Source organism: Jezberella sp., from assembly GCF_964834465.1.
The window spans coordinates 115,344-167,742 of the sequence record NZ_CBAZRM010000008.1 but is presented as its reverse complement, the minus strand read 5'-3'; the positions used below and the strand labels follow the sequence as shown (position 1 = coordinate 167,742).

General features: G+C 52.8%; 51 protein-coding genes (1 of these 51 running past the window's edge). 23 read left to right on the top strand and 28 right to left on the bottom strand.

The annotated features are described in order from the left end of the window. On the bottom strand, window positions 1-428 hold a 428-nt coding region (locus AC1W8Y_RS08220; RefSeq protein ID WP_482013985.1), incomplete at its 3' end, for a two-partner secretion domain-containing protein. A 268-nt stretch (window positions 429-696) separates the two neighbouring features. On the opposite strand from AC1W8Y_RS08220, the gene AC1W8Y_RS08215 reads away from it, so the two are divergent. From AC1W8Y_RS08215 to AC1W8Y_RS08205, 3 genes are all read left to right on the top strand, one after another. Then, window positions 697-1,566 (top strand): isocitrate lyase/PEP mutase family protein, encoded by an 870-nt coding sequence (locus AC1W8Y_RS08215; RefSeq protein ID WP_482013984.1) that lies wholly within the window; start codon window positions 697-699, stop codon window positions 1,564-1,566. Window positions 1,567-1,689: 123 nt separating this feature from the next. Then, window positions 1,690-2,703, top strand: coding sequence for a Bug family tripartite tricarboxylate transporter substrate binding protein (locus AC1W8Y_RS08210; protein ID WP_482013983.1), 1,014 nt, complete (start codon window positions 1,690-1,692; stop codon window positions 2,701-2,703). 58 nt (window positions 2,704-2,761) lie between these two features. Continuing rightward, window positions 2,762-3,067 carry a high-potential iron-sulfur protein gene (locus tag AC1W8Y_RS08205; RefSeq protein ID WP_482013982.1) on the top strand — a complete coding sequence of 102 codons (306 nt, stop codon included), beginning with the start codon at window positions 2,762-2,764 and terminating at the stop codon, window positions 3,065-3,067. Between the two features lie 330 nt (window positions 3,068-3,397). Here AC1W8Y_RS08205 and AC1W8Y_RS08200 read toward each other — a convergent pair whose 3' ends face one another. From AC1W8Y_RS08200 to fabL, 7 genes are all read right to left on the bottom strand, one after another. Further along, entirely contained in the window at window positions 3,398-4,624 is a 1,227-nt protein-coding gene (locus AC1W8Y_RS08200) for an LpxL/LpxP family acyltransferase (protein WP_482013981.1), read from the bottom strand. Continuing rightward, window positions 4,624-5,895 (bottom strand): beta-ketoacyl-[acyl-carrier-protein] synthase family protein, encoded by a 1,272-nt coding sequence (locus AC1W8Y_RS08195; RefSeq protein WP_482013980.1) that lies wholly within the window; start codon window positions 5,893-5,895, stop codon window positions 4,624-4,626. The genes AC1W8Y_RS08200 and AC1W8Y_RS08195 overlap by 1 nt, the downstream gene beginning before the upstream one ends. After that, window positions 5,892-7,211: a beta-ketoacyl-[acyl-carrier-protein] synthase family protein gene (locus AC1W8Y_RS08190; RefSeq protein WP_482013979.1), complete on the bottom strand. Its 1,320-nt coding sequence runs from the start codon at window positions 7,209-7,211 to the stop codon at window positions 5,892-5,894. The genes AC1W8Y_RS08195 and AC1W8Y_RS08190 overlap by 4 nt, the downstream gene beginning before the upstream one ends. A 14-nt stretch (window positions 7,212-7,225) precedes the next feature. Beyond that, entirely contained in the window at window positions 7,226-8,101 is an 876-nt protein-coding gene (locus AC1W8Y_RS08185) for an ApeI family dehydratase (protein ID WP_482013978.1), read from the bottom strand. Beyond that, complete coding sequence (locus AC1W8Y_RS08180) at window positions 8,101-8,526, bottom strand: acyl carrier protein (RefSeq protein ID WP_482013977.1); 426 nt, start codon at window positions 8,524-8,526, stop codon at window positions 8,101-8,103. The genes AC1W8Y_RS08185 and AC1W8Y_RS08180 overlap by 1 nt, the downstream gene beginning before the upstream one ends. 86 nt (window positions 8,527-8,612) lie before the next feature. Next, window positions 8,613-9,371 (bottom strand): 3-oxoacyl-ACP reductase family protein, encoded by a 759-nt coding sequence (locus AC1W8Y_RS08175; protein ID WP_482013976.1) that lies wholly within the window; start codon window positions 9,369-9,371, stop codon window positions 8,613-8,615. Window positions 9,372-9,383: 12 nt separating this feature from the next. Beyond that, on the bottom strand, window positions 9,384-10,139 hold the full coding sequence (gene fabL / locus AC1W8Y_RS08170) for an enoyl-[acyl-carrier-protein] reductase FabL (protein WP_482013975.1): 756 nt from the start codon (window positions 10,137-10,139) through the stop codon (window positions 9,384-9,386). 165 nt (window positions 10,140-10,304) lie between these two features. Between fabL and AC1W8Y_RS08165 the strand changes: the two genes are divergently transcribed. The 7 genes from AC1W8Y_RS08165 (at window position 10,305) to AC1W8Y_RS08135 (ending at window position 18,229) form a co-directional block, all read left to right on the top strand. After that, a complete protein-coding gene (locus tag AC1W8Y_RS08165) occupies window positions 10,305-11,828 on the top strand; it encodes a CoA-acylating methylmalonate-semialdehyde dehydrogenase (RefSeq protein WP_482013974.1) in 1,524 nt (507 codons plus the stop codon). A gap of 15 nt (window positions 11,829-11,843) precedes the next feature. After that, window positions 11,844-12,545 carry a 7-cyano-7-deazaguanine synthase QueC gene (gene queC / locus AC1W8Y_RS08160; RefSeq protein WP_482013973.1) on the top strand — a complete coding sequence of 234 codons (702 nt, stop codon included), beginning with the start codon at window positions 11,844-11,846 and terminating at the stop codon, window positions 12,543-12,545. Then, window positions 12,542-13,663, top strand: coding sequence for a 6-carboxytetrahydropterin synthase (locus tag AC1W8Y_RS08155; protein ID WP_482013972.1), 1,122 nt, complete (start codon window positions 12,542-12,544; stop codon window positions 13,661-13,663). The genes queC and AC1W8Y_RS08155 overlap by 4 nt, the downstream gene beginning before the upstream one ends. Before the next feature lie 7 nt (window positions 13,664-13,670). Continuing rightward, entirely contained in the window at window positions 13,671-14,306 is a 636-nt protein-coding gene (gene queE, locus AC1W8Y_RS08150; RefSeq protein WP_482013971.1) for a 7-carboxy-7-deazaguanine synthase, read from the top strand. A 103-nt stretch (window positions 14,307-14,409) separates the two neighbouring features. Continuing rightward, window positions 14,410-15,078, top strand: a complete 669-nt coding sequence (locus tag AC1W8Y_RS08145) for a hypothetical protein (protein ID WP_482013970.1) — start codon at window positions 14,410-14,412, stop codon at window positions 15,076-15,078. A gap of 50 nt (window positions 15,079-15,128) precedes the next feature. Then, window positions 15,129-16,637 (top strand): glycerol kinase GlpK, encoded by a 1,509-nt coding sequence (gene glpK / locus AC1W8Y_RS08140; protein WP_482013969.1) that lies wholly within the window; start codon window positions 15,129-15,131, stop codon window positions 16,635-16,637. After that, the gene (locus tag AC1W8Y_RS08135; protein WP_482013968.1) at window positions 16,622-18,229 is read left to right on the top strand and encodes a glycerol-3-phosphate dehydrogenase/oxidase; all 1,608 of its coding nucleotides are present in this window, start codon (window positions 16,622-16,624) and stop codon (window positions 18,227-18,229) included. The genes glpK and AC1W8Y_RS08135 overlap by 16 nt, the downstream gene beginning before the upstream one ends. A gap of 10 nt (window positions 18,230-18,239) precedes the next feature. Here the strand turns inward: AC1W8Y_RS08135 and AC1W8Y_RS08130 are convergent, their stop codons facing one another. The 12 genes from AC1W8Y_RS08130 to AC1W8Y_RS08075 all read right to left on the bottom strand — a co-directional run bounded on the left by AC1W8Y_RS08130 (window position 18,240) and on the right by AC1W8Y_RS08075 (window position 32,100). After that, window positions 18,240-18,983, bottom strand: a complete 744-nt coding sequence (locus tag AC1W8Y_RS08130; protein WP_482013967.1) for an SDR family NAD(P)-dependent oxidoreductase — start codon at window positions 18,981-18,983, stop codon at window positions 18,240-18,242. A gap of 4 nt (window positions 18,984-18,987) precedes the next feature. Further along, window positions 18,988-20,586: a GMC family oxidoreductase gene (locus AC1W8Y_RS08125; protein ID WP_482013966.1), complete on the bottom strand. Its 1,599-nt coding sequence runs from the start codon at window positions 20,584-20,586 to the stop codon at window positions 18,988-18,990. Continuing rightward, entirely contained in the window at window positions 20,586-21,383 is a 798-nt protein-coding gene (locus AC1W8Y_RS08120; protein ID WP_482013965.1) for a shikimate dehydrogenase family protein, read from the bottom strand. The genes AC1W8Y_RS08125 and AC1W8Y_RS08120 overlap by 1 nt, the downstream gene beginning before the upstream one ends. 72 nt (window positions 21,384-21,455) lie before the next feature. Next, window positions 21,456-22,589, bottom strand: a complete 1,134-nt coding sequence (locus AC1W8Y_RS08115) for a hypothetical protein (protein WP_482013964.1) — start codon at window positions 22,587-22,589, stop codon at window positions 21,456-21,458. A gap of 21 nt (window positions 22,590-22,610) precedes the next feature. Continuing rightward, a complete protein-coding gene (locus AC1W8Y_RS08110) occupies window positions 22,611-23,519 on the bottom strand; it encodes a DMT family transporter (protein WP_482013963.1) in 909 nt (302 codons plus the stop codon). A gap of 5 nt (window positions 23,520-23,524) precedes the next feature. Beyond that, entirely contained in the window at window positions 23,525-24,871 is a 1,347-nt protein-coding gene (gene serS, locus AC1W8Y_RS08105) for a serine--tRNA ligase (RefSeq protein WP_482013962.1), read from the bottom strand. A 110-nt stretch (window positions 24,872-24,981) separates the two neighbouring features. Continuing rightward, entirely contained in the window at window positions 24,982-25,101 is a 120-nt protein-coding gene (locus tag AC1W8Y_RS08100; protein ID WP_482013961.1) for a DUF2474 family protein, read from the bottom strand. After that, on the bottom strand, window positions 25,088-26,092 hold the full coding sequence (cydB, locus tag AC1W8Y_RS08095) for a cytochrome d ubiquinol oxidase subunit II (RefSeq protein WP_482013960.1): 1,005 nt from the start codon (window positions 26,090-26,092) through the stop codon (window positions 25,088-25,090). Before cydB ends, AC1W8Y_RS08100 begins: the two co-directional genes overlap by 14 nt. Beyond that, window positions 26,089-27,531, bottom strand: coding sequence for a cytochrome ubiquinol oxidase subunit I (locus AC1W8Y_RS08090; RefSeq protein WP_482013959.1), 1,443 nt, complete (start codon window positions 27,529-27,531; stop codon window positions 26,089-26,091). Before AC1W8Y_RS08090 ends, cydB begins: the two co-directional genes overlap by 4 nt. A gap of 190 nt (window positions 27,532-27,721) precedes the next feature. After that, on the bottom strand, window positions 27,722-29,032 hold the full coding sequence (locus tag AC1W8Y_RS08085) for a replication-associated recombination protein A (protein WP_482013958.1): 1,311 nt from the start codon (window positions 29,030-29,032) through the stop codon (window positions 27,722-27,724). Window positions 29,033-29,041: 9 nt separating this feature from the next. Beyond that, a complete protein-coding gene (lolA, locus tag AC1W8Y_RS08080; protein WP_482013957.1) occupies window positions 29,042-29,725 on the bottom strand; it encodes an outer membrane lipoprotein periplasmic chaperone LolA in 684 nt (227 codons plus the stop codon). 5 nt (window positions 29,726-29,730) lie between these two features. Continuing rightward, window positions 29,731-32,100: a DNA translocase FtsK gene (locus AC1W8Y_RS08075; protein ID WP_482013956.1), complete on the bottom strand. Its 2,370-nt coding sequence runs from the start codon at window positions 32,098-32,100 to the stop codon at window positions 29,731-29,733. A 44-nt stretch (window positions 32,101-32,144) separates the two neighbouring features. Here AC1W8Y_RS08075 and trxB point away from each other — a divergent pair, with 44 nt between their 5' ends. From trxB to AC1W8Y_RS08050, 5 genes are all read left to right on the top strand, one after another. Further along, entirely contained in the window at window positions 32,145-33,101 is a 957-nt protein-coding gene (trxB, locus tag AC1W8Y_RS08070; RefSeq protein ID WP_482013955.1) for a thioredoxin-disulfide reductase, read from the top strand. Continuing rightward, the gene (locus AC1W8Y_RS08065) at window positions 33,091-33,774 is read left to right on the top strand and encodes a Smr/MutS family protein (protein WP_482013954.1); all 684 of its coding nucleotides are present in this window, start codon (window positions 33,091-33,093) and stop codon (window positions 33,772-33,774) included. Before trxB ends, AC1W8Y_RS08065 begins: the two co-directional genes overlap by 11 nt. 113 nt (window positions 33,775-33,887) lie before the next feature. Continuing rightward, window positions 33,888-35,282, top strand: coding sequence for a DUF4139 domain-containing protein (locus AC1W8Y_RS08060; protein ID WP_482013953.1), 1,395 nt, complete (start codon window positions 33,888-33,890; stop codon window positions 35,280-35,282). 14 nt (window positions 35,283-35,296) lie between these two features. Then, window positions 35,297-35,668 carry a hypothetical protein gene (locus tag AC1W8Y_RS08055; protein WP_482013952.1) on the top strand — a complete coding sequence of 124 codons (372 nt, stop codon included), beginning with the start codon at window positions 35,297-35,299 and terminating at the stop codon, window positions 35,666-35,668. Window positions 35,669-35,700: 32 nt separating this feature from the next. Next, entirely contained in the window at window positions 35,701-36,024 is a 324-nt protein-coding gene (locus tag AC1W8Y_RS08050; RefSeq protein WP_482013951.1) for a cupin domain-containing protein, read from the top strand. 309 nt (window positions 36,025-36,333) lie between these two features. On the opposite strand, the gene icd is transcribed toward AC1W8Y_RS08050, so the two are convergent. Further along, window positions 36,334-37,590: an NADP-dependent isocitrate dehydrogenase gene (gene icd / locus AC1W8Y_RS08045; protein WP_482013950.1), complete on the bottom strand. Its 1,257-nt coding sequence runs from the start codon at window positions 37,588-37,590 to the stop codon at window positions 36,334-36,336. Between the two features lie 82 nt (window positions 37,591-37,672). Between icd and AC1W8Y_RS08040 the strand changes: the two genes are divergently transcribed. Next, the gene (locus AC1W8Y_RS08040; protein ID WP_482013996.1) at window positions 37,673-38,098 is read left to right on the top strand and encodes a DUF1841 family protein; all 426 of its coding nucleotides are present in this window, start codon (window positions 37,673-37,675) and stop codon (window positions 38,096-38,098) included. A 15-nt stretch (window positions 38,099-38,113) separates the two neighbouring features. On the opposite strand, the gene AC1W8Y_RS08035 is transcribed toward AC1W8Y_RS08040, so the two are convergent. Further along, a complete protein-coding gene (locus tag AC1W8Y_RS08035) occupies window positions 38,114-38,479 on the bottom strand; it encodes a c-type cytochrome (protein WP_482013949.1) in 366 nt (121 codons plus the stop codon). An 11-nt stretch (window positions 38,480-38,490) separates the two neighbouring features. Continuing rightward, window positions 38,491-38,853 (bottom strand): c-type cytochrome, encoded by a 363-nt coding sequence (locus AC1W8Y_RS08030; RefSeq protein ID WP_482013948.1) that lies wholly within the window; start codon window positions 38,851-38,853, stop codon window positions 38,491-38,493. A gap of 121 nt (window positions 38,854-38,974) precedes the next feature. Between AC1W8Y_RS08030 and AC1W8Y_RS08025 the strand changes: the two genes are divergently transcribed. From AC1W8Y_RS08025 to AC1W8Y_RS08005, 5 genes are all read left to right on the top strand, one after another. Beyond that, window positions 38,975-39,865 carry an AAA family ATPase gene (locus AC1W8Y_RS08025; protein WP_482013947.1) on the top strand — a complete coding sequence of 297 codons (891 nt, stop codon included), beginning with the start codon at window positions 38,975-38,977 and terminating at the stop codon, window positions 39,863-39,865. Window positions 39,866-39,918: 53 nt separating this feature from the next. Further along, window positions 39,919-40,536: a GNAT family N-acetyltransferase gene (locus AC1W8Y_RS08020; RefSeq protein WP_482013946.1), complete on the top strand. Its 618-nt coding sequence runs from the start codon at window positions 39,919-39,921 to the stop codon at window positions 40,534-40,536. Further along, on the top strand, window positions 40,526-41,695 hold the full coding sequence (locus AC1W8Y_RS08015; RefSeq protein ID WP_482013945.1) for a vWA domain-containing protein: 1,170 nt from the start codon (window positions 40,526-40,528) through the stop codon (window positions 41,693-41,695). The genes AC1W8Y_RS08020 and AC1W8Y_RS08015 overlap by 11 nt, the downstream gene beginning before the upstream one ends. A 65-nt stretch (window positions 41,696-41,760) precedes the next feature. Next, entirely contained in the window at window positions 41,761-44,514 is a 2,754-nt protein-coding gene (locus tag AC1W8Y_RS08010) for a M16 family metallopeptidase (RefSeq protein WP_482013944.1), read from the top strand. Between the two features lie 103 nt (window positions 44,515-44,617). Next, window positions 44,618-44,893 (top strand): hypothetical protein, encoded by a 276-nt coding sequence (locus AC1W8Y_RS08005; RefSeq protein ID WP_482013943.1) that lies wholly within the window; start codon window positions 44,618-44,620, stop codon window positions 44,891-44,893. Window positions 44,894-44,954: 61 nt separating this feature from the next. Here AC1W8Y_RS08005 and dnaJ read toward each other — a convergent pair whose 3' ends face one another. The 5 genes from dnaJ to hrcA all read right to left on the bottom strand — a co-directional run bounded on the left by dnaJ (window position 44,955) and on the right by hrcA (window position 51,137). Then, complete coding sequence (gene dnaJ, locus AC1W8Y_RS08000) at window positions 44,955-46,088, bottom strand: molecular chaperone DnaJ (RefSeq protein ID WP_482013942.1); 1,134 nt, start codon at window positions 46,086-46,088, stop codon at window positions 44,955-44,957. An 89-nt stretch (window positions 46,089-46,177) separates the two neighbouring features. Next, entirely contained in the window at window positions 46,178-48,127 is a 1,950-nt protein-coding gene (gene dnaK, locus AC1W8Y_RS07995; RefSeq protein WP_482013941.1) for a molecular chaperone DnaK, read from the bottom strand. Window positions 48,128-48,280: 153 nt separating this feature from the next. Then, on the bottom strand, window positions 48,281-48,856 hold the full coding sequence (gene grpE / locus AC1W8Y_RS07990) for a nucleotide exchange factor GrpE (RefSeq protein WP_482013940.1): 576 nt from the start codon (window positions 48,854-48,856) through the stop codon (window positions 48,281-48,283). Between the two features lie 71 nt (window positions 48,857-48,927). After that, complete coding sequence (hemH, locus tag AC1W8Y_RS07985; protein WP_482013939.1) at window positions 48,928-50,019, bottom strand: ferrochelatase; 1,092 nt, start codon at window positions 50,017-50,019, stop codon at window positions 48,928-48,930. Between the two features lie 101 nt (window positions 50,020-50,120). Continuing rightward, window positions 50,121-51,137 carry a heat-inducible transcriptional repressor HrcA gene (gene hrcA / locus AC1W8Y_RS07980; RefSeq protein WP_482013938.1) on the bottom strand — a complete coding sequence of 339 codons (1,017 nt, stop codon included), beginning with the start codon at window positions 51,135-51,137 and terminating at the stop codon, window positions 50,121-50,123. A gap of 62 nt (window positions 51,138-51,199) precedes the next feature. On the opposite strand from hrcA, the gene AC1W8Y_RS07975 reads away from it, so the two are divergent. After that, window positions 51,200-52,099 carry an NAD kinase gene (locus tag AC1W8Y_RS07975; protein ID WP_482013937.1) on the top strand — a complete coding sequence of 300 codons (900 nt, stop codon included), beginning with the start codon at window positions 51,200-51,202 and terminating at the stop codon, window positions 52,097-52,099. A 5-nt stretch (window positions 52,100-52,104) separates the two neighbouring features. Further along, a protein-coding gene (recN, locus tag AC1W8Y_RS07970) for a DNA repair protein RecN (protein ID WP_482013936.1) crosses the window boundary here: on the top strand, window positions 52,105-52,399 show its 5' portion. The gene runs 1,349 nt beyond the window's last position; 295 of the gene's 1,644 nt are visible here — the first part of the coding sequence; its start codon is at window positions 52,105-52,107; its stop codon lies beyond the right edge, outside the window.

Below are 52,399 nucleotides of genomic sequence, written 5' to 3'. Positions count from 1 at the left end.
CCCATGATCTGGCTGGGGTTATTGCCCGTCACCCGATCCAGTTGCACGCTGGTGCTGCTCGGCTGAACGATGTTGACCTTGGCGCTTGAGCCAATGTCAAAGCTTTGAAAGTTAACAACGGCCTTGTCGGTCGTCTGGTTCAAGGTCATAGTGTTGCCAGACTGGCTCACCGTTACCTTACCCTGCGCCACGGCGGCGCCCGTGGGCAAGGCATTGGCAGCTGGCCCTGCAGCCCAAGCGTCCACGATTAACGCCAGCGACAAGAGCAATCCACCACCAATAAGCGCAGCGACTGCACGCATCGTGCCACCCACGCCAACCCCACGGCGTGTCCTGCCTGATCCGGTGACACAAGACGCTGTCTCGCTCACGACCACCAAGCAATTGCGACACTTAGAAAAAACGACTTTATGTAAACCGCGATTCATAAATACCTAGCATGTCCATTTAAACAAGCGTCAACCATCTGAGAACGCTTCACTCGTCACACTCTTCACGACAAAATATACGCTAATTAGCCTATGAAACAGTGAGGAATAAGCTGGTTTTATACGGTTATTTTTAGGATTTGACTGATATCGGCGGCAAGACGACTGTGTCGATACAGAAAACCGCTTGACGCTTGGGTGCTTCGCCAAATACGCTGAGACTCCGCACGCCCCCGTTGACCACAAAAGAACAGAGGAGACATTCAACGTGTCACAAGCTAAAAGAGCCAAACTGGCCGCTCGACTGAAACAACCCGGCTTAATTACAGCGCCTGGCATTTACGATATGGTGTCGGTGCGGTTGGCCGATACCTTTGGCTTTGATGCGCTCTACATGACAGGCTATGGCACCGTTGCGTCATACTTGGGGCTACCGGACGCAGGTCTAGCGAGCTACTCAGATATGGTGAATCGGGTGACCGCGATGGCTGGGATGGCCAACACGCCCTTAATTGCCGATGGCGACACCGGCTACGGGGGCTTGCTGAACGTCAGACACACCGTGCGCGGTTATGAGATAGCCGGTGCCTCTGGCATCCAGCTCGAGGATCAGGAGTTCCCCAAGAAATGTGGCCATACCCCGGGCCGGCGGGTTATTCCTACCGCAGACATGGTCAAAAAAATCAAGATTGCTGTTGATGCTCGTGAATCGAAAGACTTTTTGATCATTGCACGTACCGATGCGAGAACGTCCTTGGGGCTCGATGAGGCGTTGCGCAGAGCCGACGCGTACGCAAAAGCAGGGGCTGACATCTTGTTTGTCGAATCGCCTGAGTCAGAAGCTGAAATGCGGCAAATCTGTTCGTCTTTTGATTTGCCGCTACTGGCGAACATGGTTGAAACCGGCAGAACACCGGTCTTGAGCAAACAAGATCTTGAATCCATGGGATATAAATTAGCGATTTTCCCCGCGACCGCGTTGCTAGCGGCAGTGCAAGCCATGAGCACGGTGTATCAGCAATTTAAAGAGACAGGTTCATCAACGGGCGGCAAGACTGACCTGTATCACTTCATGGATCTCAACAAATTGATGGGGTTTGAAGAGATCTGGGATTTCGACAAAAAGCACGCTGACTGAACTGGCGCCTGACGCACTCAGGTTGCTGTTCAATGACCCGACCTGCGCTGGGCTAAACCTCGCGCATGCTAGAAGATGGCCAATGCTCGACACCTATTTTTTGAACGATCACACGGATAAAAGATGAATCAACCACTGAACATCGTGCTCAACCGCCCTCTCAAGTCTTTACTGCTCGCTAGCCTCATCGGTTTGACAGGGCTTCTCGCATTGGCCGGATCAGCAAGCGCTCAAGATCCCTACCCGAACCGACCAATTCGACTCATTGTCCCTTTTGTGCCGGGAGGGGTGACAGACACCAGCGGTCGTCTGATCGCTGACGCCCTATCCAGACGCATCCACCAGCAGGTAATCGTTGAAAATAAGCCCGGGGCTTCTGGCAATATCGGTACGGTCATGGTCAAAAACGCAGACCCAGACGGCTATACCATGCTGCTGGGATTTGATGGCACCTTGATCATTAATCCTCATGTTTTCCCAAATATGCCTTTTGACACGCTCACCGACTTTGCGCCCGTCGGCGAAATTGGCGATGCGGCAACGATTTTGGTGGCCAACCCGAAGCTACCCGTCAAAACGTTGATGGATGTCATCAATCTGTCGAAATCTACCCCAAATGGATTGCCGTTTGGAACGTCGGGCGTTGGCGGCGACCCCCATATCGCCGGGGAACGACTAAATATCGTGACGGGTTCAAAACTTGTTCACGTCCCCTATAAAGGCGGCGGGCAGGCGCTAATAGACGTTGAAGGCGGCGTGATCCCCTTGGTATACACTGCCGTCGCAGGTGCCTATCAACATATTCAAAGCGGCAGTATTAAGCCCATTGCGGTGTCCACCGCCAAACGCGTGCCATCACTGCCCAATGTCCCAACGTTTATCGAATCAGGGGTACCTGACTTTGTCGTGAGCTCTTGGGTGGGCTTACTATTACCTGCTAAAACGCCGCCCGCTATCGTTAACTATATGAATGAAGCGCTCAACGAAGTGCTTGCAGACAAAGAGGTAGCCGCTAAGCTTGAAAAGCTGGGCATTATTCCGACGCCCACGACACCCGCAGAGTATGCCAAGATCATTAAAGATGGTCTCGCACAAAACGGTGAGATTGTCAGAGCAGCACATATCAAGCTCGAATAGCGTTAACATATTGGGGCAATCCCTATGGTGGGGTTGCCAAATCATTCAGGATATCGCTATGAAATCATCACGTCGCCAGTTCATGATTTATTCTGTCGCCGGTGCTGCCACGATGGCTCTTGCCAATCAAGCCAGCGCGCAAGCTATGGTCGCCGAGTCAGACCCACAAGCGAATGCTTTGGGCTACAAGGCAGATGCGTCCACCGTTGACAAAGCAAAATTCGCCAAATACGCAGAAGGCCAACACTGTTCAACCTGTGCCCTATACGCATCCAAATCGGCTGAGGCTGGCGCCTGTGGCATCTTTGCCGGCAAAATGGTTGCCGCCAAAGGTTGGTGCAGTGCCTACGCTAAAAAGGCGTAAGCTCACGTAAGGTCGATTCAGGCGATCGACCTCACGGGGGGGCAATCATGTGTTGATTGCCCTCAGTCAAACGGTTTGGCAAACAGGCCATTATTCAGTACTGCGTCATTGGCAAATACCGGGCGATATAAAACATGCCTGCAAAGCCCATCCCCATCACCGTTGTCATCCAAGTCATCATTCGCCAATTATTCGAATCTATTTTTTGGCAAACCGTTTTGATTTCGAGGTGAATGGATTCGGTTAATTTAATCTCAAGGTTTTTAAGATCTTCTCGAGTGGCAAGCGTGGGAAGGCAAGCTCATTCCAATCTTGCCAATGATCCAGCGATCAGCGCTTTGAAGCACTGGGCGCGTTCTTCCAGCGCCGGTGTACCCACCACCACTGTTCCGGATGACGAACAATCAGCCATTCAAGCGCGCGGTTGTAGGCTCGGGTGTTCAATTTGATTTCATCGCCAACATCGTCTGCCGTCACCACCTCAATCGCGGGCCAAAACTTAAGGACGTGGCGCCCATCTGGCTCACGCCACGAAGCGGCTGGCATCACAGGCGCACCGGTTGATAACGCAATCACTGCCATGCTTTTGTAGGTACCCGCGTCGTAACCGAAGAATTCAACAGGAATCCCTTCAGGCCGTCTGGCATATTGATCAAAGGGAAAAACGATAGCATCACCTTTCTCAATCGTGTCGACAATTTCTTCGAGCGAGCCACGACGTCCAACGACACCAAAGCCGGCTCGATTGAACCGACCGGTCAACATGTCACTCAACCACTTCGGTTTGATCGGACGTCTTAAAAAGTGAATACGTCCCTTTGCCTGAGGAAAATGTTCGATCCCGGCAACCGTTGACACCTCGAAATTACCAAAATGCCCTGTTAGGACAAGAATACCTTTTTTAGCCTCAAAGGCACGGATCAACGCATCTGCCCCTTCGACAGTCACCAGCTTCATCTTGCGATTGTCAGACATGAATCTAAATGACACCAACTCTTTGAAAAGCGTAAAAAGATGTTGGTAGTGTGCCTGGGCTAAGCGTGTGATTTGATCCTGGGTGACACGCCCACCATACACACGATTCAGGTTTTCCAGGATGACTTGACGCCGATAGGGCAGCCATCGAAAAATAAAGCGACCTGCTGCTCCTGGGCTTATTGGACGTGGGACGCGTAAGGCAACCGCGCAAGCAGCAGTTGCAGAATGCGTCAGCGAGATCTGTATTCTCTCAACCAGATAGCGACCCAGCACGATATCCGCGTCCTGAGTTGTCACGATTTGCGGCGCGCCATAAGCGTCTCGGATCACCGAAAAATCCATTGCCGTGATGATGTTCAGCGCAGCTTCTTTAGGAAACAGCTTTAAACATGCCTCTTTGGCGGCGAAGCGAGCAGCCAGCGAGGCGATTTGACCCCCGCCCTGGCCGGCATCAATCAACTCTTGCGGTGAAAACAACTTGTGCAGTTCTTGCGGTATCTCGGCGACTAAGCGAGCTATCCGAGCCAGATCGACCGTGTCGACGGCACAGCCGTCAGGCAAAGCGGTCTCAGGGGTCATTAAGCGAAACCGCGCAACAACACGGCGGCATTGGTCCCCGCGAATCCTCGACACAACACCAGCAAAATATCACTGCTTGGTGTTTGGTGATTTGCAGAAATATTGACGCCTTCGCACCCTGCCGCAACGGTTTCCAACTGGGCAATACCTGGCACCACTTGACGACGAATGGCCTCAAGGCCAACCACCATATCTAAAATACCAGATGCTGCAAACAGATGACCAGCGGCCCATTTAAATGATGTCACGGGTGGCATCACCGAGCCAAATACAGTCTTTAAGGCGTGCGCCTCAGAGACGTCTGAAGAAACCGTCCCATTGCCATGAGCGACAATCATGCCAACGTCAGAGGGTTTTAACCCCGCGTCGGCTAGGGCAGCCCGGATGGTGCGTGCGACCCCGTCACCATCAGGGCGTACTGAGAACAGGCCCTCACCCTCGGCCGTTTGCGCCCCCCCGAGATATTCACCGATGATCGCGGCACCACGGGCTGCTGCAGACGCTTGCTTTTCAAGCACGAAACACCCCGCACCCTCGCCTAGCAAACAACCGTCATGTCTGCTGTCGAAGGGACGCAGAGCATCTTGGGCAATCACCCCGATACTATCCAGATAGTTGAACGTTTGCGGCTCAATGGGGGCATCATGGCCAATCGCCACGATTCTCTCAGCATCGCTTTCGCGCAACGCCCACGCACCTTCGATCACAGACAACAGCCCACTGGTCGCGTGATTCGTAATGCAAGCATTCGGCCCCTTTAACTGATGACGAATGCCAACGTGACACAACACATTGTTAGGCAAGGACCGCAACAACCACATGGGGTTAACGACATTGGACAACTCTTTGCCAAATAGGGGCAGGCTATCGCCCGATTCAGCCATGAGCGGGAAAAAGTCATAATTGACTTCAAAGGCACCGCCACCAGATCCAACGTAACAGCCAGTCTGATCGGCGAAGTTCACCTGGCCTTGCTCATCAAGGGCCTCGCGATGCTCATCCAACCCCGCTTGCGCCACGGCTTGAGCACCCACGTAGATACCAAACACGTCAGAGCGGCGAACCAGTTTAAGTAGCTTGCGATCGCCCAACAATTTGCCACCGTTGTAATCGCTGACAGCAGCCACTTTATTTTTTGCCCAATGGGTTCCGTCCCAGCTTTCAACCGTGGTGATCGCGCTGTGGCCCGCCAACAGTTCATCGACAATGGATTTAGGATCGTGACCCGACCCACAAATGGCGCCAGCCCCTGTGATGACAATTCGACTCATGTTTGCTCCGCAGCGATCAACGCAGCCGTATCGGCTGGATGACGGAATGCTAGACAATTGTTGCTGCCACCGAAACCCAGCGAGTTCGATAAGGCAATATGGATTCGTTTTTCTCGCGGCGACCCGTAAATAACATCGACATCACAATCCGGATCAAGCTGTTGCAGATTGGCGGTCGGTGGCATCAGGCCCTCATGCACGGCCAGCGCGCAGATCACTGCCTCGATGGCACCAGCGGCAGCAATCAAATGACCAGTCACGCTTTTTGTCGAGCTGACCGCAACTTCTTTGGCTCGATCACCAAATACGACATTCACTGCTGCACACTCGCTTCGATCATTCATTAACGTCGACGTGCCATGCGCATTTAAATAGGTGACGTCATTGGGTGTCGCGCCAGCATCCGATAACGCTCGTCGCATCGCTTGAATCGGACCATCCCCCGAAGGATGGGAATCGGTAATTCGATAGGCGGACAACGAGTTGCCTTCACCGGCGAGTTCAGCATAAATTTTTGCGCCACGGGCAACCGCCGTATCCCAGTCTTCTAGCACCAAAAACCCTGCCCCCTCACCCAATACAAAGCCATTGCGGCTCGCATCAAACGGACGGCTGGCACGTTCTGGATGGTCATTATCAGAAGACACGGCAGATAACAGGCAAAAACCCGACAACCCAACCGGTGAAATCATCGAATCAAAGCCACCGGCGAGCACCCGATCGACTACCCCACGGCGAATCAGGCGCAGGGCTGTGCCGATCGCCTGCCCCCCCGACGCGCAGGCGGTGTGAACTGTCGACCCGTAACCACGTATGCCATAACGTCTCAACAACAACGACAATCCGGCCGTCGACAAACTACGACTGAACGCCATCACGTCATGCGCAACGGGCGTCTCTAATAGACGATCAGCGATCAATTCACCGTCAGGCGCTGCATTTTTTTGCACCTCGTCGATTTCCGAATGTGCCACTGTCATCATGCCCGCACCAACGACACATCCCCACCGGTCACCATCTTGCTCAGTGGGTCGGATACCTGCATCGGCGATCGCCTGATCGGCCGCAGCTAAAGCGAATTGGTGGGCTCGGCTTGCATACTTCAGGCTTTTATGGTCTTTAACCACCGTCTCAGCGTCAAACCCTTTGACTTCTGCCGCAATACGAGTGCTGAAACCAGACGCATCAAACAGCGTGATTGGCCCAGCCTGGCAAGCCTCAGCCGCCTTGATGACTGCCCAACTGCTCGCAACGTCAAGCCCAGCTGGGGTAACTAAACCAATACCGGTGATTGCGACGCGGCGCTTGTTACTCATATGTGTTCTCTAAACTAAGGAGCAAAAAATATTTTTGCAGCTGCAATCACGCGATTGCCGGCAAGGGCCCCTACTTTGACAAGGACCGGTTCAGGATCATCCTCACCCGGCGCCGCAAACTCTGCAAACAGCCCAAGCGACGCACCTGGACTGGTAAACGCTCTTACCTTGACATTGGTGATTCTCGTGACTTTCAGCGTCGCAGCCAAGCCTGGGGCTTGGGCCATGAGTTGCTGTGCAAGCTGAAGCTGTGCATCGATCAGCAACGTGGCGGGAAACACAGGACGACGGGGAAAGTGATCGCTGAAGTAATCCGCATCATCCGGAATATCTAACGCAGCTTCAATGCGCTGGCCCACTTGATGGGACGTCACATTCATCAGCGGCGCAGGAACACCGGCAAATACCCCAGGTGCTCGCCCTGGCCCTGTCAAGATGGCAAAGTCGCTAGCAAGTAACTGTGGATCGTCAAAAATATCGATCCCGAGGTTTGAACCAAGGGTGTCCATCAACTCGAGAATCAGCGTGTCGTCCACCTTGGCATGGCCTCGGTAGGCGATCGAGTCTCGTTCACACGAGTCAATATCGACGTGCAGTTGCAACGTATCGCCTGCTTTCGGGTAGCCGTGAATGCGGGTGTCGCCCGCCAACGCAGCAACGGGGCGTCTCACAAAATCGCAATTGGACATGGCAACCCAGGCAGCTAACTGACCCAACGCTTCGGCCACAAGGCTCACCGGAAAATGACTGACGCCGTGAGGGATCTGATAGACCCCAGTCACTTGCTGCACACCATCGATCCGCGTAATGCGGTCAACGAAAGAAAATGCAGCAAAGCGACCGTTTGGCGCCACCGACGCCAGCCCCTCAGCGTTCAAGTCAGCGGTCATCAACCAGCTGCTTGCGCGCGTTGGGCGCGGATCACCAATTTGCAAAATGTTTCGGGCGTGTAGAGCCGAGCGATCGCATCGACGCGCATACCAGGCTTGAAGCGTTCGTCAGGAATCTCTGAGAGGTATTCGCGCAAACGAACCAAGCCTTTTTCGGTGAGCAAGCCATTTTGCTCAAAATCTTCAACAGCCATGTCACCGCGAACATCTTCGATGATTTTGCCACGAGGCACTTTGATCTTGAAGGCACGCTCTAAACGGAAGATCAGGTCGAGAAAGTCGATCGACTCGGCATCAAGCCCTTCAATTAAAGAGACATCAATCTTGATATCTTCAACGTCACAGCCCAGCGCATCGGCCACTGTTTTCTGTACGGTCGGGAATACCGCCATGATTTCTTCTTTAGAGATGACTGCTTCAGTCATATTCGACTCCAGGTTAATCGGTAAATACCTAGTATTTTAACCTATCGAGTCAATATATCCCGAAGCACAGTGCCACCCGAGGACACTCAGTCCATTTTAAAGCCGCCATCGACGTATAAAACCTGCCCCGTCACGTAACTGGCCATGTCCGACACTAAAAAAGCAACCGCTTGAGCAATATCTTGCGCTTGCCCATACCGCTTGAGCAAAATTCGAGATTTCACCTGATCATCTGCAAGATCACGCACTTGTTGCGACATTTCTGTCTCGATGACACCGGGGGCGACGGCGTTGACGAGAATTTTTCTGGGGGCAAGTTCGACAGCGAGCGCGCGCGTGATTGCGTCAACGGCCCCCTTACTGGCCGCATAATTCGCTTGCCCTCGGCCAGCTTTATTACCAGCTACCGACGATAAATTGACAATTCGACCCGCCCGCTGGGACATCATGAAAGGAATCACCGGACGCACCATATTAAAGACACCGCCCACATTCGTATTGAGTACCGAAGAAATCTCTTCGTCATCCATGGCTGCCGTCAAATTATCGCGCACGATACCGGCATTGTTCACCAAAATATCAATGCGCCCACAGCGATCTGCGACCTGCTCAACCGCAGTCATGCAAGCGGCTGAATCCGCCACATCGACCTGCATCGCAGTCGCTGTCAAACCCGCAGCGGCGACAGCATCAACCACCGCTTGCGCTGCGTCTGCATTACCACGATAAAAAAACGTCACTGCGCAGCCCTGACTGGCTAATAATTCGACGATGGCCCGCCCAATACCACGCGAACCACCCGTGACAATGGCAACCTTATTTTCTAAACCCGATTCAAACGCCATGTGGCTTTCCCCTTAACCCGAAATGGCGAAGCCGCCATCAACGATGAGCGTCTGCCCATTGATCCATGCGGCTTCTGGCAGGCAGAGTAGGTAAACGGCATCCGCCACATCTTTCGGGGTTAACTTAGGGCCTGCGGGCGTGCGAGCAGCGAATTCAGCAAGCACCTGATCACGGTTAGGAAAGTGGCTCAGGGCATCAGTATCCACCACGCCAGCCGACACGGTATTGACGCGAATACCGCGAGGCCCCAGCTCTTGCGCCAAGGTTCGGACCAAGGACTCTAGGGCTGCTTTGGACGCACCGATAAACCCATAATGCGGCATCGCTCGTTGAGCACCCAGGCTGGACATCGCCACAATACGGCCGCCGTTCTTCATCAGCGGGGCTGCGTGCTGAGCCAACAAATTGATCGCGAACGCGTTGGTCTCCATGCACCAGCGAAAATGCTTCAGTGTCATGTCCATCGCCGGCTTCAACACGCCGGAGGCCGCATTACTCACGACGATATCCAGACAATCGAACTCTTTGGTGATCGCCTCAAAGATTTCGTTCACACTATCTGGGACACCCACACTCCCCTGAACGGCAAGCGCACGACGACCTAGCGAGCGCACCTCTGCACAGAGCGCTTCTGCTTCTTCGTGACTGTTGTAATAGTTGGCGACGATGTCACAACCCGCTGCGGCCAGCTTCAAAGCACAGGCGCGGCCTATCCCTCGGGCAGCACCGGTAACAAGCGCAACTTTGCCAGACAAAGGCTGATTCATGATGAGAAAACACTCCAAAAAATATAAGCTAGCGTAACAATTGCACGAAGTTTACCCAGAATCGGGTCTACGATGGGGTGCACACCACTAGCCTTTTTGGACAAGTACGTCAAAAAAAGGTTAGATTGTCGATCTTTAGTAGCCATTTACCTCGAGACAAAAGCCATGTCGACCCAACCACCCTCGCCCACTATCCCTAACTTGATCTCTCAATGGATTTCGGGCCAACCCGTGATGCACCCAGGTTCAAGGTTGCAAGCGGTCTATAACCCAGCGACAGGGCAAGTCACACGAAATGTCGAACTGGCGTCTGTCGAGGTGGTGCATCAGGCGGTAGAAAGCGCGAAAAGGGCCTTCCCCGCCTGGGCAGATACGCCGCCTATCCGTCGCGCTCGGATCATGAACAAGTTTCTTGCCCTGATGAATGAGTGCAAAGATGAACTGGCGGCCATCATCACCCAAGAGCATGGCAAAGTGTTTACGGACGCTCAAGGCGAAGTGATGCGCGGCATCGATATTATTGAGTTCGCTTGTGGCATCCCTCAATTGCTCAAAGGGGACTTCACCGATCAAGTATCAACCGGCATCGATAACTGGACGTTGCGCCAACCCTTGGGTGTGGTCGCGGGCATTACCCCCTTTAACTTTCCGTGTATGGTGCCTTGCTGGATGTTCCCCGTGGCGATCGCGGCAGGCAACTGCTTCATTTTGAAGCCTAGCGAGCGCGACCCTTCGCTGTCATTCTTTATGGCGGCATTACTCAAAAAAGCGGGCTTACCAGACGGCGTGTTTAACGTCATTCAGGGCGACAAAGTCGCTGTCGACGCGCTGCTTGAACACCCGGACGTCAAAGCCATCAGTTTTGTGGGATCAACCCCGATTGCACAATATATCTATCACCGCGGCGCCGAACTCGGCAAGCGGGTGCAGGCGTTGGGTGGGGCCAAAAACCACATGATTGTCATGCCTGACGCCGACTTGGATCAGGCCGTCGACGGCCTGATCGGTGCCGCTTATGGTTCGGCAGGCGAGCGTTGCATGGCGATTTCAGTGGCCGTGTTGGTCGGCGATGTCGCCGATAAAATCGTCCCCATGCTGGCCGAACGCGCCCGTGCCTTGAAGATTAAAAACGGTATGGAGCTCGATGCGGAGATGGGTCCGGTGATCACACGCCAAGCGCTCGAACGCATTGAAGGCTATATCGATACCGGTATTCAAGAAGGCGCGATGCTGGTGGTTGACGGGCGCGGCTATCAAGTCGCCGGACACGAAGAGGGCTTCTTTACGGGTGGTTCACTGTTCGATCACGTGACCCCAGAGATGCGCATTTATAAAGAAGAGATTTTCGGACCGGTTCTCAGCTGTGTCCGCGTCAATGACTTTAATGAAGCCGTTGAACTGGTCAACGATCATGAGTTTGGCAACGGGGTCTCTTGCTACACCCGAGACGGCAATATCGCCAGAGAATTTGGCCGACGCATTCAAGTCGGGATGGTCGGCATCAACGTGCCTATCCCAGTCCCCATGGCATGGCACGGTTTCGGTGGTTGGAAGAAAAGCCTGTTCGGCGATATGCACGCCTACGGCGAAGAGGGCGTGCGCTTCTACACCAAACAGAAGTCCATCATGCAACGCTGGCCCGAAACCACCGCAAAGGGGGCAGAGTTCGCGATGCCCACGGCAAAATAACTCTCGTGGCGTTTGATGCAAAAGAAAGCAGTTTGTTTATTGAGTGGCGGCCTAGACTCAACGACCGTCCTAGCGATTGCCCAGACCGAGGGCTTCGAGGTGTACGCCTTGAGCTTTCGGTACGGGCAACGCCATTCCATCGAGCTAGAAAAAGCGACCGCCTTCGCAAAAGCCAGAAATGTTGCACGTCATGTGACGATTGACATGGATATGCGTGCTTTTGGCGGATCTGCGTTGACCGCAGATATTGCCGTACCAAAGGGCCATTCAGTTGCAGATATCAAACAGGGTATCCCTGTGACTTACGTCCCCGCTCGCAATACCATTTTTTTAAGTTTCGCTCTCGCGTGGGCTGAATCAATCGGCGCACAAGATATCTTCGTTGGGGTCAACGCCATGGATTACAGTGGCTATCCTGACTGTCGCCCTGAATACATTGCCGCGTTCGAAAATCTAGGCAACCTCGCCACCAAAGCGGGGGTTGAAGGTAAACAGCACTTGAAGATTCACGCGCCACTTATCACGATGACCAAAGCCGATATTGTTCGTCATGGCACATCCTTGGGTGTTGATTTCAGCGAGACCTCCAGTTGCTACGATCCTGATCCACATGGCAAACCTTGTGGCCAGTGTGATTCGTGCCTGCTACGTGCCAAAGGCTTTGCCGAGGCGGGTCTGAAAGATCCGCTGTACGCTAAATTTGGTCTCGACGCATGAGAGACCAGCTCTTGTATGTTGCTGCTGCGCGCTTCGAAGCGGCCTGTCGAGTCGAATGCCTACCTCAAGGCCATCGGGCCACGCAATTGCATGGGCACAGTTATCTCGGCGAAGTCCGTGCAAACTTGCCAGCCGGTTGGGGCGATTTCCCCGGCGCTGAAGTCCGTGAACTCTCTGAACAGTTACAGCGCTGCGTCGCACCCCTTGACTACAGCTTGCTGAACACGCATCTTAGCGAACCCACCGACGAAAACATTGCGCGGTGGATCCGTGACCGACTTGGACCTGCGGCGGATACGCGGCTCATGACGGTGCCGGGCATCGTCGCTGTTGGCGTGCAGAGCACCTCTGAGTCAGGGGTCGATCTAGATGCTTCCGATCACGCGCACGTCTGGCGGCGCTACGTCTTTCAGTCCGCGCATCAATTACCGCATGTACCTGCTGGCCATAAATGTGGTCGGATGCACGGTCACGGCTTTGAGGTGATCATTCATGCCGACCGCGACGTCAGTCAAGAGGCACTGTCCATTGACTACGATCATCTTGATGCCTTGTGGGCGCCTATTCACGCAACGCTCGATCACGCTTGCCTAAATGACATTCCGGGCCTTGAGAATCCGACCAGTGAAAACATCTCTGCCTGGATATGGGCACGCCTCAAGCCCGAGCTTGCTGAGTTATCTTGGGTCACGGTCTATGAAACGGCACAATGCGGTGCTCACTTCGATGGACATCACTATCGCATCTGGAAAGAATTCACCCTCGATAGCGCCGTGCAACTTAAACGCGCTCCTGCAGGCGATCCTCGACGCAGAATCCACGGGCACACGTTCACACTGAGATTGCATTTGCACGCCCCGCTCGATACGGTCCGCGGGTGGACCGTTGACTTCGGTGATGTCAAAGCAATTTTTGATCCCATTTTCAAACAAATCGATCACCAACCATTACACGAGGTGATGGGGCCACTCGATACTGACACGGCCAGCATTGCGCGCTACATTAGGGGTCTCGCGTCGGCGCAGCTTCCAGCGCTGGATCGAATCGATCTTCTTGAAACACCGGGCTGCGGTGTCATCCTTTACTGGGGTGAACTCGGTCCCGCCTTGCCCGTTTGAGCAACGAATGACCTATAGCGTGAAAGAGATTTTCTACACCCTGCAGGGTGAAGGATTGCAGGTTGGCATGCCAGCGGTCTTTTTACGCTTTGCTGGATGTAATCTCTGGACTGGTCGAGAGGCAGATCGCGCGACGGCAGTCTGTCAGTTTTGCGATACTGACTTCGTTGGTACGAACGGCGTGAATGGGGACAAATTTTCGGATGCAGCTAGCTTGGCCGCCAAAGTTGCCTCACTTTGGCCGAGTCAGGCGCACGAGCATCGACTCGTCGTTTGCACGGGTGGCGAACCGCTGCTTCAACTGGACGATGCGGCGATACAAGCATTGCACCAACAAGGGTTTCGAGTCGCCGTTGAAACGAACGGAACCATCAAAGCACCTGCCGGTATCGATTGGATTTGTGTAAGCCCAAAATCCGACGCGCCGCTCAACCAAGTGAGTGGTGACGAGCTCAAGCTGGTATTCCCCCAACTGAAGGCTCGGCCCGAGCTCTTTGAGGGCTTGCGCTTCAAGCATTTTCTCTTGCAGCCCATGGATAGTGCGCAACAAGCGCAACACACCCAAGCGGCGATCCAGTACTGCTTGGATCACCCTCAGTGGCGACTGAGCCTCCAGACTCACAAGATTATCGGGATAGATTGACGCCTTTGAGCAATGCCATGAGTCAATAGATTGTCTTTCGCACAGAAGCTTGGATTATATTGGGGGCATCAAGCGAACAACGATAAAACCCGGAGACCACGTCATGATGCTTACGTCATTCATTAAAACCCTATTGTTGACATCCCTTTGCCTGATGATGGGGCAATCCTATGCTTTTGACACCCCTAAAGTCACACAGCCCCACACAGCGAAGATCACCTCAGGCATCTATGTTGGCAACAGTTTTTTTTACTACAACAACAGCATGCACGGCCATGTCAGCAATCTCTTAAAAGCTGCTGGCACCAAGCAAGAATTCAGAAGCACTTCGATCACCATTGGTGGTTCTGGCCTGGATTGGCACAATGTTGAAAGCTACTTTGCGCCAAGTGGTATTGGCCGTTATTCCTTTGTGGGGAATAACGAAGTTCAGTTCAACAAGCTCGATAAACTTTGGGATATTGCAATCATGATGGATTGCAGCCAATGTCCCATCCACCCACAATTGCAACCTATTTTTTACGAATACGTGAAAAAGCATGGCGATACGGTGCGAAGTCACGGTGCCGAGCCGATGCTATTTATGTCTTGGGCCTATGACGACAAACCTGAAATGACTGAATCGTTAGCCGCTGAATACGTCAAGGCCGGTAATCAAAACGACATGACTCCAATCGGTAACAGTTACACCGCTGGCTTAGATGCGACTACTGTGGCATTTCTGCAAAACACGGCATGGACTACCGTCAAGTCGTTCTACGGCATCAATTAAAGACGCCCCTAACTCCTGAACAAGCCTACCAACACAGGAACCATCAAGTCATGAGCTATATCTTGGCGCTGGATCAAGGCACCACCAGTTCACGTGCGATTTTGTTTAACGCGGCTGGCGAAGTTGTCTGTACTGCACAAGTCGAATTCGAACAGATTTTTCCCGACCTCGGTTGGGTTGAGCACGATGCAAATACCATCTGGTCCTCGCAACTGGAGGTCATGCGGGAAGTCGTCGACACGGCCCTCCAACAACACGCTATCTCGTTGCAAGCGATTGCGGCGATCGCCATCACGAATCAACGCGAAACCACTGTCTTGTGGGACAGAAAAACCGGGCAACCGATCGCCAACGCCATCGTATGGCAAGACCGCCGAACCGTAGACTTCTGCCACGATCTGCGCGACGCTGGCCATGGGCCTTTGGTCGCTCAAAAGACCGGCCTCGTCGTTGACAGTTATTTTTCTGCCACCAAAATCCGCTGGCTGCTCGACAATGTTGAAGGCGCTCGCGCGCAGGCCGAACGAGGCGAACTCGCCTTTGGCACAATCGATACCTGGTTGGTCTGGCAGTTGACCCAAGGGCGCGTGCACGCCACAGATCCAAGTAATGCGTCGCGCACCATGCTCTTGAATTTAGAAACGTTGGATTGGGATGCAGTGCTGCTTGATTTATTTGATATCCCTCGTTCTTTGTTGCCTGATATTGTGCCAAGCTCTGGGATTCTGGGCCATACCGACGCGTCGCTGCTTGGTCGGTCGTTACCGATTGCATCATTGATCGGAGATCAGCAGGCAGCCACTTTTGGTCAGGCCTGTTTCAAACTCGGCATGGCAAAGAACACCTACGGGACGGGGTGCTTCATGCTGATGAATACAGGCAATCAAGCGTATGCGAGTCAACATCGCTTACTCACTACAATAGGCTGGCAACGTCATGCCCGAGGCCCGGCGACCTACTGTCTCGAGGGCTCAGTGTTCATGGGTGGGGCAACGATTCAATGGTTGCGAGACGGTCTTGGTCTGATTGCCCACGCCTCCGAGGTAGAAGCCCTTGCCCAGACAGTGTCAGACTCTGGCGATACCTACCTTGTGCCGGCCTTTACAGGCCTTGGCGCACCTGACTGGGATGGCAATGCAAGAGGAACCTTAGTCGGTATCACCAGAGGCACGACCAAGGCGCATATTGCCCGGGCTTCTCTTGAATCAATCGCTCTGCAAGTGGCTGGTGTGCTTGATGCGATGCAAAAAGACTCGGGGATTGCGCTGACCGAACTCAGAGCGGATGGGGGCGCTTGTCACAATAACCTGTTGATGCAAATGCAGGCAGATTTCACTGGTGTCGCTGTGGTCAGACCTAAAGTGACCGAAACCACCGCGCTAGGTGCTGCCTACTTGGCTGGTTTAGCCACCGGCGTTTGGTCTGACACAGACCAAATTTCATCGTTATGGGCAATCGATCGGATATTCGAACCTAAGATGGATGAACAGGCACGTTTACATAAAATTGCAAGATGGCGCGAGGCGGTTGAACGTTCACTCGGATGGGCAAAAAATTGAACACCATTGAGGCATCTCCTTTGTCGACTGACCGGGCGGCGTTGCTCGCGCGGCTAGAGCAACCTACCCAATACGATCTTGCTATCGTCGGTGGCGGTGCCACTGGTCTGGGCATCGCATTGGATGCTGTCGCAAGGGGTTTCAGTGTCGTCTTGCTTGAGTCAGATGATTTCGCCCATGGCACCTCTTCGCGATCCACTAAATTACTGCACGGTGGTGTTCGGTATCTTGCTCAGGGAAACATCTCGCTCGTGCAAGAGGCCCTGCACGAGCGCTCAACAGTGCTGCACAATGCCCCTCATCTGTCGCAAAGATTGTCCTTTATTCTGCCTTGCTATAAATACTGGCAAATTCCGTTCTACTCGATCGGTCTTGTCATGTACGATGCACTCGCAGGCAAACGCGGTTTAGGCAAAACACAGATCATGGGTTTGTCTGACACGCGAGAGTGCATGCCAAATCTGCAATCCAGACAACTAAAGGGCGCCATCAAATACTGGGATGCTCAATTCGACGACGCACGTCTCGCGCTGGCGCTGGCGCGCACAGCGGCAAAACGTGGTGCCGTGCTGGTGAACTATTGCAAGGTCAACGAACTCGTGACCCACGATGGAAAAATAAAAGGCCTCGTTTGCGAAGATACTGAAACACAAAAGCAGTTTCGCCTTGCGGCAAAGTGCGTCATTAATGCAACCGGGGTTTGGGTCGATAAGCTCAGAGCGAGTGATGACGCTACCCGTCACCAAACCAGTCAGGCCATTGTTGCCCCCAGCCAAGGGGTACATATCAGTGTGGATGCCAGCTTCTTACCGGGTAACCAGGCCTTGATCATCCCAAAAACGGCAGATGGTCGTGTTTTATTTGCAGTACCCTGGCGCGGCAAGGTCATCCTCGGCACGACCGATACGCCCAGACACGATTTAAGCCGCGAACCCGAGCCCTTCAAAGAAGAGCTGGATTTCATCTTAAACGAGGCTGCCCAGTATCTTGATCGCGCCCCAACGCGAGCAGATATCAAGAGTATCTGGGTCGGTTTACGTCCACTCGTTAAGGCACCGTCCGATAGCGGGGACGACACCAAAAAAATTAGTCGCGAGCATACCGTGCTTGTTAGTCCGAGCAACCTGGTGACGGTAACGGGCGGCAAATGGACCACCTACCGAGTCATGGCAGCCGACACCTTGAATCAATGTTTTGACTCAGGGCTATTGCCGCGGCAAACTGGCGACGACACAGCAACGCTGTTACTTGTGGGGGCCCAGAACAGTCAACGGGTCTCAGACCCCATGGGGGTGCCCGGCGGCCCAGCACTCTATGGTGATGAAGCAAATTGCTTGGAAAGCATCCCAGGCCACGACAGCCCCTTGGGTGGTGAGCTCACAGAAGCCATGGTGAGATTTGCGGCGAGATATGAATATGCTCGCAAAGTCGAAGACGTTCTGGCAAGACGCTCGCGTCTTTTATTTCTCGACGCGCGACTTGCCCGAAGCATGGCACCCAAGGTTGCTGAGATTTTGCAAAGCGAAACAGGGATTGACCCCAGCTTGCCCGCATTTCTAGCCTTATGTGAGCACTACCTTCATTTGCCGTAGCGCTCGCGAACTAGCCTGCCATGTGAATGCCGCCGTTGACATTGACGTCTTCGCCGGTCATAAAGCTGGCGTCATCACTGCATAAAAACGCGATCACAGAGGCAATTTCGCTGGGTTGCCCGACGCGTTTGAGCGGGGTCTGCGCAATTGAATCAGCCCCCCGCTTTTGCATCAATTCGTTGGTCATCGGTGTCTGAATGATCCCAGGCGAGACGGAGTTCACGCGGGTCTTAGGGGCGAGCTCTCTTGCTAGCGATCTGGTCAGACTAATCAAAGCCCCTTTTGTCGCACTGTAGTGCGAGTTGTGAAACGCCCCTCGATGAGCGGCGACCGACGCGATATTCACAATTGCACTGTTAGCCGTCAAGTAAGGTAAGGCCCGCTGAATCAGAAAAAATACGCCATCCAGATTGACACTCATGGTTTCACGCCACTGATCATCCGTCATCTGTTCAACGGGTTGGAATTTGTAAATACCTGCGCCTGGCACAAGAAAATCAATGCCTCCAAAGCAATCTACCGCGAGTTTGACCAGCACTTCAGCGTCTTTAGAGGATGCCGAATCAATCGCGAGAACGGCGCACCGTTCTTCAGCCAAACCGAGTTCGCTCACGACCGATGCTAACAACGCCTCATCACGGTCGGCCAAAACAACATTAGCACCATCGTGATAAAACCGTTTCGCAATCTCGCGACCGATACCGCCCGCTGCGCCGGTCAGCACTAAGGTGCGTCCTTCAAAATCATAGGTCATACCATCACTCCTGTTGTGCATCCGTTAAGATCATGTCAGCCCCTTTTTCAGCAATCATCATGACGGCAGCTTGGGTATTGCCAGACACCATGGCTGGCATGACTGACGCATCCACTACCCTCAGACGTGCAATCCCTTTGAACTTCAAGCGAGGATCAACCACCGATTGCTCATCAGATCCCATCCTGCAGGTACCAATCGGATGGTAAATCGTTTGACCATTTTCACGCGCAAAATCCAACCATTGCTGATCTGTTTGCGCACCCTCACCTGGGGACATTTCGTGGTCGATGTAATGACGCATTGCCGCCTGACCCATGATTCGGCGCGCGATTTTCATGCCATTGATCAGAACCGTTTGATCTTCTGTCTGTGCCAGAAAGTTAGGGCGAATGCATGGCTGTCGTGAAGCGTCAGGCGATTGAATATGGATACTGCCTGTTGAGGTTGGCCTCAACCCCGTCACCCCAATCGTGAGGCCTGGCAGAGAGTCGAGCTTTCGGACGGCCGCATTCGCATAACTGGCGTGCATAAAAAAGTATTGCACATCGGGGGTCGCGATGTCTGGTTGAGATTTGACAAAGCCGTGTACCAACCCAGTCCCCAAGGTCAGAATCCCTTTTCGCTGCGTAAAATATTTCAACGCAGCCATCGCAACACGCCAGCCTTGCGCCATTTCGTTTAAGGTTTGGGTGTTTTTTACTCGCCAATTCATGCGCGTGGCGTAGTGATCGATATAGTTCTCACCCACCATGGGGGCTTCGTGACGCACTGTCAAACCGTACTTTCGCAACAAGCTTGGGTTACCCACCCCTGAGAGTTCAAGAATCTGGGGGGTTTGCACGGCGCCAGCAGCCATAATCACTTCGCGTTTGGCTTTGACTTCGACCGTGCCCGTTGGGCCTCGATAGACGACCCCGCTGCAAAGCGCACCATCCAATGTGAGACGCTGTACAAACGCCCCTGTGCGAATGGTTAGATTTTTACGATGTCGAGCGGGATTCAGATAGCCGTCCACCACTGTCCAACGTTCACCACCCCGCTGAGACGCTTGATAATAGCCAAAGCCCTCTTGATCACCGGCGTTGTAATCGACATTCAACGGTTGGCCATCTTCTTTTGCTGCTTCTAAAAACGCTTCAGTCAAGCGATAGCGTTCAACAATGGGAGACACGTGCATGGGGCCAGCCCTACCACGGTTACCACCGCCCGGCAAATAGGTCTCAAATTTTTTGAAATAGGGTTCAACCTCTTGAGCTGACCAACCCGTCGCGCCAAGCGAAGCCCAATGATCATAATCTTGCGGCTGCCCTCGCACAAAAATCATGCCGTTGATCAAGGTCGATCCGCCCAAGCCTTTACCTCGTGGGATTGCAATTGGCCGCTGACGCGTCCCCTCTTCGGGATCACTGGTGAAGCGCCAGTTATAGACAGGATCATTCAATAATTTTGTAAACCCCGCGGGGATCTTGATCCATAAGCTCTTAGGCTCACCACCTGCCTCTAACATCAAGACGCTGTACTTGCCGTCAGCCGTCAAGCGGTTCGCCAGCACACAAGCCGCAGTGCCACCGCCCACAATCACATAATCAAAAGTTTCCATTAACGCTGTCCCAGTCGTAAGAAAGCTGCCATCAACTCAATCTGACACTCAAGCATGGGCAGACCGAACTGTAGGCTGCAGCCCTTCTCTTCTGCAATCGCAAGCACTGGGGTGAGTGCGGGCTTCATGATGATCTCAGCGACCAGCTGTTCGGCAACCAGCTGATCCGCTCGAAAGGGTAATGGGTCTGTTGGCGACATGCCCAACGAAGTCGCATTGACCACCACATCAAATCCTATTGGGCTATCCGTGGCGACGGTTAGCTGCACGGAGGGATAAAACGGTTGCAGGCGTTCAATCAGTTCATGTACTTTGGATGAAGTCCGATTGTAGATAGCCAGTTCACCCACGCCAGACTCTGCCAACGCGAAAGCGATCGCGCAAGCAGCACCACCCGCACCACAGAGCATAACGCGCTTGCCTTGCAGCTCAACGTGACTGCGACGCAAACCCGCGACAAAGCCCTCGCCGTCAAGAACATGGCCCATCAGACGTCCATCCGGATCGCGGCGCACAACATTGACAGCACCGACCATCGCAGCAGCCGGCGACACTTCGTCACACAAATGACGGACGGTCATTTTATGAGGCACGGTCACGACAAAACCATCAAGATTCTGTAGCCCACGCGCAGCCGTGACCCAAGCTGACAAGCTCATGGCAGGGACTTGCAAGGGCACGAGGACTGCATCAACGCCCTTTTTTGTCGCCCATTCGTTGATCAGTTGCGGCGTTTTAACCTGCTGCACGGGATCTGCGAGAATCGCGCAGACCCTGGTAAGGCCGGTGATGTTCATGTCTCTCTCTCGTTTTTTATCGTTTGTTGAGGGAAAGCATAAACCATTTAGCAGGTCAGGCTCATCCCCAGATCAGCTGCGTTTGACGATTTGCATACATCGCCTTTCTTGACCTTTGTTGTAACTGAACGCAAAGGGCAAAGGCTTAGTATTCTTGGATTGCGTGTACGCCAACGCGAGAGAGGCTTGACGATTGCGGTTAAACAATTCGTGCGGGTACAGAAATCCACCGTAAAGCGTCACTTGACCAATTTTGCTTAAATCAACGTAATCAAGCCCAGTTTCATCCTGAACGACGACGGGGGCTCGAGCCATGACCATGTCGCGAAGTTTGCTAAAGCTCGGCATCTGTAAAAGATGTGAGGCAGCTTTCAACAGGGTTGGATGCGTCGCGTGGTTGGCAAGCCACTTATCCATGGGTTCATTGCTACTCAAATTTTTATCCGATAAATCCGTGCTGACGTAATCCAGCACCACATCTCGACCGTCTTTGGTGAGCATCAGTCTGACTGAATGCCAAGGCCCGTCCGTTTGAACGAAATCACCTGTCTCGCTCAGCGCAATGGGGAAGACATCCTTGACCTGATAGCCCGAGTACATCGCAAAACTCATCAAGATCGTGGTGACCCCGATGTGAGCATCCGCATCGGATAAGTCTTGGTTCAAATCGTCAGTCCTGAAAAAACCAAGCTTGGCGAATTTCTTCCATTCGCGTAGAAATTTATTCTGAAATTTGGCCTGCTTGGCGACAGACATTTGCTTGAGTGATGCGGGCTGCCCCGCCGCCTGAATCGCGACCATCACAAAATGATCTGCTTTCGGAAACAACGCTGCAACGCTGACGAAGTCTGGCCCCGAAAACGGGTAAAACACCGTCCGATCAGCTGTCTCGGGGATTTCATTTTGGCCCCAAGTTTTTGCCAGCGCGCCAGTGGTCTGCTCGTATACAGACCAGATCTGGTCGGCTTGGGTCTTGTTCGCCCCGGTTAGAAAAGGCAGGTCAGGCGCAATCTGTCTGCCTGCCGTGGCAGTTGTCGTGGTAGTTGCCGTGGTGGTGGTCGTGCTCGTCACAACTGGTGCCGTCGCTTCGTGAGTCGCTTGAGCCACTGAGTGGTCTGACACCACCAACAACGCCAAGCCAATACTGCAACTCACGAATAGCTGCCTGCGGGGCAGAAACTTCACATCTTTAAAAACGCTCATCATTAAACTAACTCGTCATTTAAATTAAAAATTTTTATTCTTGTTCGTGTGATTGACACGATTCGCCAACACGATGCCCAGCACAATCAGCGCCAATGCAACGATATGATAGCCCTCTGGGTACTCATGTAGTAAAGCGACTGACAGTAGTGCGGCAAACATGGGTGTCAAATTCTGAAAAAACATGGGTAGTTGCGTCCCTGTTCTCGCAACCGCCTGTTGCCAGCAAAGATAGGCCAGCAACGCTGGGCAAGTCGATACGTAGAGCAAAATCAGCAATAATTTAGGGCTGAACTCGATGGCCGCATACGTGCCAAAAGAAAGCTCTGCCACCGCCATCGGCAAGGCGAATAACAAACCCAGCATCATTTGTGCCGCAAAGGCTGCGTAAATTGACATGGCGGGTGGCCGCCGACGCAGGACCCAGGTGTAGAGCGCCCAAAGCGCCATGGCCAGCAACATAAACAAATCGCCAGCAACGAACTGAATGCTCGCAAGATTGGAAAAATCACCTCGCACCAATACCCAAACAACGCCCAATATGGATATGCCGGCACCCAAGACTGCCAAGCGATAGATCGCGGCCCCAAAAAACAACCGACCGATCAGCAAAGTAAACACCGGCCCCACGGAGGTGATGAGTGTGATGTTGATGGCGCTCGAGGTCGTGAGCGCGAGGTACTGCAGCGCGTTGTAAGTTGTGACGCTCAAAAAAGCCGTGATGGACATCAACAACCAGTGTGCTTTGAGCAATGGCCAATCTCGTTTGAAGGTAGTCCAAACGAAAGGCAAGAGGATCAATAGCGCTAGCGCCCACCTCACAAAGTTCAGCGTCATGGGTGGGATGACCCCTGAGGCCATTCGACCACCCACTGCGTTGCCTGCCCAGAATACGGGCGGCACCAGTAAAAACAGCAAATTCAGCGGCCGCATTTGACTCAGACGGCACCCAGTACTTTGACACCATCCATATAGGCTTGCAACGCGTCAGGCACGCGGACACTGCCATCGGCATTCTGATAGTTTTCAAGTACCGCCACCAAGGCACGCCCGACCGCTAATCCTGACCCATTCAGGGTGTGCAAATATTCTGTCTTGCCAGCGTCTGTTCTCATCCGCGCTTGCATTCGACGAGCTTGAAAAGCCTCGCAATTCGATACCGACGAAATCTCGCGCCACGTGTGTTGAGCGGGCAACCATACTTCGAGATCATAGGTTTTTGAGGATCCGAATCCCATATCACCGGTACACAGCAACATGACACGGTAAGGCAGGCCGAGCAACTGCAACACTCGACCAGCATGACCCGCCATCACCTCAAGCGTTTGGTAGGATTCATCGGGCGATACGACCTGAACCATCTCCACCTTGTCAAACTGGTGTTGACGAATTAACCCCCGAGTATCACGCCCACCACTGCCCGCTTCAGATCTGAAACAAGGCGTATGGGCGGTCAGTCGAATCGGCAACTCTGATGCGGGGACGATGCGATCGCGCACAGAATTGGTCAAGGTGATTTCTGAAGTAGAAATCAAATATTGTTCTTCTTGCATCAAGGCATTGCCGCTTGCATCAACCCCTGCCCCGTCATCACCGCCACGGGTGACAGAGAACATGTCATTTTTGAACTTGGGTAACTGACCCGTGCCCATCAAGGTCGAGGCGTTGACAATATAAGGGGTATAGCACTCGACATAGCCATGCTCAGTCGTTTGCAAATCCAGCATGAACTGCGCCAGTGCACGATGCAGTCTTGCCACGGGGCCTTTCATAAAGGCAAAGCGGGCCCCGGATAATTTAACGGCCGTCTCAAAATCAAGCCCAATTCGTTCGCCTAGGGCGACATGATCCAAGGGCTCAAAACCCAAACCCCGGGGATTACCTGTCGACGGGTCTGGATGAGGCACCCAGCGGCTGATTTCAACGTTACCTTGCTCATCTCGCCCAATGGGTACGCTTTCATGAGGCAGATTTGGCACAGCCATCAACATATCCGCGAGCTGAGTCTGGATATCGGTGAGTGCGGCCTCAAGTGACTTCAGTTTGACCGGGATAGCCTGAGATTCAGCCATGACAGCGCTGGCATCTTCACCTTTCGATTTGAGCGCACCGATCTGCTTGGCAAGCGCATTTCTTTGCGCTTGAAGTGCTTCGGTTTCTGTTTGTACGGATTTACGACGAGCTTCGAGGGCGTTGAAATGATCCGTGTCGAATGTAAATCCTCGGGTTGCCAACCGGGCCACCACGGCAGCCAAATCTTTACGAAGGAGGGATGGATCATGCATAGTCACACTCTACAAACATTATTAATTGATCAATCATTGTAATGTTTGTCTGATGTTTGTCTGAACCGATTCGCACATGGTGGTCTTGGGCACAACACCCGTCTTTTGGTTCAGTGCCGGATCATCCACCGGATACCGTAGGCCAGCACCGCCAAGAACGACACGCTGACCGCCCAAATCAGGGCAAACCAGCCCAAGCGCTTCAAACGTGATGATTTAATGGTAGGCACTGCTATGTCTTACTTTGCCGCGAAACACCCAGTAGGCGTACCCGGTATACCCGAGAATCAACGGAATAATCACTAATGCCCCCGGCAATATAAACGCCAGGCTCTTATCTGGCCCTGCGGCATCCCATAAAGTGACTGAGGACGGGACGATATACGGAAAAAAGCTAATCAAAAGACCGATATAGCAAAGTAAAAACAAACCGTTGACGGCGAGGTAAGGCGTCAGTTCATTTTTGCGTGCCAAACCGCGAAACAGCAGAAAAGCGCACACCAGCACCAAGAGGGGAACGGGCGCCACAAATAGCATCGCTGGCCAAGCGAGCCACTTGGCTCTGAATTGATCACTCAAAAACGGTGTCCACAAACTCGCCACTGCAATCATGACAAGCATCAGGCCACCGAAAACCCGCGACAAATGTCTGACGCGTTCTTGCAGTGCGCCTTCTGTTTTCAATACCAACCAGGTTGAACCCAATAAGGTGTAACCAATCACTAACGCAACCCCTGTCATCAGACTAAAGGGCGAGAGCCAATCCCACCAGCCGCCTGCGTAATGCCGCCCGTTAACGGGTATCCCATGTACCAAGCCCCCGAGAGCCATGCCCTGAGCAAAAGTGGCAATGATTGAGCCGAACCAGAAAGCGAAATCCCAGTAAGGTTTGTGGGACGGAGATTTCCAGCGAAACTCAAAGGCAACGCCCCTAAACACCAGTGCCAGTAGCATGATGATGATAGGTGCGTAGAGCGCGGGCATAATAATCGAATAGGCGAGCGGGAACACCGCCAACAAACCTCCACCACCCAAGACCAACCACGTCTCGTTACCATCCCACACCGGGGCGATGCTATTGATCATTCGATCCCGATGCTCAGGATCTTTGATGAAGGGAAATAAAATCCCAACCCCTAAATCAAAGCCATCAAGCATCACGTAGGTGATCACAGCAACAGCAATGAGTGCAGCCCAGATCAAGGCGTAATCGATATTCATGATGATGCCCCCTCAGGCAACGTGCTCATGGTCTTACCTGCCCCGACACCAGCTGCTCTCACTGGTTCGTCCAGCGGCAAATGCGAGTCGCTGGCTTGAGGGGCTCTTTTCATCATCACCACAATGTAATAGATGCCCATCGAAAACAACGCGAAGTAGATCACGATAAAAGCGAGCAGGGACGATCCGACTGCTTCAGCATCTACTGGGGATCTGGATTCCCAGGTCGTCAGCAAGTTGTAAATGGTATAGGGCTGACGCCCCACTTCGGTCACCACCCACCCAGCAATGACGGCCACAAAGCCAGCTGGGCCCATGGCAACAGCGAATTTATGCAAGAACTGGCTGTCATAGAGTTTTCGGCTAAGCCGCAACCACAGACTCAACATACCCAGCGCTAGCATTAACACACCCAAACCCACCATTACCCTGAATGCAAAAAACGGCAACGTCATGGGTGGCACTTCATTGTCAGGCCAAGTATTTAAGCCCTGAACCACACCAGTGAGCGAGTGCGTCAGAATCAAACTGCCCAAATACGGAATCTCAACCTTGTAATTCATCTTTTTCTCTTTCGAGTCCGGTATTCCAAACAAGACGAGCGGCGCAGGCGTGATGGTGTCGTAATGCCCCTCGATCACCGCCACTTTCTTGGGTTGATATTCATAGTCGTTCAATCCATGCATATCACCCGCCAGAATTTGCAGAGGTGCAACAATCGCAATCAGCCACATGGCCATCGAGAACATGGTTCTTCCAGCCTGAAGCGCGTCCGTGCCGGCGGTATCACTCGGTGGATTTTTCTTAAATTTGAGGAGATGGTAAGCACCCACCGCACCCACGACCAAAGCGGTGGTCAGATAAGCGGCAAAAACGGTATGCACAAAACGATATGGGAAAGACGGATTGAAAATAACCGCAAACCAATCTTCAACCACGTATTGACCTGCGTCATTCATACTGTAGCCCGCAGGTGTCTGCATCCAGCTATTAACGGCAAGAATCCAGAAGGCAGAGAGTGCCGTCCCAAAAGCGACCAGTAAGGTTGCCAGACAATGTAATTTGGGCCCTACCCGCTCGCGTCCGAACAGCATGACACCAAGAAACCCAGCCTCAAGAAAGAACGCAGTCAGCACTTCGTACCCCATCAGCGGCCCAATCACTGGCCCCGACTTGTCTGCAAAGACGCTCCAGTTCGTGCCAAATTGATAGCTCATCACGATGCCAGAGACTACTCCCATGCCAAACGCTACAGCAAAAATCTTTTTCCAGTAGTTAAACAAGGTGAGATAGACGGCCCGCCCCGTGGAGAGGTGCCCGACGTTAAGGACGGCGAGATAACTCGCAAGCCCGATCGAAAAAGAGGGAAAGATGAAGTGAAAGCTCACCGTGAAAGCAAACTGCAAGCGCGCAAGATTGTGAGCGTCAAACCAATCCATATCTGTATCTCCGGTGCGGTTGGGTCAGCTTTTGAAATTAACTATACACCCGAACGATGACATTCGTCTGTACGGTAAACGCAACCACCCTGTTCTTCATCAAATTTCCCGCTGACACCAATCTGTCATGACCGGAAAGTAGTTCAACCCGTTCTTAAAAAAGGCTTTGCATCTTCTTCTCAGTGACTTCCTATTTCTTGCCTGCTTCTTCATCCCACTGCTTGAGCAGGCTCATCTTTTCAGCAATCTTGATTTCTAAGCCTCTTGGCACTGGTTGATACCAACCAGGTTCTTCTATGCCTTCGGGGAAATAGGTTTCACCAGCAGCATAGGCATTGGGTTCATCATGAGCATATCTGTATTCATGCCCATAGCCCAGTTCCTTCATCAGCTTTGTTGGCGCATTGCGAAGATGAACAGGAACTTCTCTACTCTTGTCCTGCTTCACGAAGGCCCTTGCTTGGTTGTAGGCGTTGTAGCCAGCATTGCTCTTGGCAGCAACAGCTAGATAAATCACTGCCTGTCCTAGTGCGAGTTCACCTTCTGGACTTCCCAACCGTTCAAAGGTCAGTGCCGCATCGTTGGCTATCTGCATGGCTCTTGGATCGGCAAGGCCAATGTCTTCCCAAGCCATACGAACGATTCTTCTGGATAGATACCGAGGATCTGCGCCGCCATCCAACATTCTTGTCAGCCAGTAGAGGGCGGCATCTGGATGAGAGCCCCGAACCGATTTGTGGAGAGCTGAAATCTGGTCATAAAAATTGTCGCCGCCTTTATCGAAACGCCGTGTATTGACCGTCAAGGCATTTTTGATAAAGTCGGCGCTAATCCACTGAACATCAGCAGCACTTGCGGCTGTCCTGCATTGTTCGAGCAAATTTAGAAATCTTCTCGCATCGCCATCGGCATAGCCAATGAGGGTATCGACCGCAAGGGTTTCAAACTCAAGGCAAGCGAGTGATTGCGCTTGCGCCCGCTGCAGCAACAGCTTGAGCTCATCCTCGGTTAAAGACTTCAGCACATAGACTTGTGCGCGCGACAACAAAGCAGAATTGACTTCGAAAGACGGGTTTTCTGTCGTGGCACCGATGAAAGTCACTAATCCAGACTCAACAAAAGGCAGCAAAGCATCTTGTTGCGATTTGTTGAAACGATGAATTTCATCGACGAAGAGCAGCGTCCGCTGATTGTTTTGATCAAGTGCATGTTGCGCTTCATCCATCGACGCGCGAATTTCTTTGACCCCGGCAAACACCGCTGAGATAGCAATGAAATGACAATCAAAGGCCTTTGCCGTGAGGCGCGCGATTGTGGTTTTGCCCACCCCAGGCGGTCCCCACAAAATCATCGAATGTGGTTGACCAGACTCGAAGGCCAAGCGCAACGGTTTGCCAGGGCCCAATAAATGAGCCTGTCCAATGACGTCGTTCAGGTGTTGAGGTCTAAGCGCCTCGGCCAGCGGCGGTGTCGGCTTCGCTCTGAACAGATCGTCAGTCACGTCGCAAGCCTATTGCGCCCGCACCACATCAACCCCCAGTGGGGGGACGAATTTGAAGCTATCAGCGGCTAACGCGGGGTTAGGCTTTAAATCGCTCAGGTCTACATGTGTCGTTTGACCAAAGCCATCCAGCAAAATAAATCTCATCGGCAGATCGTTTGAGAAACCAATGTCTACTTGAACAAAGCCGGCATCAGCGGTTTTAGGTTCTGCTCGCAACCAAGACAAACCCTCGCGCGCTGGCAATGCCGTGAGCTTGAACACTTTTGCCATGTCGCCAGAGCCAAACAAGATCGCCGCGGGAGACGCCCCAATTGCCTGAGCGACTGGTCTTGTCATGACCTGATTGAGATCGGGGTCGTATTGAAACAACGTGGTGCCATCCGACACGACTTGCTGTTCGTAGGGTTTGAGCACGTGCCAGCTAAAGTGACCGGGCCGCTCAAACAAAAACTCGCCAGTTTGTTTAGGCTTGGATAGCCCCTGAGGGCCCACGGTATATTGCGAGAACTGCCCGCGGGCAGCAGAAACATGCGAGACAAATTTTCGCAGTTGCGCCACTGCATCGCCGTTTGCCTGCCCCTGTGCATAGGCTTGAGCATGAGTCAGCGCCAACGCTGCCACAACCCCAACGGCCGCCGTCAACCGAAACGCGCCGACCAGCAAGCTTGCGCAGATCCGTTCAATAGCCATGCAGCTCATTCCTCTTGGGTGGCATTAGGGGCGAGAATCTCACGATTGCCATTGGATTGCATTTTGGACACCAGACCAGAATTCTCCATCTGTTCGAGCAAACGCGCGGCTCGGTTGTAGCCTATCCGCAAATGGCGTTGTACCAACGAAATGGACGCCCGACGATTTTTCAAAACGACTTCGACAGCCTGATCGTACATGGGATCTGATTCGGGATCAGATAAACCCGTCACGCTACTGAGGCCGTCGCCGGTCTCGCCGGCAATCCCCCCCTCGAGCAACCCGTCAATATAATCCGGCTCGCCCTGCGCTTTGAGGTATTCCACCACGCGATGGACTTCATCATCGGTGACAAACGCACCGTGCACACGAACCGGCAGACCTGAGCCTGAGGCCTTGTAAAGCATATCGCCTTGCCCGAGCAACGCCTCTGCCCCCATCTCGTCCAGAATCGTTCTGGAGTCGATTTTGGACGAAACCTGAAACGAAATACGCGACGGGATATTAGCCTTAATCAACCCCGTGATCACATCAACACTGGGACGTTGCGTCGCGAGGATCAGATGAATCCCCGCGGCACGGGCTTTTTGTGCCAGGCGAGCAATCAGCTCTTCGATTTTCTTGCCCACCACCATCATCAGATCTGCCAACTCGTCGATCACGACGACGATCGTTGGCAACTCTTTCAAGGGTTCGGGTTGATCTGGGGTTAGCGAAAAGGGATTGGGAATAGGCTCTTCATGCTTGATCGCATCTCTGATTTTCGTGTTGTAACCTGTCAGATTACGCACACCGAGCTTGCTCATCAAACGATAGCGTTTCTCCATCTCGCCCACGCACCAATTCAGCGCATTTGCCGCCTGCCGCATGTCGGTCACGACGGGTGCCAGCAAATGAGGGATGCCTTCGTAAACACTCATCTCAAGCATTTTCGGATCAATCAGAATCAGTCGCGTGTGATGGGCATCTGCTTTGTACAGCAGTGACAAAATCATGGCATTAATACCCACTGACTTGCCAGAGCCGGTTGTGCCAGCCACCAGCAGGTGCGGCATTTTCGCCAAATCAGCGACCACCGCATTCCCCGCGATATCCTTACCTAAGGCCATGGTCACCACAGAATGATTGCTGTGATAGGTTTGTGAGCCAAGTATTTCGGATAACTTCACCATCTGACGTCGTTGATTGGGCAACTCAAGCCCCATCAGGTTTTTGCCGGGAATAGTCTCAACCACACGAATGCTGACCAGACTCAGTGCTCGGGCTAAATCCTTCGCGAGATTCACCACCTGACTGCCTTTGACGCCGGTGGCAGGTTCAATCTCATAACGCGTAATCACGGGGCCAGCCTGCGCAGCAACGACCTGCACCTGAACCCCAAAATCAGCCAATTTTTTTTCAATAAGGCGAGAAGTGAACTCAATCGTTTCAGGTGAAACGGTTTCAACAATAGGTGGTGGCGGGTCTAGCAAGGAGAGCGCTGGCAGATCGCCTGTCGCAGAGGGTTCACTGAACAGTGTTTGTTGCTTTTCTTTTTGCACTCGCTCTGATTTCACGACCGAGACCACCGCCGGCTCAATGCGGATCGGTTGATCGTGGACGATGATATCCTGCTTCGCTTCAACCTGTTCACGTCTTCTGGCTTGGGCGACCTCGCCGGCTTGACGATCGACGTGGGCGGTGCGCCAATCTTTGATCCCGAAGTAAGCCAGCTCTAACCAGCCGCCAATCCGTTCACAAAGCACCAACCACGAAAAGCCGAAAAACAAACTCAGCCCGATGATGACCAATGCCAAAAGAATCAACGTACTGCCGGTAAAACCCACCCCTTGACCCAGAAAACTTGACCAGGCTTGCCCGATCCAGCCACCGGCCCCACTCATGGTGTCGGTGTGGCCAGGTAATCGCATCCCCCACGAGCCGAAACGGTAAGCCTCTAACCCGACGGAACCAACCAGCAACATCAAAAAACCAATACCTTGTTCCCATTTGACCCGCTCGAGGGTCTCTGGTTCACCTTTGGTTCGAATCTGGTTTGCCAAGCGCCGATAACCTGCTCGGACGCGATGTAACAACAGCACAACCAGCCACCAGGCAGAGAAACCGAACAGGGAAAACAAGATGTCCGACAAGTTGGCACCGAGGTAGCCACCCCGATTTTGTATCGTGTTTGACGCACTCGAATGAACCCATCCGCCGTCGTTGGGCGACCAAGAAAACAAGATGAGCGAAAGCCAAGCCGCCAGCGCCGCGAAGAAAATCCAGCGAGCCTCTCGCAAGATCGAAAACAGCCTGCTTTGCATCGCGGAGGGGCCGTTTTTGGTGTTTCGGGTCGTTCGCGACGTGCGCGCTGAGGGATGAGATGTTCTGGACATGGCGCACATTATAATTTGGACACCACTATAGGGGTAAATACCTGATGTCGACAAGCAAACATGCAAAAGTCCTGATTCTAGGATCTGGCCCTGCTGGCTATACAGCCGCAGTCTACGCCGCTCGCGCCAACCTGAACCCGGTGCTGGTGACAGGGTTGGCGCAAGGCGGCCAATTGATGACTACCACGGACGTCGACAATTGGCCCGCAGACGCCCAAGGCGTTCAAGGGCCTGAACTGATGCAGCGCTTTGCCGAGCACGCCGAACGGTTTAATACAGAAATGGTGTACGACCATATCGCCAGTGTCGATCTATCCAGCCGTCCTTTCAAACTGGTGGGCGACGGCGGTCAGCTTTACACGTGCGATGCCTTGATTATCTCGACAGGCGCCTCAGCCAAATACCTGGGGTTACCTTCCGAAGCAGCCTTCATGGGCCGTGGGGTATCAGGCTGCGCCACCTGCGACGGATTCTTCTATAAGAATCAGGATGTTGTGGTAGTGGGCGGTGGCAATACCGCCGTCGAAGAAGCGCTCTACCTATCCAATATTTGCCGAAGTGTGACCGTGGTTCATCGTCGCGATAAATTTCGCGCTGAACCCATCCTGATTGACAAAATGATGGATAAAGTCGCTCACGGCAATATGAAACTGGCGCTATACCAAGAACTTGACGAAGTCCTCGGTGATGCGTCAGGGGTCACGGGTGTGCGAATTAGAAGCACACAAACCGGCGCTAAAGTCGACTTGGCAGTCACCGGTGCCTTTATTGCGATTGGTCACCAACCCAATACTGCTATTTTCGAAGGACAGCTAACCATGAACAACGGTTACATCGTGACGAAAAGCGGCTTGTCGGGTCTGGCCACCATGACATCTGTGCCGGGCGTTTTTGCGGCTGGTGACGTGCAGGATCACGTTTACCGTCAGGCGATCACCAGCGCAGGTACAGGTTGTATGGCCGCGCTAGACGCACAACGATGGCTGGAGAATGCCGAGTAATAAAAAGGGCCTTGCCGATCTCAAGGCCGCTTTCAAAGAGATTCAAGCTGAAAAAGCTCGACAGGCGGCAGTCACCCCGCCTGTCGAAGCAACGCGTCAGCCGGCTGAATTATTAAAAGACAGCAAACTCTTCGACCGCGCGACTCGAACGGTCAAACCCATTCAGGCGAACGCGAGGGTCATTCACCCTCCGGCAACTTTGCAAAAGCCCGCCACCGCCTTACAGCGTCGTCAGCGGGCAGTGGGGACGGCGACCCAAGCTACGCCTTTGGCGACGAGCACTGCCGTCTCTGATGGCGCCGGTCTCTATCCCGCGTCGGGCGACGCCACAGATGGTAACGCTCGTTTTGCGGCACCGGGTGTTGGGCCCGATACGGTCCGCAAGTTGCGACAAGCCTATTGGCCAGTTGGTGCTCAGCTCGACTTGCACGGCATGACAGCCGACCAAGCACGAGAGCGTCTCATCCACTTCCTGGAAACCAGTCGCGCGTTCGGTACCCGCTGTGTGAAGGTGATCCATGGCAAAGGCTATGGGTCCAAGTCTGGGCAGCCCGTCCTCAAACAGCTCGTGCGTCACTGGTTAACCCAAATCGCGATTGTTCAGGCGTTTGCTACGCCAGCCGACGCCCACGGCGGCCAAGGCGCGCTATTAGTGCTGATTAAACTGACCTAACGCTGAAAAAGGTTTTTATCAACAGTATGATGAGCATCAAGATAAACTTACTTTGACTTGGGCCTCGCATCATGATCAGCCGTACCATCTTTGCAACCTCTCTGGCGTTCACAATGCTGTCTATCGCTCTTGCGCAAACGACAGAGCAGCGCAGTACCCTGGCCGAGCAACAAGACGTCGCAGTCACGATCTACAACGACAACCTGGCCTTGGTCAAAGATCATCGTAAGATCGCGATCAAATCTGGGGCTTCATCCTTGGCCTTTCGAGATGTCAGTGCAAAGATACTTGCCGAGACCGCGCAAATGCGCAGCCTGAGCTCACCTGGCAAACTGACGGTGCTTGAACAGAACTTCGACTTCGACCTGTTGACCCCGCAACAATTATTAGAGAAGTATGTCGGCCGTCAGGTGACCATCGTTCATTCCAACCCAACCACCGGCGCAGAAACTTCTGAAACAGCCACCGTACTCTCTGCCAATAACGGGGTCGTGCTGCAGATCGGTCAGCGCATTGAAACGGGTCTTTCGGGGCGCATTGTTTACGATGATGTGCCACCCAACTTGAGAGATCGTCCAACGTTGGTCATGACTCTCGAAAACAAAGGGTCACCAGAGCAAGACGTTGAGCTGAGCTACCTCACCTCGGGGCTCGGCTGGAAGGCGGACTACGTCGTGGCGCTCAATCCAACTGACGATAAGCTCGATATTTCTGGCTGGGTGACCCTGACCAATAAAAGTGGCACGAGCTATAACAACGCCAAGCTCCAGCTCGTTGCAGGTGATGTGCATCGGGCACGTCAAGTGGCCGGGGCAGTGTTCAAATTGGCGACGCCGATGCCTGCCCCTGTCGCTAGAGCCAGCATGAGCGAGGAAGCGCTTTTTGAATATCACCTTTACTCGCTGGATCGCCAGACAACGATTGCAGAAAATCAAACCAAGCAGGTCGCTCTGCTCACAGGCGCTAATGTGCCAATGCGCAAAGTGTTGATCCTGTCTGGTTCGGATTATTACTATCAAACCAATTCAGGCAACCTCGGCCAAAAGCTGAAGGTCAGCGCATTTGTTGATTTCGACAACAAAGAGAGCGCTCACCTAGGCCTGCCTATGCCCACCGGTGTTGTGCGTGTCTACAAAAAAGACTCAGCTGGCAATACGCAGTTTATTGGTGAAGATAACATCGACCACACCCCAAAGAACGAAACCTTACGTCTAAAACTCGGTGAATCCTTTGACGTCACTGCGGACAAAAAACAAATCAGTTTTGCTAAGTTCGGTGGCACTGGAAAATATAAAAATATTTACGAAAGTGCTTACGAAATCGTCCTAAAAAATGCCAAAAAAGAAGCGGTCACCGTGACTGTTCAAGAGCCCATCCCTGGCGATTGGCAAATGCTCAATGAGAGCCAAGGTCACACCAAGCCTGTCAGCAATACTGCGGTCTGGCAAGTCTCCATTCCAGCAGAGGGAACAACCACGCTGACTTATCGGGTTCGAGTTAATTCTTAAAGGTATCTTTGATTATGCGCTGTTTTAATCATGCAGACGTTGACGCCGTGGGCTTGTGCCGCGCTTGTGCAAAAGGCCTGTGCCACGATTGCGCAACCGATTTATCATTTGGTTTGGCATGCAAAGATAAACATGAGCCTGAGGTGCATGCCTCACATAATCTGCTAGAGCGCTCGAAAAACCTTCTGCAGACCAACAAGAGAGCAAAATACTTGGCGCCTGTCTTTTTCGGGATTTCTGGTTTGGTGTTTATTTCGAATGGGACGGGCCTATTTCATGGGCCTGGATCATCGCCGCTAGATCCTTTTCAGATCATCTTGGGTGCGACGTTTTTCGTCTTTGCGCTCGCGTTGACGTTCATCAACCGGCGCGCATACCGGCGTTAATAGTCGAAGGCAACACCCCATAAGGAGTACTGATGGCAAAAATCAGCTTAAGTCATTCACTCGAACAACTCACGCAAGACAAAGCACTATTTCGCACCTTCTTCACGCACGGATCACTGGAAGTAGAACTTTACAAGCCGCAAGGCGCTGATCTTCAAACGCCACATACCCGTGATGAAATTTACGTGATCGCCTCTGGCAATGCACACTTCACCCTGGATGCCGAACAGTATGACGTTGTCGCTGGAGATGTGCTCTTTGTCGCAGCAGGCGCCGAACATCGATTCAGTGCATTCTCTGACGACTTTACGACGTGGGTCTTTTTTTACGGCCCAACCGGTGGTGAACGCACCTAAAGTGTACTTGACCCACTCGCACGCTTAGCGAGCGTGATACGCACAAGCGACAACGGCCAACACAATGTGTCAGCCGTCGCGCATTTTGCTTTTATTTTTTATTACCTGTTTTGGTGCCGTTATCCCCGACCTTTCCAACAACAGGCTTTGTCACCTCACCCGCATGAAATTGATGATGCACCAATACACGGCGGAGGGCATCAGGGAATGCCCTTATTTAGCGCCAAAACGTCGAAATTTGACTTTTCAATTGCAAAAGCAGGAGATCTGTTTTTATTAATGCAAACGGGTTACTGAACCTAGCACTGATCACAAATTTGCAATCATGGCATCACCAAAGCCAGAACATGACACCTGCGTTGCCCCCGGTAACAGTCGAGCAAAATCATAGGTGACTTGCTTGGACAAAATGGTTTTCTCCATGCTCTGGATAATCAGATCTGCGGCCTCAACCCAGCCCAAATGCCGCAACATCATCTCTGCCGACAGAATTTCAGAGCCTGGATTGACGTAATCTTTACCTGCATACTTTGGGGCAGTACCAGATGTCGCCTCAAACATGGCCACTGAATCAGACATGTTCGCACCCGGTGCGATACCTACGCCACCCACCTGCGCAGCCAATGCGTCCGACAAATAATCACCATTCAAATTCAAGGTCGCAATCACGTCGTATTCAGCAGGCCGCAGCAGTATCTGTTGCAGAAACGCGTCGGCGATCACGTCTTTGATGATGATTTCGCGACCAGTCTTCGGATTCATGATGCGGCACCAAGGACCGCCATCAATCAATTCGGCACCAAACTCTTCGCGAGCGAGTTCGTAACCCCAATCCCGAAAGGCACCTTCGGTGAATTTCATGATATTGCCCTTGTGAACCAAGGTGCAAGAGGATCGATTGTGGTCAATCGCGTATTGGATAGCACGCCGAACCAGGCGTTTACTGCCTTCGCTCGACACGGGTTTGATGCCCAAACCTGAGGTATGCGGAAACCGGATGTTGTCGACACCGAGCCTGGTTTGAAGAAAGTCCATCAAGGCCTTGGCCTGCTCGGATCCCGCAGCAAACTCGACACCGGCATAAATATCTTCTGAGTTTTCGCGAAAGATCACCATGTCAGTTTTCTCAGGCTGGCGCAACGGCGAGGGTACCCCTTTGAAATATCGAACAGGGCGCAAACAGACATAGAGATCAAGCTGCTGTCTCAAACTCACATTCAAAGATCGAATGCCGCCCCCTACTGGCGTGCTTAATGGCCCTTTGATAGACACCACGTATTCTTTCACCGCTTCGATCGTCTCTGCGGGCAACCTCACATCGGCACCATAGCGTTCGGCGGCCTTCTCGCCAGCAAACACTTCCATCCAATGAATTTTTCGCGCACCATCGTATGCCTTCTGGACCACTGCATCGACGACCTTACGCATGACGGGGCTGACATCGCGTCCTACGCCATCGCCCTGAATAAAAGGGATAATAGGGTCATTGGGCACGTCCAGTGAAAAATCTTGCCGCAGCTTGATTTTGCTTCCGGTGGTTGGGACGACAATGTGTTGGTATGACATGCTGGCTCCTGTTGTCATTGTTTTTACGTCATTCTATTGGGTTCGTGCCGCATCTCAAACTGAAGGCAAATACAGCACTACTATGTTTAATCCGTCCAGAGACGAAGTTCGTCAATTTTTCGTGCAGGCTTGGCGTAAACACCGCCAGCAGGAGATTCTCACCCCGCTAGAATCTCAGGCGCTCGGCTGGGTCATGCAACACCCGGAATACCACGCAGACCTCGAGAGTGATCAAGCACTCAGCCGTGACTATAGCGTTGAAGAGGGGCGCACCAATCCATTTTTACACCTGTCGATGCATCTGGCCATCACGGAACAAGTTTCAATCGACCAACCTCGGGGTATCAAAGCCGCCTACGACACGTTGTCAGCACGAGTCGACCGGCATTTTGCCGCCCATGAGATCATGGAGTGCTTAGGACAAGTGGTGTGGGAATCACAACGGTCAGGCACAGCGCTTAACAGCGACAGCTACCTTGAACTGATTCAGAGGCGCGTGGGCCTCTGAACTGTCTACTCAAATTTACTTGTGAACGCTCAACGGGCCAGGCAGCGACTCGAGCCAAGCCGCCACATTATTGACCTCATCTTGCGATGTCAATTGCATGGCCATCCCGCCCATCACGGCGTTCTTGCGTCCGTTGGCGGTGTTCGGCATATCATGCGCACCACGTTGATATGCTTTCAGCGCGTGCGCTAAGTAACTGTAATGCTGACCAGCCAACACCGGATACTCAGGCAAGATAGGCGATTTAGCATCAGCACCGTGACAGGAAGCGCAATTTTTTTGCTCCCAGGTGGCTTTGCCGGCGCTCAAATCAGCAGCGCCCGCAACCGTCGATGCAATCAACAGGGCCGAGCCAACGAGGGCGAGTGATAGATGTTTCATGGTACCCCCGATTATTTGATACTTGAGTAGTAAGCGGCCAGATCAGCGATATCTTGATCCGACAGGCTCGCGGCCACAGAATTCATGGTTGGATGGCTTCTGCTGCCTGTCGCATAGGCTTTCAGGGCGGACTGGATGTACTTGTCACCTTGACCGGCGATCATAGGGACTGCATACACCTCTGGGAAGCTGGCTTTATACCCGGGAATCCCGTGGCACCCAATACACATTGCTATTTTCGCCTTGGCCGCTTCCGCGTTACCCACAGGCGCATCTGCAGCAAAAGCAGTAGGAGACAGCGAAGCGCTTGTCCCCAAGACGAGGAGAGAGACTAGGCAAGTATTTAAACTGCGAAACGTCAGTGTCGACAACATGATGAAATGACTCTTGGCTTGGCAAAAAAGTCCCGGGCAAAATTAGTCCGGCCGCAAAAACCGTTTGATTGTACGATAATTGACTCAAATAGATTAAAAATCGACCGGAGCAAGACGACTCATGACCACCGCAGCAAGCACGCAGACCCCATCCGAACGTTTTGACGGCACCGACCGTTATGTTGCAACCGATGATTTGAAGCTGGCAGTCAATGCCGCGTTGACGCTAGAACGCCCTCTGCTCATCAAAGGCGAACCGGGCACGGGTAAGACAATGCTTGCAGAAGAGGTGGCGCGTGGTTTGGGCCGACCGTTGTTGCAATGGCACATCAAATCGACGACCAAAGCCCATCAGGGTCTTTATGAGTACGACGCTGTCTCTCGGCTGCGTGACTCTCAGCTCGGTGACGAAAAAGTGCGCGACATCCAAAACTACATCTTAAAGGGCGTGCTTTGGCAGGCCTTTGAATCGCCCGAACCCGTCGTGTTGCTCATCGACGAAATCGATAAAGCTGATATCGAGTTTCCAAACGACTTGCTCAGAGAGCTGGATCAGATGGAGTTTCATGTGTACGAAACTCGTCAAACGATCAAGGCGCACAACCGTCCTCTGGTGATTATTACCTCTAATAATGAAAAAGATCTGCCAGACGCGTTTCTGCGGCGCTGCTTCTTTCACTACATCCGTTTCCCCGATCGCGACACCCTTCGTAGCATCGTGGAGGTGCACTACCCCAATATACATGGCGATGTATTGCGTGCGGCCTTGGATACCTTCTTTCAACTGCGCGATGCCCCCGGTTTGAAGAAAAAACCTTCTACCTCCGAGTTTCTGGATTGGCTTCGTTTGCTGATTTCTGAAGATGTCAGTGCCGAACAGATTGACGCCCATGCCGCGACCTCAATCCCAATGCTTGCGGGTGCTTTACTCAAAAACGAACAAGATTTGCAGCTGCTTGAACGCCTTGCTGCAGTGACACGTAACTCGGTTCGCCGACCCAATCAGCAGTAACCCGAAGCACGACGAAGCAAAACCAATACGCGCCAGCCAGGAGACCCGTTTACATGAGTAATGGTTCAGGATTCAGAGTTAGCCCAGCCCCAGTCACCTTAACCGCGAGCGGCATCAGGCTTGAACCGCTGACGCCTGCTCATGAAAGTGGTCTCAAGCAAGCGGCCGCAGATGGCGAACTATGGACGCTACGAGTCACCTCTGTTCCTGAGCCGCAAGACACTGCGGCTTACATCAAAACCGCGAACGACGGCTTATCCGCCGGCAACCGGGTGCCCTTCGCAGTGATCGATGAAGGCACTGGCAAAGTCATGGGTAGCACCAGCTATCACGACATCATCCCAGCGGTTGGGCGTCTCGAGATCGGCTACACCTGGTATGCGAAAAGTTATCAGCGCACGCACGTGAATACGGTCTGCAAATTGATGCTGTTAGAACATGCTTTTGATACGCTGGGGGCTGCCGTTGTGGGCTGGCGAACCGACAACTACAACTTTGCTTCGCGGCGCGCGATTGAAAGATTGGGTGCCAAGCTCGACGGTGTGATCCGCCATCATGCACTGCGTCGAGACGGAACCGTCCGCGACACGCATATGTACAGCGTCGCCGCAGGCGAATGGCCCGAAGTACGTGCCCATCTTCACTATCAGCTCAAACGCCATGCTAGTTGATTTCTTCTACCATCTGCGCACCCAGAAACTCAAAGTTTCGGTCAAAGAATATTTGACCTTACTTGAGGCATTGACGCATCCATTGATGTCGCCCACCCTCGAAGATTTTTATTTTTTAGCGCGTACCACCCTCGTCAAAGATGAGACCTTGTTTGATCGTTTCGACAAGGCGTTTGCACTCTATTACCGCGGGATCGAAGCCAAACTACCGGGGAAAAAGATCCCTTTGGATTGGTTGATCAAAGAAATCGAAAAGAAATTAACGCCAGAGCAAAAGGCTGAGCTTGAGAAACACGGTTGGGACAAGCTCATGGAGATGTTCAAAGAGCGGCTCGACGAACAAAAAGGTCGACATGAAGGGGGAAGCCGCTGGATTGGCACGGGCGGCACTTCGCCGTTCGGCAACGGCGGGTTTCACCCTGAAGGGGTCCGCGTGGGCGGTAAGTCAGCGGGTAACCGAACCGCCGTCAAAGTATGGGACGAGCGGCAATTTCGTGACTATGACGATACGCTTGAACTTGGTACTCGCAACTTCAAAGTGGCCCTGCGCCGATTGAGACGTTTTGCGCGCCAAGGGGCTGATTTTGAGCTGGATCTCGATGACACGATTACCAGCACCGCGCGAAATGCCGGCTTTCTTGACATCAAAATGATTCCCGAGCGTCATAACAACGTCAAAGTGCTGATGTTGCTCGATGTCGGCGGCAGTATGGATGACCATATTGGTCGTGTCGAAGAACTTTTTTCAGCCGCGAGCAGCGAGTTTCGCAATCTCGAGGTTTACTATTTTCACAACTGCCCCTATGAGCATCTCTGGAAGTCAAACCGCCGTCGCCAAATGGAGCGCTTTGAAACCTGGGATGTCATCCGTAAATTCAATGCTGACTGGCGCCTGATTTTTGTGGGAGACGCCACCATGAGCCCCTACGAAATCCTTCAACCCGGTGGTTCAGTTGAGCATTACAACAAAGAGTCAGGGGCAGATTGGCTGCAGCGCATTGTCAGTACCTGGCCAAAATCAGTCTGGCTCAATCCCGAGCCACAGGCGTCTTGGCAATATCGGCAATCGATCTCATTGATCCGCAACATGGTGCAGGACAAAATGTTTCCTGTCACGGTATCAGGCATTGAGCAAGCGATGAGACTACTATCAAAGTGAACCAAACGTCGCCGGCGCACTCAAAGGATCGTGTTGATCCGAATTAAATCCCTAGGAAAATCCCCATGCGTTTATTCACTGGCGCCATGCAACGCGCTTTTCTTGGTATATCGTTGACCTCTGTTGCCCTACACGCCGCGTCAAGCGTGGCCGCCACGATGCCTGCTGGGATCACAGAGATCACCTCAGTCGAAGGTATCACTGAATATCGCCTCGATAGCAATGGCTTGCGAGTGTTGCTCGCACCCGACGAGTCAAAGCCATCCACCACCGTCAACATGACCTATCTGGTTGGCTCGCGCCACGAAAACTACGGCGAAACTGGTATGGCTCATTTGCTTGAACACATGCTGTTCAAGGGCACGCCGACTCATCCCAACGCTTTGGGCGAATTTTCAAAGAGAGGATTGCAAGCCAACGGTTCAACCTCGACCGATAGAACCAATTATTTCGCTAGCTTTGCGGCAAACCCAGAAACGTTATCTTGGTATCTCGGCTGGCAAGCAGACGCCATGGTGAATTCAAAAGTCGCCCGCGAAGATCTCGACACCGAGATGACGGTGGTCAGAAACGAAATGGAAAGTGGTGAAAACAACGCCTTTCAGACGCTTTGGCAAAAGATGCTCGGGGTAGCTTATCAATGGCACAACTACGGCAAGGCAACGATTGGGGCTCGCTCAGACGTCGAACTGGTTGATATTGCGCACTTGCAGGCGTTTTATCGCCAGTATTATCAACCAGACAACGCTGTCTTGATTGTCTCAGGCAAGTTCGACCCCCAGACAACCCTCGAGGACATTGCCAAAACCTTCAGTCCGATCCCCAAGCCCAGCCGCAAACTGCCCGCTGAATACACCGTCGAACCCATTCAGGATGGTGAGCGCAGCGTGACCTTGCGTCGTGCAGGTGGTTCACCGCTGGTGGCAGCGCTCTATCACGTACCGCCTGCAAGTACCAAAGATTTCGCCGCACTGGATCTAGCCAGCATGATTATCAGTGACACCCCTTCGGGCCGGCTCTATAAGACCATGGTGCCCACTAAGCAGGCCGCCAGCGTCCTTGGTTTCACCATGGACAGCTATGCCCCTGGCATCGTGATGTTCGGTGCGACCTTGCAGCCTGGCATGGATACCAAAAAGTCCCTGCAAACGCTGACCCATACCATTGAGTCGATCGACAAACAGGCCTTTACGCAAGTTGAACTCGACCGCGCCCGCAGTCAGTGGCTCACCAGCTGGAACAAAACCTTCAGCGATCCCCAAAAAATCGGTGTTGGCCTGTCTGAGGCGATTGCGGTGGGTGATTGGCGTCTGATGTTCGTTGAGCGCGATCACGTGCGGGACACCAAACTCGCAGACCTTCAACGGGTCGCGACGACCTACTTGATCACCTCCAATCGGACAGAAGGGACATATATCCCCACCGTCAAACCGGTACGTGCGCCGAGCGTTGCCATCCCTGATCTCACCGCTGAACTCAAGGATTACAAAGGTGACGCTAACGTCAAGCAAGCCGAGGCGTTCGATCCCGACCCTGCCAATATCGATGCTCGAACCGAACGTAAAACGCTGAAGCTTGCCAACGGCAATGTCAAACTGGCACTGCTCGCTAAACAAACCCGGGGAGAACGTGTCAAAGCTGCTATCGCCATCAAATTCGGGACACTCGATGCGCTCAAGGGACAAAGACTGGCGTCTCTGGCGACCGCAGATCTGTTAACCCGCGGCACCGCCAAGATGACTCGTCAAGAAATCAGCGACAAAATCGACGCCTTGCAGGGTGAAGTTTCTGTTGCCGGAGGGGCTGGTCATGTCACGATCACGCTATCGACGACTCGGTCAAATATCGATGCTTTGACCGCCTTAATGCTAGACGTGGTCAACACAGCGAATTTTGCACAAGATCAAGTCGATGAATATCAACGGTCGACGATTACAAGTCTTAAAAGTGCCATGACTGAGCCAACGTCCATCGCTGGTCGCCTGTTGTCGCGCCATGATAATCCCTATGCAAAAGATGACGTGCGGTACACACCCTCATTCGAGGAGTCGCTTGCCGCAGTCGAGGGTTTAAAGCGCGAGGCCTTGGTGAATTTTCATCAAAAGTTTTATGGCGCGGGGGATATTGCCGTCTCAGCAGTGGGGGATTTTGATCCAAAAACCTTCGAGGCAACGTTGACCAAAGCGCTAACAGGTTGGAAAAAAGCAGCGCCTTATGTTCGAATCCCGACGCCCTACCACGACGTCGCCGTAGAGCACATGGAAGCACTCACACCAGACAAAGCCAATGCCTTTTATTTAGCAAAAATGCCACTGGCGTTGCAAGATACCAATGAGGATTATCCCGCCTTGTCTCTGGTGAACTTCATGCTGGGTACCTCAGAGACTTCACGGCTCTGGTTGCGCGTGCGTGAAAAAGAGGGGCTGTCTTATAACGTGCGTTCATCGCTAACCGCATCGTCATTCGAGCCTGCAGGGTCTTGGTCCGTCTATGCGATCTTTGCACCGCAAAATCGCAACAAGGTAGAGGCTGCGATTCAAGAAGAACTCGTGAAATTAGTCAAAGATGGCTTTAGCGACGACGAAGTCAAGGATGGTGTCAAGGCGCTGCTGAACTACCGCAAACTGGCTCGGGCTCAAGATGGCACACTCGCGTCAACTTGGTTGGATTACTTGGAGACTGGCCGCAGTTTCAAACGTTCAGCAGAACTCGATCAAAAAGTCGCGGCACTGACGACTGAGCAGGTCAATGCAGCCGTTCGTAAATACCTCAAGCCTGAGGCGTTTAGTAGCGTTGCCGCAGGTGACTTCAAGAAGTAATTGACCAGGAACTTTCCCCGCGCTTGAACATCTCATACTCAAGGCATTTGCATCCCTGCGATGCCTCGGGTATTTTTAACTTTCAACCGCTTGGAGTCTTTCATTGAAGATCAAAACCAAAGCATTGCTTGCTGGCTTCATTGCCTCGCTTTCGCTCGCCGCGCTCGCTCAACCTGCGGCACCGGGCAGTGCACCTGTCGACAAGGCAAACCCACCACCTTTTGCCGTCAAGAAAGCACATCTTCTTGACCATCTTCAGAAAATGACTCAGTGCGTCACTCAAGCAAACAGTGATGACGATCTCAAGGCTTGCCACGATAAGAATCCCCCGCCAATGCCTCACCCTGGCGGTCAGCCACCGATGGGTCAGAAAAACTGACGTCTTGGTGATTGCGGCAAACTCAAAGGGTCGGTATCAACCGACCCTTTGAGCTTTTTGCTTAAGAGAAAAAGGCTTTCACTCGATCCGTCCAGGATTTGCTTTCTGGCGAATGTCGTGCCCCGCCTTCAGTCAAAGACGCTTCGAATTTACGTAGCAAATCCTTTTGATCTTCAGTCAGTTTGACGGGCGTTTCGACCACGATGTGGCAATGCAAGTCGCCTGGATACGCAGAGCGAACACCTTTAATCCCTTTAGCTCGGAGACGGAATCGTTTGCCGGATTGCGTGCCTTCAGGGATTGTCATATCGACTTGCCCTGTCAGCGTGGGTACGTTGGTGGTACCACCTAATGCAGCCAAGGTGAACGGAATCGTGACTTCGCAAATCAAATCGTCGTTTTCACGTTGAAAGATCTTATGTTCTTTCAAGTGAATCTCAACAAACAAGTCGCCTGGCGGGCCGCCATTAATACCAGGCTCACCATTGCCTGACACGCGGATTTGCATCCCATCATCGATACCGGCAGGGATCTTGACCTGTAACGTTTTATTTTTGCGAGTACGACCAACCCCATCACAGCTGACGCAAGGATCAGAGATTTCTTTACCCGCGCCGTGACATTTTGGACAAGTTTGCTGAACGCTGAAAAACCCTTGTTGCATACGCACGGCACCAGCCCCGCCGCATGTCCGGCAGGCAATCGGCGAGGTACCAGGTTTAGCACCTGTGCCTTTGCAAACTTCGCAATTTTCCCAGCTGGGGACACGTACATCCGTCTCAAAACCGGCCGCCGCTTGTTCAAGCGTGATATCCATAGAGAATCGCAAATCGCTACCTCTATAGACCTGGGGTCCACCACCGCGCCGTGGCCCACCGCCACCGAAAATTTCACCAAAAATATCACCAAACGCGTCACCGAAACCGGCTGCACCAGCACCGCCCCCTGCCCCCATCCCAGCAGCATTAGGGTCGACACCAGCATGCCCGTATCGGTCATAAGCGGCCCGTTTACTGTCATCGGACAGCATTTCGTAGGCCTCTTTGGCTTCTTTGAACTTGGACTCAGCATCCTTGCTATCGGGATTACGATCGGGATGATGCTTCATGGCCATCTTGCGATAGGCCTTTTTGATCTCTTCCTCGCTGGCATTTTTGCCTATGCCCAGAACTTCGTAGTAGTCGCGCTTTGCCATGATGTAAGGTTCTTGCAAACAAGATTCAAAAGACTTCCGCCCGGAAGCCCTTCTCAGGGCTCCGGGCGGTGAGGTTTACCGCAAGCCGATCACTTACCGTCGCGCTTGACTTCTTTGAAGTCAGCGTCAACGACGTTGTCATCAGCAGGCTTAGCGCCACCGTGCTCTTCAGTGCCAGCGGCCCCCGCAGCACCCGCAGCTGCTTGGTTAGCTTGCATATCGGCGTACATCTTTTCGCCTAATTTCTGAGAAGCTGTCGACAGCGCCTCAACCTTGCCATCAATCGTTTCTTTGTCAGCATTGTTTTTGAGCGCTTCTTCAACAGCAGCCATCGAGGCTTCAATGGCGGCTTTCTCGTCAGCTGACAACTTGTCACCATATTCAGTCAACGACTTCTTGGTTGAATGCACTAAGCCATCCGCTGCGTTACGCGCCTGTGCCAGCTCTGCCATACGATGATCTTCGGCCGCATTGGCTTCAGCATCTTTGACCATCCGTTGAATCTCTTCTTCGGTCAAACCAGAATTGGCTTTAATGGTGATTTTGTTCTCTTTGCCAGTGCCCTTGTCTTTGGCAGACACGTGCACAATACCGTTGGCATCGATATCAAAAGTTACTTCGATCTGAGGCACGCCACGTGGTGCTGGCGGGATCCCTTCGAGATTGAATTCACCGAGCGTTTTATTACCAGCAGCGATTTCGCGTTCACCTTGAAACACTTTAATGGTGACAGCCGGCTGGTTGTCATCCGCCGTCGAAAACGACTGCGAATAACGCGTAGGGATGGTTGTGTTCTTAGTGATCATTTTGGTCATCACGCCACCCAAGGTCTCGATACCAAGAGACAAAGGGGTGACATCCAACAACAACACATCTTTACGGTCACCAGACAACACCGAACCCTGAATAGCCGCACCTGCAGCCACTGCTTCATCCGGGTTCACGTCTTTGCGGGGATCACGACCAAAGAACTCTTTGACCTTCTCTTGCACTTTAGGCATACGTGTCATACCACCGACCAAAATCACGTCGTCGATGTCAGTCACTTTGATGCCTGAATCTTTTACCGCGGTGCGACAAGGCGCCATGGTTCGCTCAATCAGATCCTCGACCAATGCTTCGAGCTTGGCGCGCGTCATTTTGACGTTCAAGTGCTTAGGACCACTCGCATCAGCAGTGATATAGGGCAAGTTGATTTCAGTCTGCTGGCTGGATGACAACTCAATTTTTGCTTTCTCAGCGGCTTCTTTCAAACGCTGTAAAGCCAAAACGTCTTTCGACAGATCAACGCCCTGATCTTTTTTGAACTCGGCGATGATGTAATCGATGATGCGTTGATCAAAATCTTCGCCGCCCAAGAAAGTATCGCCGTTGGTTGACAGCACTTCAAACTGCTTTTCACCATCGACGTCGGCGATTTCGATAATCGAAATATCGAAGGTACCGCCACCCAAGTCATACACAGCGATCTTGCGATCGCCCTTTTCTGACTTATCCATCCCGAACGCCAAGGCAGCCGCCGTTGGTTCGTTGATGATACGTTTGACGTCAAGACCAGCGATACGACCAGCGTCTTTGGTCGCTTGACGCTGGCTATCGTTAAAGTAAGCAGGGACAGTGATCACCGCCTCAGTCACTTCTTCGCCAAGAAAATCCTCAGCCGTCTTTTTCATTTTGCGCAAAATATCGGCCGAGACCTGTGAAGGAGCCAGCTTTTTGTGCTGTGCTTCAACCCAAGCATCGCCATTGTCTGCTTTGACAATTTTGTAAGGCATCAGATTGATGTCTTTTTGCACAGCGTCTTCACTGAATTTACGGCCGATCAGACGTTTGACGGCATACAGCGTATTAGCGGGATTGGTCACCGCTTGCCGCTTAGCAGGCGCACCGACCAGCGATTCGCCATCATCAAGGTAGGCGACAATCGAAGGCGTCGTACGAGCACCCTCTGCGTTTTCAATAATACGAACCTGACCGCCATCCATCACTGCAACGCAGCTGTTGGTGGTGCCGAGGTCAATGCCGATAATCTTGCTCATGGTGACTTACCTTGTTCAGAAATCAAGAATAAATAAAGTGCTGTTGTTTTGTAATTGGGGGGATTTTGGTCAATTTCAAGCCCAAAATCATCAGTTTTTGTTTAAAAACCGACGATTCTTCACTTTCACCTGCGCTGCGGGCAGATGAGCTACTTAATTTGCGGCAGCTGGGCCACCGGATACGGTGACCAAGGCGGGACGCAAGACACGGTCGGCGATCAAATATCCCTTTTGCAACGTGGTCACCACCGTATTGGCTGGCTGATCAGCGGGAATAGTGGCAATCGCCTGGTGCTGATGTGGGTCGAATTTTTCGCCAGCTGCCGGCGCGATCCCTTTCAAATGGTTGCGTTCAAACGCTGAGACCAGTTGTTTAAGGGTGGCTTGGATGCCTGTTTTCATATCTTCAGCGGACTGATCCGTCTGAGCCAACGCTGCCTCAAGACTATCCATGACGGGCACCAGACCTTCAGCAAATGACTCAATACCGAATTTGCGCGCCTTGGAGACCTCATCCTGAGACCGGCGACGTACATTTTCCATCTCGGCATGTGCGCGCAACACCTGATCTTTGTGTTGCGCAACTTGTACCAGCGCAGCCTCGAGTTCTGCTTTGAGCGAAACCAGCGGGTCGTCAGAGGTTTGCGTTTGCTCTGAATGCTGGTCAATCGCCTGAGCGTCTGACGTGGGTTCAGGGGTGACTTTTGTTGGATCCTGCTGCGCGGTCATTGAACTGCTCCGAAAAACCATAGGTGAATAGTTACATGGGGGCAACTATTCGCCTTTCAAGGGTCGTCTTTTTAACCTTTTTGCGAATGGATAGGCCAACCGTGCAAATGCGTTTCGATCAGATCTGAAAAAGACTCGATCCAGGCCGGGCTGTCATTTAACGCAGGGATGTAACGAAACCGCTTGCCCCCCGCATGCATAAATGCCTCACAGACTTCAACCTGAATCTCTTCCAGTGTTTCGAGGCAATCCGCCAAAAAGCCGGGGCAGACCACGTCCACGTCCGTCACCCCTTGTTGCGCGAGCTGCTTCAAGGTGGGTTCGGTGTAAGGTTCAAGCCATTTTGTCGGGCCAAAGCGGCTTTGAAACGTCACAAGATACTGGTCATCCGACAAACCGAGATAATTCGCCAGCGCCCGGGCCGTTTCGTAGCTGTCTCGGCAGTACGGGTCGCCCATATCGACGCACTGCTGCGGCAAACCGTGAAAGCTCATCACCAGTTTTTGTGGCCGACCTTCGAGATCCCAGAAACGGGCAATTTGTTGACCCAAGGTCGAGATGAATCCCTGATCCGTGTGAAAGCGTTTGATAAAACGCAGTGCCGGCTGATCGCGCATCCGTCCGACAACGCGAGCAACCTCATCAACGACCGTCGCCGTGGTGCTGGATGCATATTGTGGATACATGGGAACGACCAAAATATGGTCGCATCCCTGGTGATGGAGCTGCCTCATCGCCTCGTTCAACGATGGGTTGCCGTAGCGCATGCCCACCTCGACAAGCACATCAAGGCCGCGTTTGGCTAAATTTTCTTTAACCAAACGGGCTTGGCGCTTGGTATAAACCATCAGCGGAGACCCCTCTTCCATCCAGACACTGGCATACCGAGGAACCAGTTTGCGAGGGCGAGCCATCAAAATCGGACCATTGAGGATGGGCCACCACAGCCACTTAGGGATCTCGATGACTCGAGAATCTGACAGAAATTCTTTTAAATAACGCTTAATTGCTGGCGCTGTTGGCGCATCCGGCGTCCCCAGATTGCTCAGAATCACGCCCACCCGGCCGTGATGAAAATCATTCGGCCAAGGGATAAAACGCTCTGATTGTTTTGCTTTAGCCCAAAACCGGCCAAAAGATCGTTGAGTGGAATTTTCTGACACAGTAAAACCCTATAAAGCAGACCCGAAGCGGGTAAGACGTCGAACTGAACAACCGAACGGTAACGAGCTCTGGATCAGAACACGCGAATGTGTCAGCGCCACTATCGATCAGGGTGATGGTGACTCAGCGCGTTGGACAGCAAACGAGCCGTGATATCCACAATCGGGATGACCCGCTCATAGGCCATGCGGGTGGGGCCAATCACGCCTAAAGTGCCGACGATCCGACCATCGACATCATAGGGAGCAGTAATGACTGTCACATCTTCGGTCGGCACCAACTGAGAATCACCGCCAATATAAATCTGAACCCCTTGCGCTCGGCTAGAGACGTCCAGCAATTGCAGCAAATCGGTTTTACGCTCAAACATCGAGAAGGTTTTACGCAACCGATCCATATCTGAGGCCAGTTCGTTGACATCCATGAGTTTGCGCTCACCAGAGATGACCACCGTCTCTCCCTCATCAGCGGCCTGCGCACCTGCCTCGACCGCAGCTTGCATCAAGCGAGACATATCTTCTTGCAATTTCGCCAAATCACTCGCCAACGTATGACGAACTTCACTAAACGATTTGCCTGCGAAGTTGTGATTGAAGAAATTGGCAGCCTCAATCAGGGCCATATCAGAATAGTCGCGCGGCGTAAGCAACACCCGATTTTGAACATCCCCATCGGGGGTCACAATAATCAACAAAATTCGCTTCTCAGACAGCCGAATGAACTCGATCTGGCGAAAAACGTGCGATCGCCGAGGTGCGAGTACAACCCCAGCAAATTGCGTCAGACTCGACAAGAGATCAGCTGCGGCATTGACCGCTCGGGTCGGATCAGACGCCGGCGACAGATCGCGAACATTGGTGTTGACATTGAGCTCGAAGGGCTGTGCCGAAAGCATCGTATCGACAAACAAGCGATAACCGCGTGGCGTGGGAACCCTGCCGGCAGACGTATGCGGGCTATGGATCAGACCAAGCTCTTCTAAATCCGCCATGACGTTTCTGATCGTGGCTGGCGATAGATCGAACACCTTAGACAGCGTGCGCGACCCGACGGGCTGGCCGTCGTCGATATAACGCTCAATCAGTGCTTTCAGTAATGCGCGGGAACGATCATCCATAGTGTGGTTATTCTACCTCCTCGCCCCTATAATCGATCAAGAATGATTGAGATGGATGTTTGATGCATTTTTCCACCGTTGCGTTAATTGGCCGTTACCAGGATGCTGCCCTGCATGGCCAACTCCGTGCCTTCGCTGCCCGCCTCGTTGCGGCGCGTCGAGAAGTGTTGATCGAACAAATGACAGCGCAACACACAGGGGTCACTGAGTACCCCAGCGCCACGTTTGAAGAAATCGGGGCCCGCGCAAACCTTGCCATTGTGATGGGGGGAGACGGCACCATGCTGGGTGCGGCACGGCACTTGGCCCCCTACGACATCCCTGTCGTAGGCATTAACCATGGCAGGTTGGGATTCATCACTGATGTCCCCATGGAAGACGCCGAGCAAGTCTTGCAGCAACTGCTTGAGGGCAACTACGAGTCAGAACCGCGCATGTTGCTCGAAGGTAGCGTCTGGCGAGGTGACCAAAAACTGTTTTCTGCGACCGCGCTGAATGATGTCGTGCTGAGCCGCGCGGGTCGGGGTGGCATGATAGAGGTGCGAGTCGCAGTCGACGGTACCTATATGTACACCCAGCGAGCTGACGGTTTGATTGTCGCTACCCCCACCGGATCAACTGCTTACGCACTGTCGGCCGCGGGGCCCATCATTCATCCCGAGGTGAACGCCATCTTGCTGGTGCCGGTTGCCCCGCAAACGCTGTCGAATCGGCCGATTTTGATCCCCGACCGAGGCAATCTCAGCATTACCTTGACCACCATGAGCCGAGTCGAGGCTGGTGCCAGCGTGCACTTTGATATGCAGACGTGGTCTGACCTGCTGCCGGGCGATGTGATTCAAGTCAAAAGAGCGCCGCATACCATCCGATTTCTGCACCCCGCCGGCTACAGTTTTTTTGCAACACTGCGTCGCAAACTCGACTGGAACCGCATGCCAAGCGGCAGTAGCGACAGGGATTAAGCTGCATGCTGAGAGCCTTACATATTCGTGACTTTGTCATTGTCGACCGCGCAGACATCGAATTTGACAGCGGCTTTACCGTTTTTTCGGGTGAAACCGGTGCAGGAAAATCCATTTTGATCGATGCGCTTGCGCTTGCACTAGGCGAACGCGCTGATATCAGTGTCCTTCGCGAAGGTTCAGCCAAGGCTGAAATCAGCGCCGTGTTTACCCCGACAGCCAGCATCAGCGAATGGCTAAACGATCACGACCTTCAAACAGAAGACGAACTCGTCTTGAGACGAGTCGTCGATTCGCAAG

What these genes read in the sequence shown, in the direction of transcription:
- grpE (WP_482013940.1), bottom strand. Translation starts at nt 48,856, where the DNA reads ATGACCGCGCAGCAGGATCCAACAAAAGTCACCCCTGAACCCACGTCA.
- AC1W8Y_RS08020 (WP_482013946.1), top strand. Translation starts at nt 39,919, where the DNA reads ATGAGTAATGGTTCAGGATTCAGAGTTAGCCCAGCCCCAGTCACCTTA.
- AC1W8Y_RS08035 (WP_482013949.1), bottom strand. Translation starts at nt 38,479, where the DNA reads ATGAAACATCTATCACTCGCCCTCGTTGGCTCGGCCCTGTTGATTGCA.
- AC1W8Y_RS08040 (WP_482013996.1), top strand. Translation starts at nt 37,673, where the DNA reads ATGTTTAATCCGTCCAGAGACGAAGTTCGTCAATTTTTCGTGCAGGCT.
- AC1W8Y_RS08145 (WP_482013970.1), top strand. Translation starts at nt 14,410, where the DNA reads ATGATGCTTACGTCATTCATTAAAACCCTATTGTTGACATCCCTTTGC.
- serS (WP_482013962.1), bottom strand. Translation starts at nt 24,871, where the DNA reads ATGCATGATCCATCCCTCCTTCGTAAAGATTTGGCTGCCGTGGTGGCC.
- trxB (WP_482013955.1), top strand. Translation starts at nt 32,145, where the DNA reads ATGTCGACAAGCAAACATGCAAAAGTCCTGATTCTAGGATCTGGCCCT.
- icd (WP_482013950.1), bottom strand. Translation starts at nt 37,590, where the DNA reads ATGTCATACCAACACATTGTCGTCCCAACCACCGGAAGCAAAATCAAG.
- AC1W8Y_RS08055 (WP_482013952.1), top strand. Translation starts at nt 35,297, where the DNA reads ATGCGCTGTTTTAATCATGCAGACGTTGACGCCGTGGGCTTGTGCCGC.
- AC1W8Y_RS08210 (WP_482013983.1), top strand. Translation starts at nt 1,690, where the DNA reads ATGAATCAACCACTGAACATCGTGCTCAACCGCCCTCTCAAGTCTTTA.
- AC1W8Y_RS08065 (WP_482013954.1), top strand. Translation starts at nt 33,091, where the DNA reads ATGCCGAGTAATAAAAAGGGCCTTGCCGATCTCAAGGCCGCTTTCAAA.
- AC1W8Y_RS08190 (WP_482013979.1), bottom strand. Translation starts at nt 7,211, where the DNA reads ATGAGTAACAAGCGCCGCGTCGCAATCACCGGTATTGGTTTAGTTACC.
- queE (WP_482013971.1), top strand. Translation starts at nt 13,671, where the DNA reads ATGACCTATAGCGTGAAAGAGATTTTCTACACCCTGCAGGGTGAAGGA.
- fabL (WP_482013975.1), bottom strand. Translation starts at nt 10,139, where the DNA reads ATGAATCAGCCTTTGTCTGGCAAAGTTGCGCTTGTTACCGGTGCTGCC.
- AC1W8Y_RS08175 (WP_482013976.1), bottom strand. Translation starts at nt 9,371, where the DNA reads ATGGCGTTTGAATCGGGTTTAGAAAATAAGGTTGCCATTGTCACGGGT.
- AC1W8Y_RS08165 (WP_482013974.1), top strand. Translation starts at nt 10,305, where the DNA reads ATGTCGACCCAACCACCCTCGCCCACTATCCCTAACTTGATCTCTCAA.
- AC1W8Y_RS08135 (WP_482013968.1), top strand. Translation starts at nt 16,622, where the DNA reads ATGGGCAAAAAATTGAACACCATTGAGGCATCTCCTTTGTCGACTGAC.
- AC1W8Y_RS08200 (WP_482013981.1), bottom strand. Translation starts at nt 4,624, where the DNA reads ATGACCCCTGAGACCGCTTTGCCTGACGGCTGTGCCGTCGACACGGTC.
- AC1W8Y_RS08205 (WP_482013982.1), top strand. Translation starts at nt 2,762, where the DNA reads ATGAAATCATCACGTCGCCAGTTCATGATTTATTCTGTCGCCGGTGCT.
- AC1W8Y_RS08110 (WP_482013963.1), bottom strand. Translation starts at nt 23,519, where the DNA reads ATGCGGCCGCTGAATTTGCTGTTTTTACTGGTGCCGCCCGTATTCTGG.
- AC1W8Y_RS08125 (WP_482013966.1), bottom strand. Translation starts at nt 20,586, where the DNA reads ATGGAAACTTTTGATTATGTGATTGTGGGCGGTGGCACTGCGGCTTGT.
- hrcA (WP_482013938.1), bottom strand. Translation starts at nt 51,137, where the DNA reads ATGGATGATCGTTCCCGCGCATTACTGAAAGCACTGATTGAGCGTTAT.
- AC1W8Y_RS08030 (WP_482013948.1), bottom strand. Translation starts at nt 38,853, where the DNA reads ATGTTGTCGACACTGACGTTTCGCAGTTTAAATACTTGCCTAGTCTCT.
- cydB (WP_482013960.1), bottom strand. Translation starts at nt 26,092, where the DNA reads ATGAATATCGATTACGCCTTGATCTGGGCTGCACTCATTGCTGTTGCT.
- AC1W8Y_RS07975 (WP_482013937.1), top strand. Translation starts at nt 51,200, where the DNA reads ATGCATTTTTCCACCGTTGCGTTAATTGGCCGTTACCAGGATGCTGCC.
- AC1W8Y_RS08155 (WP_482013972.1), top strand. Translation starts at nt 12,542, where the DNA reads ATGAGAGACCAGCTCTTGTATGTTGCTGCTGCGCGCTTCGAAGCGGCC.
- dnaJ (WP_482013942.1), bottom strand. Translation starts at nt 46,088, where the DNA reads ATGGCAAAGCGCGACTACTACGAAGTTCTGGGCATAGGCAAAAATGCC.
- AC1W8Y_RS08185 (WP_482013978.1), bottom strand. Translation starts at nt 8,101, where the DNA reads ATGACCGCTGACTTGAACGCTGAGGGGCTGGCGTCGGTGGCGCCAAAC.
- AC1W8Y_RS08050 (WP_482013951.1), top strand. Translation starts at nt 35,701, where the DNA reads ATGGCAAAAATCAGCTTAAGTCATTCACTCGAACAACTCACGCAAGAC.
- AC1W8Y_RS08015 (WP_482013945.1), top strand. Translation starts at nt 40,526, where the DNA reads ATGCTAGTTGATTTCTTCTACCATCTGCGCACCCAGAAACTCAAAGTT.
- AC1W8Y_RS08180 (WP_482013977.1), bottom strand. Translation starts at nt 8,526, where the DNA reads ATGACTGAAGCAGTCATCTCTAAAGAAGAAATCATGGCGGTATTCCCG.
- glpK (WP_482013969.1), top strand. Translation starts at nt 15,129, where the DNA reads ATGAGCTATATCTTGGCGCTGGATCAAGGCACCACCAGTTCACGTGCG.
- AC1W8Y_RS08130 (WP_482013967.1), bottom strand. Translation starts at nt 18,983, where the DNA reads ATGACCTATGATTTTGAAGGACGCACCTTAGTGCTGACCGGCGCAGCG.
- AC1W8Y_RS08060 (WP_482013953.1), top strand. Translation starts at nt 33,888, where the DNA reads ATGCTGTCTATCGCTCTTGCGCAAACGACAGAGCAGCGCAGTACCCTG.
- queC (WP_482013973.1), top strand. Translation starts at nt 11,844, where the DNA reads ATGCAAAAGAAAGCAGTTTGTTTATTGAGTGGCGGCCTAGACTCAACG.
- AC1W8Y_RS08195 (WP_482013980.1), bottom strand. Translation starts at nt 5,895, where the DNA reads ATGAGTCGAATTGTCATCACAGGGGCTGGCGCCATTTGTGGGTCGGGT.
- AC1W8Y_RS08120 (WP_482013965.1), bottom strand. Translation starts at nt 21,383, where the DNA reads ATGAACATCACCGGCCTTACCAGGGTCTGCGCGATTCTCGCAGATCCC.
- AC1W8Y_RS08090 (WP_482013959.1), bottom strand. Translation starts at nt 27,531, where the DNA reads ATGGATTGGTTTGACGCTCACAATCTTGCGCGCTTGCAGTTTGCTTTC.
- lolA (WP_482013957.1), bottom strand. Translation starts at nt 29,725, where the DNA reads ATGGCTATTGAACGGATCTGCGCAAGCTTGCTGGTCGGCGCGTTTCGG.
- AC1W8Y_RS08075 (WP_482013956.1), bottom strand. Translation starts at nt 32,100, where the DNA reads ATGTCCAGAACATCTCATCCCTCAGCGCGCACGTCGCGAACGACCCGA.
- AC1W8Y_RS08025 (WP_482013947.1), top strand. Translation starts at nt 38,975, where the DNA reads ATGACCACCGCAGCAAGCACGCAGACCCCATCCGAACGTTTTGACGGC.
- AC1W8Y_RS08115 (WP_482013964.1), bottom strand. Translation starts at nt 22,589, where the DNA reads ATGATGAGCGTTTTTAAAGATGTGAAGTTTCTGCCCCGCAGGCAGCTA.
- AC1W8Y_RS08010 (WP_482013944.1), top strand. Translation starts at nt 41,761, where the DNA reads ATGCGTTTATTCACTGGCGCCATGCAACGCGCTTTTCTTGGTATATCG.
- dnaK (WP_482013941.1), bottom strand. Translation starts at nt 48,127, where the DNA reads ATGAGCAAGATTATCGGCATTGACCTCGGCACCACCAACAGCTGCGTT.